The following is a 54,864-nucleotide window of genomic DNA, read 5'->3' as shown; positions in this document are numbered from 1 at the left end:
GGTCGTCCCCGCCGTGCGCGCCGTCATCGCGCTCGTCACGGCCGTCGTCGTCACCTTCACCCAGGGGGCGCACACCCCGGTCTTCGGGCTGATCGTCTTCGGCGCCTTCGCGATCGCCGACGGCCTCGCGACCGCCGTGCTGACCCTGCTGGTCGGCCCGCGCAGCCTCACGCGCACGCTCTTCGTCATCCAGGGCGCCATCGGCGTCATCGCCGGTGTGCTCGCCCTCGCCCTCGCGGGCAGCGGACTCGGCCTGTTCCTCTACCTCGTCACGGTGTGGGGCGCGCTGACCGGCTTCCTCGAGCTCTACAGCGGCCTGCGCGATCGCGGTCGCGACGCGGCCGCCCGCGACTGGCTGGTGACGGGCGCCCTCACCGCCGTGCTCGCACTGGTGCTCCTCCTCGTCCCCGCCGACGCGCTGCTCGCCGTCGGCCTCTTCGGTGCCTGGGCCGTCATCGTCGGCGTCTTCCAGGGCATCGGCGCCGTGTCGCTCCGCTCGGCCGGCCGCTCCCCCGAGGCCGTGGGCCGGACGGAGGCATCGTGACCAAGCGTCGAAAGAAAGACCCCAGCGTGACCTCCAGCCTCCAGCCGACCCGCCGTGACCGCTTCCTCCCCGCCGAACTGCTCGGCATCTCGGGCGGCCTCGGCATCTTCACCGGACTCATCGTCCTGATGGCGACGCGCGAGTTCCTCCTCGCCGGCATCTTCTTCGGGGTGGCGTTCATCCTCGCGCTCGTTCTCATGGCGCTCTTCGCGCTGGCGTTCAAGCCGAACGCGGCCGAGGTGGAGGACATCCTGGAGCAGGACGCGGAGTCCCGCGACAAGGACAAGCCCTCGGGCCACTGACCCGCCGGGAGCCGCGGATCTGCAGGTCTGCGGGTCTCCTCCGCGCGAGAGGCCGCCGGCAGCACGCCGGCGGCCTCTCGCGTGTGCGAAGGGCGGACGGTCAGAGCAGGGCAACCAGCTCCGAAGCGAGACCGACGTATCCCGCGGGAGTGAGCTCGAGCAGTCGGTTCTTCGCCGCCTGGCTGATGTCGAGGCCGTTCACGAACTCGGTCAGTCCGGCGTGGTCGACCCGCTTGCCGCGCGTCAGCTCCTTGAGCAGCGCGTAGGGGTCGGTGATCGTCGAGCGACCGGCGGTGACCTCGGCGCGGATCACGGTCTGGATGGCCTCGGCGAGCACCTCCCAGTTCGCGCCGAGGTCGGCGGCGAGGGCGTCGCGATCGAGCGAGATCTGACCGAGGCCACGCTGGATGTTGTCCAGTGCGAGGACGGAGTGGCCGAGACCGACGCCGATGTTGCGCTGCGTGGTGGAATCGGTCAGGTCGCGCTGCAGGCGGCTGGTGACCAGGGTCTGCGCGAGCGAGTCCAGCACCGCGCTGGAGAGCTCCAGGTTGGCCTCGGCGTTCTCGAAGCGGATCGGATTGACCTTGTGCGGCATCGTCGAGGACCCGGTGGCGCCGGGCTCGGGCACCTGGCGGAAGTAGCCGAGGGAGATGTAGGTCCACAGATCGGTGCACAGGTTGTGCAGCACACGGTTGGCGTGGGAGATGCGGGCGTAGAGCTCCGCCTGCCAGTCGTGCGACTCGATCTGGGTGGTGAGCGGGTTCCAGTCGAGGCCGAGGCTGCTGACGAACTCGCGCGAGATGCGCGGCCAGTCCGCGCCCGGGTCGGCGACGAGGTGAGCGGCGAACGTTCCCGTGGCTCCGCTGAACTTGCCGAGGTACTCGGTCTGCTCGACCTGCTTGCGGATGCGCTCCAGGCGGTGCACGAAGACCGCGAGCTCCTTGCCCATGGTCGTCGGCGTCGCCGGCTGACCGTGGGTGCGGGCGAGCATCGCTTCGTCGCGGTACTGCAGGGCCTGTGCGCGCAGCTCGGCCACCACGGCGCGGAATTTGGGCAGCCAGACCCGGTTGACCGCAGCGCTGACGGTGAGCGCGTACGAGAGGTTGTTGATGTCCTCGCTGGTGGCCGCGAAGTGCGTCAGCTCGGCGATGTGGTCCAGGCCGAGCGCGTGGAGGCGCTCGCGGACCAGGTACTCGACCGCCTTCACGTCGTGCTTGGTGGTCGCCTCCAGCTCGGCGAGCCGGTCGATCTCCGGCTGGCCGAAGCCGTCGGCGAGGGTCCGCAACGAGCGGATCTGCTCCGCGGTCAGCGGGGACGAGCCGAACATCCGGTGCCCGGTGAGGTAGATCAGCCACTCGACCTCGACCTGCACGCGCGCCCGGTTGAGGCCCGCCTCCGAGAGGTGGTCGCCCAGATCGACGACGGCGGAGCGGTAGCGGCCGTCCAGAGGGCTCAGCGGCTGGGGAGGCAGGGCGGTCATGGGGCTCCTCGCGAGGATCGGCGTGTGGGGTTCGCCGCCTATTCTCCCATCACCGCGTCCCGCGCGCTCCCGCGGGCGTCAGCTGCGGTTGGGGCGGACGATGAGCCCGAACAGCCACGCGATGATGCCGAGCACCAGCGCCCCGAGCACGCCGGCCCAGAAGCCGTCCACGTGCAGCCCGAAGCCCATCGCGTCGCTGATCCACGACACGATGAGCAGCAGGAGGGCGTTCACCACCAGGGAGATCAGGCCGAGGGTCAGGATGTAGAGCGGGAACGCGACGACGCGGATCGCCGTCCCGATGACCGCGTTCACCACTCCGAAGATGACGGCGATGAGCAGGTACGTCAGCACGGTCGCGGAGGTGGTGTCCTCGTACGGGTGCACGGTGACGCCGCTGACGATGAGCGTCGTGAGCCAGAGCGCCAGGGCGTTGATGATGACCTTGAGCAGGAATCGCATGGGCCCATCATCCCAGGCCGGGCATATCGGAGAACAGGGGCGCGTGTTCGCTCACGGCCTCGCGCCAGGGAGCGAAGGAATTCCCCCGCCGGAATGCGGGCGAGACTAAGTTGGTCAGGTGACTTCCGAAGACGCGCTCGGCGTGAAGCTCCGGCCGGAGATCGTGGCGGTCCCCGCCTACCGGCAGGGACGGGCCGCACCGGCGGACGGCTTCAAGCTGTCGAGCAACGAGAACCCGTATCCCCCGCTCCCCGCCGTCGTGCAGGCCGTGGCCGCCACGCTGGGCGACCTGAATCGCTACCCGAATGCGGGCGGTGGCGACCTGCGGGAGCTCCTGGCGCAGCGGCACGGCATCGAAGCCGGGCAGGTGCACCTGGGCAGCGGCTCGGTGGCCCTGCTCGCACAGCTCATCTCGGCCGCGGCCGGGACCGGCGACGAGGTCGTCTACGCGTGGCGCTCGTTCGAGGCCTACCCGGGGCTGGTCACCGTCGCGGGAGCGACGAGCGTCCAGATCCCGAACCGCGCCGACGGCGGGCACGATCTCGCGGCCATGGCGGCGGCGATCACCGAGCGCACCCGCGTCGTCATCGTCTGCACACCGAACAATCCGACCGGTCCGGTCGTGACGGCGCACGAGTTCGAGGCCTTCATGGCGGCGGTCCCGGCCGACCTCCTCGTGCTGCTGGACGAGGCCTACTACGAGTTCGTCACCGACGACACCTCCGTGGACGGCATCCCGCTGCTCTCGCGCTACCCGAACCTCGTCGTCCTCCGCACGTTCTCGAAGGCGTACGGCCTGGCCGCGCTGCGGATCGGCTACGCCGTCGGTCCGGCCGCCGTGCTGGATGCGGCGCGCTCGGCGGCCATCCCCCTGTCGGTCACAGACGCCGCGCGCGTCGCGGCCATCGCCTCCATCGAGGCGGAGGACGAGCTCATGGAGCGGGTCGCCCGCATCGCCATGCGGCGCGATCAGCTGAGGGATGCGCTGGTCGCGCAGGGATGGGTCGTCCCGGAGGCACAGGGCAACTTCGTCTGGCTCGCGACCGGCGCGCAGACCGACGTCGCGAACGAGGCCTTCTTCGATGCCGGGCTGACCGTGCGTGCATTCGCCGGTGAGGGCATCCGGATCAGTGTGGGAGAGCAGGAATCTGTGGATAATCTCCTTGAGGTGACCGCCGATCTTGTGCGGAACCTGCCAAATGACCACCCTGCCAAGCGGTTAGGTTAGAACGGTGGTTGCGACGAACGATACCCCGCGCCCGGCGAACACCGTCCAGCTGCTGACAGCGGACGGCCGGTTCCAGCCGAGTGAAGCGGCCGGCGAGTACCTCCCTTACCTGGAGCGGCTCGACGAGGACGACTACCGGCGCTTCTACCGCGACATGGTGCGCGTGCGGGCCTTCGACATCGAGGCGGCGAACCTGCAGCGGCAGGGCCAGCTCGGTCTGTGGGTCCCGAGCATCGGCCAGGAGGGCGCCCAGGTCGGCTCCGCACACGCGGCGAAGCCCCAGGACCACCTCTTCCCCTCCTACCGCGAGCATGTGGTGGGCATGGTGCGCGGCATCGATCCCGTCGGGATCCTCGCCCTGCTCCGCGGTGTCACGCACGGCGGCTGGGATCCGACCGACCCGGCGGTGAACAACTTCCACCTCTACACGTTGGTGATCGGATCGCAGACGCTGCACGCGACCGGCTATGCGATGGGCATCGCGTTCGACGGCGCCGTCGGCACGGGCGACCCGCAGAAGGACGCCGCCGTCATCGCCTACTTCGGCGACGGCGCGACCAGCCAGGGCGACGTGAGCGAAGCATTCGTCTTCGCTGCGAGCTACCAGACCCCGCAGGTCTTCTTCCTGCAGAACAACCAGTGGGCGATCTCCGTCCCGGTGTCCACGCAGTCGCGCACTCCGCTGTACCTGCGCTCCAGCGGCTTCGGCATCCCGGGCGTGCAGGTGGACGGCAACGACGTCCTCGCCTCGTACGCGGTCACCGCCAAGCACCTGGACGACGCGCGCAACGGCGAGGGGCCGAGCATGATCGAGGCGTTGACGTACCGCATCGGTGCGCACACCTCGAGCGACGACCCGACGAAGTACCGCACCGACGAAGAGACCGCCTACTGGGCGGAACGCGACCCGATCCTGCGCTTCCGGGTGTTCCTGGAGCAGCAGGGCGTGGGTCAGGCGTTCTTCGACAGCGCGGACGAGGAGGCGGCCGACCTGGCCGCCGACGTGCGCCGACGCACGCTGCAGCTGGGGCCGCCGCCCATCGGGACGCTGTTCGACAACGTCTACAGTGAACCGCACCCGGTGATGGACGAGCAGCGGCGCTGGCTCGAAGAGTACGAGTCGTCCTTCGGAGGTGACGCGTGAGCGACGTGAGGAGTGAGGCCGACTACGTGGAGGCCGAGCTGATCGACGACCAGGACGGCCACGGCGCGCACGACGCCGCGGCCGAGCCGCTGGCCGACACGGAGGCGATCGATGTGGTCGAGATCGTCGAGAGCGACCCCGGCGCCCGCGTGCTCGAGGAGCACGTCGCGGAGCAGGAGTGGACGCGCGAGTTCTCGATCGACGACGCGACGGCTGAGGCCGTGGCCGCGACCGCCGGCGAGGCCGATGCGGACGCGACGGCCGACTCCGCGTCCGCTCCGGAACCTGCCGCGCCCGCGGCCGAGGCGTCCGCTCCCGCCGCTCCGGAGGCTCCGGTGCAGAACCTGCCGCTGGTGAAGGCGCTGAACGCCGGACTGCGCCGCGCGCTCGCCGACGACCCGAAGGTCCTCATCCTCGGTGAGGACGTCGGCCCGCTGGGCGGCGTGTTCCGGGTGACCGAGGGGTTGCAGCAGGAGTTCGGCCCGCGGCGTGTGGTGGACACCCCGCTCGCCGAGGCCGGCATCGTCGGCACCGCGATCGGCCTCGCCATGCGCGGCTACCGCCCGGTCGTCGAGATCCAGTTCAACGGATTCGTGTTCCCCGGCTTCGATCAGATCACCACGCAGCTCGCCAAGATGACGAACCGGCACAGCGGTGCGATCTCGATGCCGATCGTGATCCGCATCCCGCACGGCGGGCACATCGGCGCGGTCGAGCACCATCAGGAGGCTCCGGAGGCGTACTTCGCCCACACGGCCGGCCTGCGGATCGTCGCGCCCTCGACGCCGCACGACGCCTATTGGATGATCCAGGAGGCCATCCAGTCGGACGACCCGGTCATCTTCTTCGAGCCGATGAGCCGCTACTGGCCCAAGGGCGAGGTCGACCTGGTCGAGAACGCGACCCCGCTGCACGCCAGCCGCGTCGTCCGCACCGGCACCGATGTCACGGTCGTCGCGTGGGCCGGAATGGTCAGCGTCGCGTTGCGTGCCGCCGAGCTCGCCGCCGAAGAGGGCCGGAGCATCGAGGTCGTCGACCTGCGCTCGCTCTCCCCCGTGGACTACGGGCCCGTCGTCCAGTCGGTGCAGAAGACCGGCCGCCTCATCGTCGCGCAGGAGGCACCGGGCAACGTGTCCGTCGGCTCCGAAATCGCGGCGACCGTCGCCGAGCGCGCCTTCTACTCGCTGGAGTCCCCCGTGCTGCGGGTGGCCGGGTTCGACACCCCCTTCCCGCCGGCGAAGCTCGAAGAGGTCTACCTTCCCGACGCCGACCGCATCCTCGAGGCCGTCGACCGCGCGCTCGCCTACTGAGCGCGCCAACCGAAAGAAGTCGCACATGAGCGAGTCCCAGTTCCTGCTGCCCGATGTGGGCGAGGGTCTGACCGAGGCCGAGATCGTCTCGTGGAAGGTGGCGCCGGGCGAGCCCGTCGCGGTCAACCAGGTGATCGTCGAGATCGAGACCGCGAAGTCGCTCGTCGAGCTGCCGTCGCCGTTCGAGGGGACGGTGGGCGCGCTGCTGGTGTCCGAGGGCCAGACGGTCGAGGTCGGTACCCCGATCATCACGGTCACCGGCGAGGCCGGTTCCGACGCTCCCGTCGCCCCGGTGAGCGAGGTGGCCGAGGCCGCCGCGGACACGGCGGCCAGCGTGTCGCACGAGGCCGACGAGCCGAAGCCCGGCGCGGTGCTCGTGGGCTACGGCTCCGCCGGCCACGGCACCAGCCGGCGCCGTCGGGTCACCCACCCGGGGACCGCGGCGCTGCCGGTCGCGACCCAGGCGCCGATCGCCCCTCCCGCGCCCTCGACTCCGACGGCCCCCGTGCCTGCGGAGGCTCCCGGGACCGCGGACGCTCCCGCGACTCCGACGGCGACGGCTCCGGCGCCGGCTACGGCTTCCGCGGCACCGAGCGCGCACGCGCCCGCCGGCCACGCCGCCGCCACCGGTGCCCCCGTGATCGCCAAGCCTCCGATCCGCAAGCTCGCGAAGGATCTCGGCGTCGACCTCACGACCGTGACCGCGACCGGACCGATCGGTGACGTCACCCGCGACGACGTCCTGCGCGAGGCGACCCAGGCGAGCGTGTTCCGCAACATCCAGACGCCGGAATGGCCGGACGACCGCGAGGAGCGGATCCCCGTCAAGGGCGTGCGCAAGGCGATCGCCAACGCGATGACCACGAGCGCCTTCAGCGCCCCGCACGTCAGCCTCTTCGTCGACGTGGACGCCACCCGCACGATGGAGTTCGTCAAGCGCCTCAAGAACTCGGCCGACTTCGTCGGCATCAAGATCTCCCCCCTGCTCATCGTGGCGAAGGCGATCATCTGGGCCGTGCGCCGCAACCCCACCGTCAACTCCACGTGGACGGACGAGGAGATCATCATCCGCCACTACGTGAACCTCGGCATCGCCGCGGCCACGCCGCGCGGACTGATCGTCCCGAACGTCAAAGAGGCGCAGAGCATGACGCTCCTCGACCTGGCGAAGTCCCTCGAGCAGCTCACCCTGACGGCGCGCGACGGCAAGACGTCGCCTGCCGAGATGGCGGGCGGCACCATCACGATCACCAACATCGGCGTGTTCGGGATGGACACGGGCACGCCCATCCTCAACCCCGGCGAGGTCGGCATCGTCGCGCTCGGCACGATCAAGCAGAAGCCGTGGGTCGTCGACGGCGAGGTGCGCCCGCGCTACGTCACGACCGTCGGCGCCTCGTTCGACCACCGCGTGGTCGACGGCGACGTGGCCTCGCGCTTCCTGGCCGACGTGGCCTCCATCATCGAGGAGCCCGCCCTCCTGCTCGACTGAGCGCTCCGCCCCCGCACCTCCGCGGGACGACCGCGCCCGTTCGGGACGACTGCGCCTCCGCGGGACGACCGCGCCTCTACGGGACGACCGCGCCGCGGCGCCCCGCCGCCACCGTCCCGAACCACAGCGGCCGCATCGCGGAGGTCGCGCCGCACAGCGAGAAGCCCCGCCCGGGACCGTGAACGATCGACCGGACGGGGCCTCCTCGGTTGGGGGATACCGAGGTCTCGCGAGACGTCAGCCGATGCCCTCCAGGACGTCGGTCTCGGTCGAGCCGATGGCGTCGATGACGTCCGGCCGGTTCTTCTTCACCCACGCGTAGCGGCCCACGCCGGCGATCACGGCGACGAGGAACAGCAGCGGGATGATGTTGAGCGGGAAGGCGGGGATCGGCACGACGTTGACCCAGAACACGTAGGCCATCCCGCCGACGGCGATCACGACGCACGGCCAGACCAACCAGTTCTTGACGCCCATGCGGCGCAGGAAGATCGGGGCCGCGATGGCGACGGCCGCGTAGGCGACCATGTAGCCGAACGTGCCGAAGGTGTCGACCCAGACGAGGACGTCGTTCGCGTCCACGCCGAACAGGTACAGCACGACGGGCACGAGGATGACGAGAGGGGCGAAGACGAGCAGTGCGCGGTGCGGGGTGAGTAGCTTGGCGTGGGTGGTGCCGAGGTACTTCGGGGCCACGCCCTCCTTGCCCATCACGTAGACGATGCGCCCGATGACGTTCAGCGGGGCGACGACGACGGCGAAGAACGAGGCCGCGATGCCGAGGTTCAGGATGGGGTTGAACCAGCTGGGCAGGCCCACGATGGTCGCGATGTCGTCCAGCGGGCTGACCGACTCCCCGAGCTTGTCGCCGAGCACGACGACCTGGGTGTACGCGGCGAAGACGTAGAGCACGCCGACGCCGAGCGCGCTCCACATGATGGCGCGCGGGATGGCCTTGAACGGATTGCGCGCCTCCCGGCCCAGGGCGTCGGCGCTGGAGAACCCGACGAAGCCGAGGATCGCGAGCACCATGCCGATCGCGACGCCCTGCGGCTCCACGCCCTCGAGCGAGAACTGCGACGGGTCGAACGCGGCGGGGCCCGCGTTCGCCAGGGCGATGACGAGCAGGATCGTGATGATCGTGACGGAGACGATCTCGAGCACCAGGGAGACCCGGGCCGAGACCCGCACGCCCCACACGGTGAAGAGCGCGGCCAGGCCGCCCAGCACCACCGCGATGACGACCTGCCCGGCGACGCCGCTGATCCCGACGCCGACCTGGTTGAGGAACGCGCCGAAGTGGATGACCGCACCGCTCAGCGAGCCGGCGGCGATGCCGAAGCAGCCGATCACCAGGGTGAGGCCGGTCAGGAAGGCGCCGAACGGCCCGAGGCCCGCCGCCGCGTAGTTGTAGAGCGAGCCGGCGGAGGCGCGGCGCTTGGCGAACTGCGAGATGCAGTAGCCGACGGCCAGGATGACGACGGTCGCGAGTGCGAACGACAGCCAGGTGCCCTTGCCGGCCGTGACGAAGATCGCGGCTGCGGTGAAGGCGATGACGGCGGAGGGGGCGATGTTGGCGATGGCCTGGGCGACGAGTTCGGCGCCGCCCATGGCGCCGCGGCGCAGGCCGCTCTCACTCGCGTCCGGGCGTGCCGGGGTGGTGGTTTCGGTCGAAGACAACGGTGTCCTGCCTTTCGGGGGGAGAGGACGGTACGGGGGACGGTGCGGTGGTGCGGGTGGCGACGCTCGGCCGGGGCCGTTCCGGCTCAGGGGATGAGCAGGGTGCGCAGCGCGGTGCCCTCCTGCAGGGCGTCGAGCGCCTGCTCGGCCTCGGCGAGCGGACGGCGTCCGCTGACGAGCAGGTCGAGCTCCAGGTCGCCGTCCATGTAGCGGTCGACGAGCGCGGGGATGTCGATCGACGGCCGCACGCTTCCGTAGTTGGAGCCCAGGATGCGCTGGTCGGCCTCGGCGAGCACGAGCGGCTCGAACGAGGCGCGGGCGCCCGTCGGGGGCAGGCCGACGATGACGGCGGCCCCGCCGAGGCCGAGCATGCGGATGGCCTGCTCGGTGGTGGCGGTGTTCCCGATCGCGTCGAACGCGTAGTCGACGCCGTCGGGGAGGATCTCGTGCAGGGCCGCGACGGCGTCCTGCTTCGAGGCGTCGATCTCGTCCGTGGCACCGAGCCGGCGGGCGAGGGCGGTCTTCTCGGCGCGGACGTCGACGGCGACGATGCGGGAGGCGCCGGCGAGACGGGCGCCCTGGATGACGGAGAGGCCCACGCCGCCGCAGCCGATCACGACCACGATGGAGCCGGGCTCGACGGCGGCCGTGTTGGTGACCGCGCCGACACCGGTCGCGACGGCGCAGCCGACGAGGGCGATGACGTCGAGCGGGGCGTCGTCGCGCACCTTGATGGCGCCGGAGGCGGGGACCACCGCCTCCTCGGCGAAGGACGAGACGCCGAGGTAGTGGTGGATGGGCTCGCCGTCGATCGACAGCCGGGAGGTGCCGTCCTGCAGCACGCCGTTGGGCGCGACGATGTTGGCGGCGACCTGGCAGCGGGCCTCGTGCCCGGCCAGGCAGTAGCGGCACTCGTTGCACGGAGCGACCCAGGAGAGCACGACGTGGTCGCCCTCGGCGAGCGTGGCGACGCCCGGGCCGACGGCGGTGACGACGCCGGAGCCCTCGTGGCCCATCACCAGCGGCGACGGGGCGTCCCACTCGTTGCGGCGCACGTGGAGGTCGGAGTGGCACACGCCGGCGGCGGCGATGCGCACGCGCACCTCGCCGGGTCCGGGCTCGGCGAGGTCGACGTCGGTGTAGTCGATGGAGCGGTCGGTGCTGTCGAAGACGATGGCTTTCACTGCAGGTTCCTCAAGGGTTCGGGACGCGTCATTACGATGGTGGAAATGCTATGAGCAGCGCTCAGCACCGGATACCCGCCGTTTCGTCCATCCCCCGGCGCTGTGCACGCCGAAACGTCATTCCGCGAAGACATGAAGGAGGTGGGGGCGATGGATGCCGACCCCGCTTCCGGCGCATCCGGCGCTCCCGCGCCTCTCGCCGCTCCCGTCGCTCCCGTCGCTCCCGTCGCCCCGGGGGTCGACGCCGCGGAGGCGCGCCTGGTCGCGAGCGGCATCATCTCGTTGACGCTCGCCGCCCGCCGCGGCGGGACGCAGGGCGTCGTGACGACGCTCTCCCGCCTCCTGAACGGCTGGGCCGTGCTGGTCGACCGCTACGGCCAGCCGATCGCAGCGGTCGGGGCCGGGCGCATCCACATCGACGACGCCGTCACGGCCGCCACGCAGCGCAGCCGGCGCCAGCGCAACACCGAACTGCAGACGTTCACGGTGGGACGGGCGGAGGATCCGCGGGCCACCCTGGTGGTCTCGGCCAGGCGCGGCGCGACGAGCCGCACGCGCGACCTCGCGACACAGGCCGCGGCCCTGCTCGACCTGACGTACTTCCCGCAGCGCGACGCCCGGCTGGAGCAGCTCGCCCGGCAGGACGCCGTCGAGGTGCTGCTGCGCGCCCCGGCTGCGCTCGCGCGCTCGGTCGCGGCCCGGTGGGGCCTCACCGGCGGGGAGCTGGTCGTCTGCATCGTCAGGTCGCGCTCGCGGGCGGTGGTGCTGGAGACGAAGGCCCTCGACTGGCTCGAGGAGCTCGAACTCCCCCCGGTCGCGGGGACGCTCGAGGGAGACGTCGTCGTGGTGATCGCCCCGGAGGCCGTGCCGGCCTGGATCGAGAGGATCGTGACCGCCGCGACGACCGAACTCGTCCCCGTGCGCTGCGGAGTCAGCGCCCCCGCGGCCCCTGGCGCACTCGCCGAGGCCCGTTCGCAGGCGGAGCGCGCCGTCGGTGTGGCGCTCGCCGACGACCGGCCCGCGGTGGAGTTCGCACGCATGGCGAGCGTCGCCGAGTTGTTGCGCGCGCTTCCCTCCTCGGCGGTCACGGCGCTCGTCGAGCCGCTGCGGCCGCTCGCCGCGGAGTCGGACGGGCAGCTCCTGGAGTCGCTGCGCGTGTTCCTCACGGAGAACGGCAGCTGGGAGGCGGCGGCGACGCAACTCGGCGTCCACCGGCACACCCTGCGCAACCGGATGCAGAAGATCGAGGAGCTGACCGGGCTGTCGATGACGAGCGCCGAGGACCGCGCCCTGGCGTGGCTTGCCCTGCAGGCGCGGAGTTGATTTTGACAATCATTCTCAACAAGGCGTAGTTTCGTAGAGGCCCGACACCCGGTGCCCTCGAATACGACACAGCCACGCCGACTTAGACAGGTCCCCGCTCATGCAGAAGCGCCCCCTCCTCGCGATCGCCCTCACGGCCGCCGCGGCCCTCGCCCTCACCGGGTGCTCGGCCGCCTCTTCCGGTTCGTCGACCGATGACGGGAATGTCCGTATCGTCGCCAGCACCAACGTGTACGGCGACATCGCCCACACCATCGCCGGCGATGCCGTCGAGGTGACCTCGATCATGGACGACCCCGCCCAGGATCCGCACTCGTTCGAGGCGAGCGCCCAGAACCAGCTCGCCATCTCGAAGGCCGACATCGTCATCGAGAACGGCGGAGGGTACGACGACTTCGTCGACACCATGCTGAAGGCGGCGCCGAACGACAAGCGCACGGTGCTCAACGTCGTCGACATCTCGGGCAAGAAGGCCGTCGACGGCGAGCTCAACGAGCACGTCTGGTACGACTTCCCCACCGTGCAGAGGCTGACCGACAAGCTGGTCGGCGCACTCTCGAAGGCGGACCCCGCCAAGGCGTCGACGTTCTCGGCCAACGCGAAGGCGTTCGGCGAGAAGCTCACCGCGCTCGAGAACCGCGAGGCCCAGCTCAAGACGTCGTACGCCGGCGAGGGTGTCGCCATCACCGAGCCGGTCCCGCTGTACCTGCTCGAGGCGGCCGGGCTCGAGAACAAGACCCCGGAGGCCTTCAGCGAGGCCATCGAGGCGGGCACCGACGTCTCCCCCGCCGTGCTGCAGGACATGCTGGGCGTCATCCAGGGCGGCACCGTGAAGCTGCTCGCCTACAATGAGCAGACCAGTGGCCCCGAGACCGAGAAGGTGCTCGCTGCCGCCAAGGCGGCCGGCGTCCCCGTGGTGCCGGTGACCGAGACCCTCCCGAGCGGCAAGGACTACATCGGCTGGATGAACGCGAACCTGGACGCCGTGGCCAAGGCCCTCGGGGAATGACCGAACCTCTCGCGCGGGTTCCCGCGCCCACCGATCGAGGTGTCGTGCTGCAGCTGCGCGACGCCTCGCTCGGCTTCGGCGACCGGACCCTGTGGAGCGGACTCGACCTCGACGTGCACGCCGGCGAGTTCGTCGCCGTGCTCGGGCCGAACGGTTCCGGCAAGACGAGCCTGCTACGCGCGATCCTCGGCCAGCAGCGGCTCGACGGCGGCTCGATCACGTTCGACGGCCACCCCGTGCGCCGCGGCGACCGGCGGATCGGCTACATCCCGCAGCAGAAGCTCATCCCCGCCGGGACGCCGATGCGGGCGCGGGATCTGGTGCGGCTCGGTGTGGACGGCCACCGCTGGGGGCTCCCGCTGCCCCACCGCGCCGATCGCGCCCGAACGGAGGAGCTGATCGACGCCGTCGGAGCCCGCCGCTACGCGGACGCTGCGGTCGGATCCCTCTCCGGCGGCGAGCAGCAGCGGCTGCGGGTCGCGCAGGCGCTCGCGGGCGATCCCGCGATGCTGCTCTGCGACGAACCCCTGCTGTCGCTCGACCTGCAGCACCAGCGCGGTGTCAGCGAGCTGATCGACCGCCGCCGGCGCGAGGACGGCAGCGCCGTCGTGTTCGTGACGCACGACGTGAACCCGGTCCTCGGCATGGTCGACCGTGTGCTCTACCTGGCCGGCGGCCGCTTCCGCACCGGGACGCCGGATGAGGTGCTCCGCAGCGACGTGCTGACCGATCTGTACGGGACGCCGGTCGACGTCATCCGCAGTCGCGGCCGTATCGTCGTCGTCGGCATCCCGGACTCGGAGACGCACGCCCACCACGATCACGGCCACGACCCGCACCCGGAGCCGGCCGCATGATCCTCCACCTCGCCGCCTCGGGCGACCTCTGGTCGCAGCTGTTCTCCTTCGCCGACTACGGCGAGTTGCTCGCGCTCGTGAAGAATTCGATCTTCGCCGGTGCGGTGCTCGGCATCGTCGGCGGTCTGATCGGCGTCTTCGTGATGCAGCGCGACATGGCGTTCGCGGTGCACGGCATCAGCGAGCTCTCGTTCGCGGGAGCCGCGGCCGCCCTGCTCTTCGGGGTGAACGTCGTCGTCGGCTCACTGGTCGGCTCCCTGCTCGCCGCCGTGCTGATCGGCCTCCTCGGGGCCAAAGCGCGCGATCGCAACTCGATCATCGCCGTGCTGATGCCGTTCGGTCTCGGCCTCGGGATCCTGTTCCTCGCCCTCTATCCCGGGCGCAGCGCGAACAAGTTCGGACTGCTGACGGGCCAGATCGTCTCGGTCGACGACCCGCAGCTGGGCTGGCTGATCGGGATCGGACTCGTGGTGCTGCTCGGACTGCTGCTGATGTGGCGCCCGCTCACCTTCGACAGCCTGGACGCGGACGTGGCGGCCGCCCGCGGCATCCCGACCCGGTTCGTCGCGCTCGCGTTCATGGTGCTGCTCGGGCTCGCCGTAGCGGTCTCGGTCCAGATCGTCGGCGCCCTGCTGGTGCTCTCGCTGCTCGTCACCCCGGCGGCGGCCGCGATGCGCGTCTCGTCGTCGCCGATCCTGGTCCCGGTGCTCAGCGTGGTGTTCGCCCTCGTCTCGGTCGTCGGCGGCATCATGCTCGCCCTCGGCGGCTCACTGCCGATCAGTCCGTACGTCACCACCATCTCGTTCCTCATCTACGTGGTGTGCCGCCTCCTGGGCGTGCGACGCGAACGCGGTTCACGGCGTCTCATGAGCCAGGCGGGCTAGCCTGGGACGGTGAAGCGCAACACGTGGCAGCGGGAGGCCGTCCGAGAGGCCCTGTCCTCGACGGAGGGCTTCATCAGTGCGCAATCGCTGCACCTGAGCCTCCACGAGACCGGCTCGCCCATCGGCCTCGCCACCGTCTACCGCGCGCTCGCCGACCTGGCGGCCGAGGGGGACGCCGACTCGTTGCAGTCCCCCGAGGGCGAGAGCCTCTACCGGGCCTGCACGGGCGGCCACCACCATCACCTGATCTGCCGCAACTGCGGGCTGACCGTCGAGATCGAGGCCGACGCGGTCGAGGAGTGGGCCCGCGCCGCCGCCGCCGCTCACGGCTTCACCCAGGCCCAGCATGTCGTCGATGTGTTCGGTCTGTGCGAGAACTGCTCCGCTCAATTTGCCAGCGCCCCGGGCGTGTCGTAGAGTGGTTCTTTGGCTGAGTGGGCTCCTCCCGCTCAGTATCGTGTACGGACCCCCACTCCCTTCCAAGCGTGGGAAGCCGTGCGCCGACAAGTGACCTTGGGTGAGGCCGTCCGGCCTCACGGTATTGGAGAAGAAAGCAATGGCAGCAGTGTGCCAGGTGACGGGAGCCGTTCCGGGCTTCGGTCACTCGATCTCGCACTCGCACCGTCGCAACAAGCGACGGTTCGATCCGAACATCCAGAAGAAGACGTACTACGTTCCGTCGCTTCGCCGTAAGGTGACCCTCACCTTGAGCGCCAAGGGCATCAAGGTCATCGACGCCCGTGGCATCGAGGCCGTCGTCAAGGACCTCCTGGCCCGTGGGGAGAAGATCTAATGGCAAAGCAGCAGGACATCCGTCCGATCATCAAGCTTCGTTCGACGGCGGGCACCGGTTACACCTACGTGACCCGCAAGAACCGTCGCAACAACCCTGACCGTCTCGTGCTCAAGAAGTACGACCCCGTCGTGCGCAAGCACGTCGACTTCCGAGAGGAGCGCTAAACATGGCCAAGAAGTCCAAGATCGCCAAGAACGAGCAGCGCAAGGTCGTCGTCGAGCGCTACGCCGCTCGCCGCGCCGAGCTCAAGAAGGCTCTCGTCGACCCGAACGGCTCCGACGAGTCCCGCGAGGCCGCGCGCCTCGGCCTGCAGAAGCTCCCCCGCGACGCTTCGCCGATCCGCGTCCGCAACCGCGACGCCGTCGACGGCCGTCCCCGCGGAAACCTCAGCAAGTTCGGCATCTCGCGCGTGCGCTTCCGCGACATGGCGCACCGCGGCGAGCTGCCCGGCATCACCAAGTCCAGCTGGTAACCAGCAGACCACGCACGAAGGGGCGTCCGGCATCATGCCGGGCGCCCCTTCGGCGTTCCCGGGGCGCCTCCGAAGGTGAAAGAGCGGTGAGAAACGCCGAAAATCCGCGTGTTTCCGCGGATTCCTGATACATTCGAGGCGGTCATCCGACCAACCGTTATGGCCCTCCGCGGCCGTGGCTGTTCCACTGCAAGCTGTAGATCCAGCACAACGTCCGAGGAGGACACTCAATGGCTGACAAGTCGCTGAACAAGACCGAGCTCGTCGCTGCCGTCGCCGCGGCGTCGGGGCAGAGCCAGGCCACCGTCTCCGGTGTCGTCGACGCTTTCTTCGCGACCATCTCCGAGACCGTCGCCGCCGGTGGCAAGGTCACCATCCCGGGCTGGCTCGCCGCCGAGCGCACCGAGACCGCCGCCCGCACGGGCCGCAACCCGCAGACCGGTGCCGAGATCTCCATCCCGGCCGGCCACCGCGTCAAGCTGACCGCGGGCTCGAAGCTGAAGGCTGCCGTCAAGTAAGCAGCTCCACACGCTTTGCCGGAGGGCGGCGCCGCTGATCGCGGTGCCGCCCTCGTCGTGTGGACAGGGCGGCGCGCGGCCCGTCCCCGCGCTGTGGGCGGGCATCCAGCCCGGGGGTCGTAGGCTGGACGGGTGCCCCGTATCGTCCGTGTGATCGGCCCTGCCGTGCTGCTGCTCGCCGCCCTGGCGGCGGTCGTGGCGGGCCTCGCCTTCGGCGGCGGGGCGACCGCTCCCCTGCTCGCCGATCCCGGCGCCCTCGTCCGCTGGGGTCTGCCGATCGCGACCCTCGTGGTCAACCTGAGCCTGTCGGGAGTCCTGGGCGCACTGGTGCTCGTGTGCTTCGTCTTCGCCCCGGAGCGGGAGGAGTTCGGCAAGGCGCTCGACTTCGCCGCCGGATGCGCCGCGGTCATGACCGTGGCGGCAGCGGCGACCGGCCTCTTCACCTTCGTCAGCGTCTCCAACGTCCCGTGGTCGTTCGACGAGACGTTCAGCAACGGCCTCAGTTCGTTCATCACCAGCGTCTCGCTCGGCCAGGCGTGGCTCGGCGTCACCCTGATCGCGGCGGCCGTCACCGTGCTGTGCTTCGCCGTCCGCAATCACACGGCGCTCATCTTCGTGACCATCCTCGCGATGGCCGCGGTCGTCCCGATGGCGCAGCAGGGCCACAGCGCCGAGGCCGCGGGACACGACGCCGCGGTCACGTCCTTCGGCCTGCACGTCCTCTTCGCCGCCATCTGGCTCGGCGGCCTGGTGACGATCATCGTCCTGCGCAGCGTCTTCGGCGGCGAGCGGCTCGTCGCGGTCATGGAGCGCTACTCGTCCATCGCGCTCATCTCGTTCATCGTCGTGGCCGCTTCGGGCTATGTGAACGCGGAGCTGCGGATCGGCGACCTGGAGCAGCTGGCGACGCCCTACGGCATCCTGGTGCTCGTCAAGGTCGCGGTCCTCGTCGCCCTCGGACTCTTCGGGGTGGCGCAGCGCCGCATCCTGATCGGGCGGCTCAAGGCCGGAGGTTCACGCAGAACGTTCTGGTGGATCGTGACCGCCGAGCTCGCGTTCATGGGCATCGCCTCGGGCGTCGCCGCGGCGCTCGCGCGCACGGTCACCCCGGTGCCCCAGACCCGCGCGGCGACCCCGACGCCCGCCGAGATCCTGACCGGGGAGAAGCTCCCGCCCGAGCTGACCTGGGGCCGGCTCTTCACGAGCTGGAACTTCGACCTGCTCTGGGTGCTCGCCTGCGCCTTCGCCCTCTTCTTCTACCTGGCCGGTGTCTGGCGGCTCCGCAAGCGCGGGGATGCGTGGCCGATCTACCGCACGGTGCTGTGGGTGCTCGGCATCGCCCTCCTCTTCTACATCACCAACGGCGGCGTGAACGTCTACGAGAAGTACCTCTTCTCGGCCCACATGTCGGCGCACATGGTGCTGACGATGGCGGTCCCGCTGCTCCTGGTGCCCGGTGCGCCGGTGACGCTCGCCGCCAGAGCCATCCGCAAGCGCACCGACGGCTCGCGCGGTGGACGCGAGTGGATCCTGCTGGCGGTGCACTCCAGCTTCGCCGGGGTGATCTCCAACCCGATCGTCGCGGCGATCCTGTTCGCGGGCTCGCTGTGGGCGTTCTACTACACTCCGATCTTCCGCTGGGCGACGACGGACCACATCGGTCACGAGTGGATGGTCGTCCACTTCCTGATCACCGGCTACCTCTTCGTCCAGTCGCTGATCGGCATCGACCCGGTCAAATTCCGGCTGCCCTACCCGTTCCGTTTGCTCCTCCTGCTGCTGACCATGGCGTTCCACGCCTTCTTCGGCCTCTCCATCATGCAGATGCACGGCCTCCTGCTCGCGGACTGGTTCGGGGCGATGGGCCGCACCTGGGGCGATCCGCCGCTCGTCGATCAACAGACCGGCGGCGGCATCGCGTGGAGCATCGGCGAGATCCCGACGGTGATCCTCGCCATCGTCGTGGCCATCCAGTGGAGCCGCAGCGATGAGCGCGAGACCAAGCGGCGTGACCGCAACGCCGACCGCACGAACGATGCGGAGCTGCGCGCCTACAACGACCAGCTCGCGCGGCTGGCGCAGCGCGACGGCGCGAACCAGTAGCGGCCGCTACGGCCCGACGACGATGTCGAGGGATCCGTCGCCGCGGATCACGACGCTGGTGAGCGAGACGGCGAACCGCTCGTCCGACTCGCGCTGCGAGACGGTTCCGTCGAAGAGGGACTGCACGCTGACGGAGAGGTGCGCGACGCCGACAGCCTGATCCATGGTCCAGCCCGTCTGCCCGGCCGTCAGGTGCACGGCCGGGTAGGTGGCCAGGGTCCACGTCGGGGCGCCCTGGACCCGGTCGTCGATCTCGACTCCGAACGGGCAGCCGGCCGGCTGGAGCACCTGCTGGGTGGCGCACTGATCGAGGAATCCGTCGAGCTGCTTCTGGACCGCCTGGGTGAACGCCGGTGTCGGCTCGGCGTCGACCGTCGTCTGGACGAGCTGCCCGGGGTCCGCGAGGATCACCGCAGGAGCCGCGGTGAGCAGCGTCGACGTGTGGCCGATCTCGTAGCGCCCGGGGGCGAACATCAGGTAGTCGGCGGCGACGCTGAACGCCGTCGCGGGCTGGTCCGGGGCGGCCGCCCGCGGGCTGACCGTGTGTGATGCGATCGTGAAGTCCTGGGCGTGAGCGACGTTCACGTGCGCCACCGTGAGCGGAGTCGTGGCGAACCGCCACAGGGGCAGGAAGCCGAGGACCGAGCCGGACGGCTCGACGGTGAAGGTCGCGGTCACGGGGTGGCCGTCGGAGGACACCCGCACGGTGACCTGATGCGCACCGGACGAGAGCGCTCGGTCCGACGTGACCGCGATGTCGCTGAGGCGGGGCAGCAGGTCCGCGCGCAGGAGCTCGCGGGACGCTCTCGGAGGCAGGCCCGCCCGCTCGAGCGCGGCGGCGGTGGGCGCGGCCCCCGGCATGGCGAGCGCAGCGGCGACGTCGTGCTCAGCGAGCGTCTGCACATAGCCCGTCACGAATCCGGAGGCGCTGTAGTAGGTGCGCTGCAGCGCCGCGAACGCAGCGAGGAGGGCGAGCAGCAGGAGGACGCCGATCCCGGACCAGAGGAGGAGTGCGCGCGTGCGGCGCCTCGACTCATCCCCCGTCATGAGGCCATCCTATGGGCCTGTGTAGAGACGGCCGCGGGGGCGGCGGGCGGGTTAGAGTAGATCGGCAGGTCGCGCGAGGGGAAAGGGACTCGGATGGGCCGACTCTCGCTCTCGCCGGAGCAGCAGACGGTGTTCGAGCTGATCGAGCACACACGTGAGCACGTGTTCGTCACGGGACGTGCGGGCACGGGCAAGTCGACGCTGCTCAACCACTTGTCGTGGAACACCGAGAAGTCGATCGTGATCGCCGCGCCGACCGGTGTCGCCGCGCTCAACGTCGGCGGTCAGACCATCCACTCGCTCTTCCGGCTGCCGATCGGGGTCATCGCCGACCACGACATCGAGCAGAGCGCCGAGCTGCGCAAGCTCCTCAACACCATCGACACGCTCGTGATCGACGAGGTCTCGATGGTCAACGCCGACCTGATGGATGCAGTGGACCGCAGCCTGCGCCAGGCGCGGCAGAAGCCGGCCGAGAGCTTCGGCGGCGTGCAGGTGGTGCTCTTCGGCGACCCGTACCAGCTCGCGCCGGTGCCGGGAGACCACGAGGAGCGCGCCTACTTCAACGACACCTACCGGTCGATGTGGTTCTTCGATGCCAAGGTCTGGCAGGAGGCCGACCTGCGCATCGTCGAACTGCTCCAGGTGCACCGGCAGCACGAATCCGACTTCCGTTTCATGCTCAACGCGGTCCGGCACGGCCAGGTGACGAAGGAGATCGCCGACCGTCTGAACGAGGTCGGTGCGCGCCCGGCGCCGGACGACGGGACGATCACGCTGGCCACCCGCAACGACACCGTCAATCGCATCAACGCGCAGGCGCTCGATCGGCTCCCGGGTCGCGCCCTGACCGCGAAGGCCGAGATCAGCGGCGACTTCGGCGGTCGCAACTACCCGGCGGAGGAGTCCCTGGAACTCAAAGTGGGCGCGCAGGTGATGTTCCTCCGGAACGACGTCGGGCAGGGAGACGGCCCGCGCTGGGTCAACGGGACGATCGGCACGGTGACCCGCATCGACTCGACCGTCTACGTGGATGTCGACGGCGAGATCCACGAGGTGGAGCCGACGATCTGGGAGAAGTTCCGTTACAACTACTCCCCCGAGACCAAGAAGCTCACCAAGGACGTGGTGGCCGAGTTCACCCAGTTCCCGCTGCGGCTCGCCTGGGCGGTCACCATCCACAAGTCGCAGGGCAAGACCTACGACGCGGCGATCGTGGACCTCGGGACGCGCGCGTTCACCTCGGGGCAGACCTATGTGGCGCTCAGCCGCATCACGACCCTCGACGGGCTGTATCTGACCCGTCCACTGCGCCCGAGCGACATCACCGTGGACCCGGATGTCGAGCGGTTCATGAGCGACGCGCGACCAGTGAGGGTGCCGCTCAGCGCCGTCTGAGTGCGGGGCCGAGGCGAAGGAGACGCAGATGATCACGTTCGTGCTGGATTTCAGCGACGGTCAGCACCTCGAGACGTCGGGAAACGGCGTCATCGGCCGCAATCCGGTCGTGCACACGCCAGGCACAGAGCTGGACGACCCGGCGCACGTGGAGCTCGTCACCGTCTCCGACGACGTCAAGTCGGTGTCGCGCGCGCATCTCGCGTTCGGCCAGTACGACGACGTCTTCTGGGTGATGGATCTGGGGTCGGCGAACGGCACGACCATCTCCTACCCGGGGGAGGGCACGTTCGCGTGCGATCCGAACACCCGGCACGAGGTCGACCCCGGCTCGATCGTGCGGTTCGGGAGCGAGAGCTTCGCGCTCAGCCGGCGCTGACGGCGGAAGCCCCCGCCGGAAGCCGTCCCGAGAGGTCAGGCGGCAGCGGCCTTGGCGGCAGCGAGGTCGTTGAAGAGGTCCGTGTTGAAGCGGAACGCGAGACCGGCTTCGGCGATCACCCGGTCGCGCTCCTCCTCCGTCCAGTCGACGGCGTCGAGCTGCGAGCGGTAGACGTCCTTGAACACCTTCGGCTTGGCGATGTCGGCGAACAGGTAGAAGCCCACACCGTTGGTCTCGAAACCGTACTGGCGCTGCAGGAGCGTGCGGATGATCTGGCCGCCGGAGAGGTCGCCGAGGTAGCGGGTGTAGTGGTGGGCGATGAAGCCGCCCGGCCAGTCGTGTCCGACCTCGCGGATGCGCGCGGTGTAGCGGAAGGTGCTCGGCAGCGGCGAGATCCGGTCGCGCCAGTCGTCGCTGAGCAGGAAGGCCAGGTCGGCCTCGATGGCCGGCAGCCGGGTGAGCTTCGGGGTGATGAACAGGGCGGCGACGGGGTCGTCGGCCATGTTGACCGCGGCCTCCTCGAGCGCCTCGTAGATGAAGTAGTGCTGCGCCAGGAGGTGGATGTAGTCCTCGCGACTGCCCTTGCCGCTCATGAGGTCTTGCATGAAGGTCGCACCCTCGCTCTCCTCGTGCACGGAGCGGGTGCGCTCGCGGAGCGCCTGCGAGAAGGGGATCAGTTCGGCCATTCGGGTCTCCTGGTCAGGTAAGGCTTACCTAAAATACTGGCGGACCAGAGGGTTCCCGTCAAGCTGGACGGCGTTGTCCACCCGGCATTCACAGCCGGTGCCGACGTCTCAGTGGTGGTGGCCGACCTTCACGGCGGCGTAGCCGGCATCCGTCAGTCCCAGCGCCGGGATGGTGACGGCGCAGACCGCGGAGGCGCTGAGCGCGAGCGCGGCGACGAATCGGACGGCTCCGCCGTGCGCTGATGCCGGGCGGTCGCGGCGCAGCACGACGGCGCTGACGGCGGCGACGGCCACGTCGAGCAGGGAGGCGACGCCCATCGGCAGCAGAGGCAGGCTGAGCACCGTGCCGGAGGTCGCGGTCGCACCGACGACGGCGAGGGCGGCCCAGGCCGCGACCGGGATGAGAGCCAGCACGGGGACGAGACGGAAGAAGAGGGGACGGTCGCGCGCGAGCGTCGTGACCGACCAGCCGAGCTCCGCCGCTGCGACGACCAGGAGCAGGACGAGCAGCGGAAGAGGTGCGCTGGGGGCGAGCGCTGCGTGAAGCAGACCCGCCCCCAGCGCGGCCACGGCGAGGAAGGCCCGGGCCGGGGAGGCGACCGGGGTTCCTGACATCCTGCTCAAGGGAGCCGTGGCCATGTCGGTCACACGGCGGCCGTAGTGGAGCGCACGGTCCGCTCGGCGCCCAGACCGACACCGAGGAGCACGATCGCGCTCGCCAAGTGGAGGAAGTGGTCCGGGGTGTTCAGCGCGAGGATGTTCGCGCCGGTCCCGACCAGGAAGAACCCGACGATGCCGAGCAGCAGGTAGACAGCACCGACGGTGGTGTTGACGGCCTTCGCCGCTGCGGCGCGGGTCAGGCCGGCGATGAGCAGCGCCGCCCCGATCAGCAGGTGGGCGATGTTGTGCAGCGGGTTGACCTCGAAGATGCCGAGGAGCAGGCCGCCCTGCGTGGCGACGAAGCCGACGCCGCCTGTGAAGGCGAAGCCGAGCAGGCCGACGAGCAGGTAGACGGCGCCGAAGATGGTGGCGACGAGTCGATTCGGTGATGTGCGCATTGTTCGTTCCTCCTTGGACGGCGCACGGATGCGCGCCTCACTGGGTCTTCGGGACAGCCGCTCGAATGGATTGGCGGAGCCGCCGATCGGTCCTTCGCCCGTTTCCGGGCCGGGGCTACAATCCAGGGGACGAGGACCACGACGGCGGGGGAATGCATGCGAGGAGCGGGCCGGATCGGACGGGCCGTGACCGCGGCCGCGGCGGGGATCCTGATGCTCGCCGTGACGGGGTGCACCACGTCGCCGTCGTCGGATCTGCCGAGCCAGCGTCCTGGCGTGTTCTCGGCCGACGTGCAGAAGCGCCTGCAGGGCGCACTCACCGATGCGATGACGCTCGCCGACGCGTCCGCCGGATTCGCGGGCGTCTGGGCGCCGTGGGCGGGCAGCTGGACCGCGGCGACGGGGACGACGACGCGCGGAGGGTCCACGCCGGTCACCGCTGACATGGCGTTCCGGATCGGTCAGAACACCGTTCCGATGACATGCACGGTGCTCCTCGACCTGGTGGACGACGGCACCCTCGGCCTGGACGATCCGGTCACCGCCTGGGTGCCGGGACTCGTCGGCGTCGACGGCGTGACGATGCGCGAGCTCTGCCAGCAGACGTCCGGCTTCGGCGACTACTCCCCTCAGCTGAGCAGTCGGATGCTGATGAACCCGACCAGGCAGTGGCCGCCGCTCGAACTCGCGAGCGAGGGGATCTCCGCGCCGCGGGCCGGCAAGCCCGGCGAGAAGTACGGGGATGCCCGAACGAACGCCGTTCTCGTCGGGATGGCGGTGCGCAACGCGACGGGTAGGGAATGGTCCGACCTGTACCAGGAGCATCTCTTCGGTCCGCTCGGGATGGACGCCAGCATCCTGCCGGCGGCATCCTCGCTCACCGTCCCCGGCCCGCACCCGGCCGGCTACGCGGCCGGCGTGGACGGCGCGGGCGCGGTGGTCTGCGAGCCGGTCCGCGACGTCTCCCGGCTCTCCCCGTCGATGGGCTGGACCGCCGGCGGTGTGGTCTCGACCCTGGGCGACCTCAAGTCGTTCAGCCAGGCGCTCGCCGAAGGGTCGCTGCTGGACGGCGCGACGGCCGATGCGCAGATGACGGGCGTGACCAGCGGCGCCTCCTGGCAGAAGCAAGGGTTGGGGGTGCAACTCGTCGGGCCGCTGCGTGGCAGCAGCGGGGCGATCCCGGGCTATCTGTCGGCGATGTACACCGATCCGTCGTCCGGGCTCACGGTGGTCGTCGCCCTCAACAACTCCACGCCCGGCGCGGGATTCGCGCAGGCCCTCGCCGAGCGGTTCGCCTCCATCGTGTCCAAGGTCCCCGCCGTGCAGAAGGGGACGAAGACGGTGGCGGGGTTGCCGTGGTCGGAGGCTCAGGCGGTCGACGCCATGACGAAGGCGGCACCCTGCCCGGCGAAAACGGCCGCGAAGTAGGAGTGCCTCAGGCTCCCGCGAGTGCGGCGAGTTCGGCGCGCACCGGGAACGCGTCGTCGTCGAGCACCAGCTGGAGCGCGTCGCCCGACCCGCGGTTCACCACGACGGGCGCGAGCAGGTTGACGGTGCTCCCCTGCTGCGACGGCGTCACGACGACCAGCAATTGTGCCTGATCGGCGGAGTCGATCCCGAGCTCGGCCGCCCGATCGTCCGGAAGTTCGGGCGAGTAGCCGGGCAGGTGCCGTTCGGCGTCGAGCGTGTAGAGGCGGATCTCCGGACGCTCGAGCGAGGCCAGCGTGTACAGGCCGACCGCTCCCTCGACAGCTGTCAGCTCGAATGCGGTGAGCGGCTCGAGGCCGGGCGGCGGCGAGACGAAACGCAGAGTGGTCATCGGAGGAAGTCCATCAAGGTCGGCTGCAGCACGCGGGCGGTCACGGCGAGGGCGGTCTGGTAGTTGACGTCCTGCGTCTTCAGGTCGAGCAGCACCTTGCTCAGGTCGACGTCCTCGAGGGAGGAACGCTGCGCCTCGAGCGCGTTCGCGCCGATGGCCAGCAGGTCCTTCGCCTTGTCGATGCGCGTCTGCCGCCCACCGATCTCCGCGTGCTCTCCCACGATCGCCTTCGTCCTGTCGTCGATCTCGCCGAGACGGGGACCCACGTTGACCCCCGTCCGCAGATCGTTCGAGATGTTGTCCAGCAGGGCGAACACCGAGCCGGTGCCGGTCCCGAAGACCGCGGCGCCGTCGGCATCCACCCGCACCGTCGTGTCCAGTCCGATCCTGCGCTCCACTGTACTTCCCGCGGCTCCGGTGAAGGAGTAGTCAGGCTGGAAGGCCACCCCCGCGTCCGAGTTGCCGGCGAAGACGGTGCGGCCCAGGTAGGTCGTGTTCGCCAGGGAGAGAAGCGACTTCTTCAGCCCGTCGATCTCCGTGGCGATCGCCTCCTTCGCCTCGGGCGAGAGGGAGCCGTCGTTCGCGCCGGAGACCGTGAGGTCCCGCACGCGCCGCATGACATCCTCCACCGAGCTCAGCGTGGAGTCGGCGGTGGTGAGCCAGGCGTCGCCGTTGTCGAGGTTGCGCTTGTACTGCGCCGTCGCGGCCTGGTCGGCCCGCACACCGAGCGCACTCGCCGTGGCCGTGGGGTCGTCCGACGGCTTGGTGATCTGCTTGCGGCTCGTCGCCTGGTCGTAGAGCTGCGTCTGGCGCTGCAGGCTGAGCTGCAGGTTGCGCTGCGCGTTGAGCGTCTGCGTGGCGTTCGTCACACGGGTGAACACGGATTACCTCCCGACCAGTCCGGTGTGGTTGATGAGCACATCGAGTGCCTCGTCCACAGCCGTCATCACACGCGCAGCACCCTGGTAGGCGTGCTGGAACGCGAGCATGTTCATGTTCTCCTCGTCGAGGTCGACGGAGGAGTTGGAGAGCAGGGCGCTCGTCGCCGAACTCGCCGAGAGTTCGGCGAGGTCACCCTGCTGCTGGGCCACCTTGCTCGCGACGCCGATGCGCACCACGAACGACGACCACTGCTTGTCGACGGCGTTCGTACCCGTGCCGAGCTTGGCGATCGCGTCGGCGATGCTGCCGTCGCTGCCGCCCGCCCCCGGGGTGCCGGTGGCGATCTGCGACACGCTCGTGGGCACGACCGAGAGGCCGAGTGCCGCCGGCTTGCTCGCGTCGATGGCGAAGAAGTCGAGCCCGGTGGCGCCGGAACCCGTCGCGCCGGTGCGGTGGATGTCGTTCACCCGCTGGGCGATCGTCACCGCGAAGCTGTTGTAGCCGGCCGCCGCCTCGGCGAGGACGCCGCCGGTGCCCGAGGCGTCCGCGGGGGCGAGCGTCGAGATCGCGCCGGCGATCGAGCCGCCCTCCAGGGCGATCGCGGCGCCGGGGCGGTAGGCCCACTCGAGACGCGGCGCGGCGCCGGCCGCGTCGCTCATCCGCTGGGCGCCGGCGAGCGTCACCGCATTGGCGGAGGTGCCCTGCACCAGCGGGTTGCCTCCGATCAGCACGTCGACGGTGCCGTCCTGGTTCGCCCGCACGACGCCACCTGCCAAGGCGGCGATCTTCGTGGTGAGCGCGTCACGCTGGTCCAGCAGCTCGTTCGCAGAGGCCCCGGAGGAGAGCGCGGAGCGGATGCGGCCGTTCAGCTCGGCGACCGCGTTCGCCGCGGAGTTGAGGTCGTCGACCATCCCGCCCGTCTGGGTGCGCAGCGCGGTCCACTGGTCGTCCACCGCCTGATAGCCCTGGGAGATCTGCGTCACCAGGCTGCCGGCCTGGCCGAGCAGCACGCCCGCGGGCGCCTGCTCCCCCGCCTGGTTGGAGACGTCGCCCCAGGCCGACCAGACCTTCTGCAGCTGCGCGGAGATGCCGTTCGTGCCCGGTTCGTTCAGCGACGACTCGAGCGTCGCCAATGCCTGGGCGCGGGTGCCGGAGTAGCCGGAGACGGCTGCCGTTGTGCGCACACGGAGGCTGAGCGCGGCGTCGTCCAGACGCTGGACTCCACCGACGAACACGCCCTGCCCCGGCTGCACTCCCCCGCTGAAGAGCCGATTCGTGTTCAGGGGAGGGACGGCGGAGGTCGTCACGCGCTGACGGGTGTAGCCGGCGGTGTTCGCGTTGACCAGGTTCTGCCCGACGACGTCGAGCCCGGCCTTGGCGGCGACCAGGCCCGTGTATGCGGTGTTCAGCCCGCTGAAGGTGCTCATCCCTGTCTACGCCTCCGTGTCGAAGAATCGTGCGCCGACGTCGCCGGCCCGGCTCTCGCCCGCGGCGCCGTACAGCCCAGGGTCGCCGCCGGCCGACAGCCCGCTCAGCGTCTCCTGGGTGGAGCGTGCGGCCTCCCGCAGCAGGCGCTCGTTGATGTCGCGCACCTCGGCGATCTGCCCGGTCAGCTCGGTCATGGCCGCCAGGTGCGAGCCGAAGATGTCGGACCAGATGCCGTCGGGAGCGGCCGTCGCGAGCTCGCGCAGGGTCGCGTCGGCTGCGAGGCCCCAGGCCTCGGCCACCTCGGCGACCTCGACGGTGCGGGTCAGGCCGACGACTCGCATCCGCTCCATGACCTGCTCGACTTCACGGGTGGCGTGGGAGATCCAGCGCGACTTGCCGGCGACGAGCAGCAGCTGCTCCTCCTCCAGCTTGAACAGCAGCAGCTCCAGGAGCTCGCGCTCCTTCCAGAGCTGCGCGGACAGTTCGCTCGCGGCCATGTCGCTCCTGACTTCCTCGTGAGTCGTTGTGCGCACGCGGTCCCCTCGGGTATCGGGACGACGGACGGTCTGCCCGTCGACACAAGGGACAATCGGCACCGGTGGGCTCGATGTTAGGGGCGCAGAGCTGCGAATACCCTCAGTGCCGACCCTTGATCCACAGCTTTCCCTTATCAGTCCCACAGGTCGTACACGTGGATGTCGGTGTTCCCATTTTTGGGGGTGCTGTCTGCCCTGTAGTGGGGGCATCCGAGGCGAGACCGGAGCACCCCGACGTTGTTACCGTGAACACGAAAGACCCCTAGCACCCGCTCGGCACCCGACCCAGCCCGAGCATCACAAGCACCGCCCGAGTACCCGTTCCGCCCGATCCTGGAGGGCCGGATTCGTGGTACCCGTCCGATGAAGAGGGGTCGCACAGCGTGAACCGCAACGAACGAAACGCGCTCGTCGTAGAGAACCTGCCACTGGTGGGGTACCTGGTCTCCGACCTGGTCGCGCGCGCCACGCACCTGTCCCGGGACGACCTGGCCTCGGCCGGCTCCCTGGCGCTGGTGACGGCCGCCGACGCGTACGACGCGTCCACCGGCGTCCCGTTCGGGGCCTACGCCCGCACGCGCATCCTCGGCGCCCTCGCCGACGAGCTCCGGGCGAGCGACTGGGCGACCCGTTCCGCGCGCAAGCGCATCAAGGAGACGGTCGCGGTGCGCGAGAGCCTCACGGCCGCACTCGGCCGCACTCCCACGGTCGATGAGATCGCCGACGCACTCGGGGTGGACCGCCAGACCGCGGCCGCCGGGCTCGCCGACGCCGCACGCACCGTGACCGCGCTCGACGAGACGGTCGAGCCGTTGCTCATCTCCGACACCGTCGGGCCCGAGGAATCGCTGATGACCGGCGAGCGCACCGCCTACGTGCGCGCCGCGGTCGCCGCACTCCCCGACCGGATGCGCTCCATCGTCGAGGCCATCTACTTCGACGACCGCACTGTCACCGAGATCGCCGAGGAGCTGGGCATCACCCACTCCGCCGTCTCGCAGCAGCGCTCCGAGGCCATCCGTCTGATGCGCGAGGGCATGGCGACCCACTACGCCGACGAGGGCGATCCCGAGGTCATCGAGGCCAAGACCTCCCAGGCCCGGCGCAGCGCCTACCTGGCCCGCCTGGCCCAGCACGCGGTCGCCCACATGGGCGCGCACCCGGCGCCGCTCTCCCCCACCTCCCCCACCTCCGTCCGCGCGTCCTGAGCGCTGAACCGAGACGGCGGATCGTCCGCCGTCTCGCCGTTTCCGCGTGCACTTCTCGCCGCCTCGCCGAATGCGGCGGGTGCCTAACGGGAGCGGGCGGGCGGTCGATAGAGGGGGATGCGGGCCATGGACGGACCGCGAAACATCCAGCCCAGATCATGGAGGAAACATCATGGGTATGCAGATCAACACCAACATCGCGGCCAACAACGCCTACCGCAACCTGAACAACACGCAGAGCGACCTCTCGAAGTCGCTCGAGAAGCTGTCCAGCGGCCTCCGCATCAACCGTGCGGCGGACGACGCGGCGGGCCTGGCCATCTCGCAGGGCCTGAAGTCGCAGGTCGGCGGTCTCACCGTCGCCGCCCGCAACGCTCAGGACGGCATCAGCGTCGTGCAGACCGCTGAAGGCCAGCTGACCGAAGTCCACTCGATCCTGCAGCGCGTGCGCGACCTGGCCGTCCAGGCCGGCAGCGACTCGAACAACGCCGACTCGCGCGCCGCCATCAAGACCGAGGTCGACCAGCTGACCAGCGAGCTCACCCGCATCTCGGGCAGCGCCAACTTCAACGGCATCAAGCTGCTCGACGGCTCCAACGCCTCGCTGACCTTCCAGGTCGGCGCCGGCGATGTCGCGGCCAACGACCAGATCGCGGTCGACCTGTCCGGCGCCAACGTCGCCACCGTCGCCACGGCGGTCGGTACCCTGACGTTCGACTCGGCGGCCAACGCCCTGACGTCGATCACGGCTCTGGACACGCAGATCAAGAACGTGTCGACCGCGCGTGCGAGCCTCGGTGCCGTGCAGAACCGCTTCGAGAGCACCATCCGCAGCCTCAACGTCTCCAAGGAGAACCTGTCGGCTGCGTCGTCGCGCATCACCGACACGGACATGGCGGAGGAGATGGTGAAGTACACCCGCTCCAACATCCTGTCGCAGGCCGGCACCGCGATGCTCGCCCAGGCCAACCAGTCCGGTCAGGGCGTTCTGCAGCTGCTCCGCTAGTCCGGTCCGGGCGCGGTCGCCAGCCGCGTTCTGCACCTGATCCGCTCATCCGCTGACCCCAGCGAACGAGCCGCAGTGAACGGTGGCCGGGATGTGTCGCCCCAAAGCGCATCCCGGCCACCGCTCCGCACCACCTGAACGACCAGCACCACCAGCAGCACTAGCAGCGCAGCAGCACCAGCCACCACCACCCACAGGGAGGGAGCACCGATGGGATTGGCCATCGACGGTCTCATCAGCGGTCTGAAGACCACTGATCTGATCAACCAGCTCATGCAGGCGGAGGCCGTTCCGCAGACGCTGCTGAAGAACAAGGTCACCAGCTCCACCACCTACATCACGGCGATGCAGGGCCTGAACACCAAGGTGTCGGCCCTCGCCGAGCTCGCCGCGAAGACGGCCAAGCCGGCCACGAGCGACCTGCACACCGCCACCTCCAGCTCCACCGCGGTCACCGCGACGGCCGGTCCCGGTGCCGTCGACGGAACCATCGACTTCACGGTGGACAAGCTCGCGCAGTCGCAGGTGACGGTCACCGGTCCGCTCACCCAGTGGCCGGACCAGCCGCCCGTGCTCACGTTCGTCGCCGCCGACGGCACGATGAAGCAGGTCACGGCGGCCAGCTCGTCGCTGGCGGATGTCGCCGCGGCGATCAACAAGGCCGGGGTCGGCGTCACCGCCACCCAGGTCGCGGCCGGACTCGACCCCGCCACCGGCGAGAAGGTCTACCGTCTGCAGCTCAGCTCCACCAAGAGTGGCGCCGAGGGGACGTTCACCGCCTACCGCGGCTCCACCGCCGACGTCGGCGCCGGCACGGCGACCAACCTGCTCAGCGAGCCGGGTGCGGCCCAGGTGCGCCAGGCCCAGGACGCGCAGATCACCCTGTGGAGCGGCACGGGCGCCGCGCAGTCGGTCACATCGTCCACCAACACCTTCGCCGACGTGCTGCCGGGCGTCACCGTGACGGTGAGCGCGGCCTCGACCACGCCCGTCACGCTGAGCATCGCCCGGGACGACAAGGCCGTCTCCGATGTCGCGAACGCCCTGGTCACCAGCCTGAACGACATCTTCGCCTACATCGCGACCAAGCAGGCCGTCAGCACGACCACCAACAGCGCAGGCGGCACCGTCGTCACCGCGGGCACCTTCACCGGCGACTCGACGGTCCGGGACGCGAACCAGAAGCTGCTCGACGCCGCTTCCGCGCCGATCGACGGCATCTCCCCCTCGGCCTACGGGATCTCGATCACGAGCGACGGGAACCTGACCTTCGACGCGGAGAAGTTCTCCGCCGCCCTCGTCAAGGATCCCGAGAAGACCAAGGCCGCGGTCGCCGCCCTCGCCCAGCGGGTCGCCGATGTGGCGAAGGCGGCCAGCGACAAGTACGACGGCTCGATCACCACCAAGATCACGGGCGAGCAGTCGACCGTGAAGAGCCTCAGTACCCAGATCGACGACTGGGACACACGTCTCGCCGATCGACGCACCAGCCTCGAGAAGACCTACGCGAACCTCGAGGTGCAGCTGCAGAAGCTGCAATCGCAGTCCAACTGGCTGTCCGGCCAGCTGTCCTCCCTCTCGTCGAGCTCGTCATGACCGTCCTGAACTCCGCAGCAGCGAAGCTCTCCGCGTACAACAGGGACAGCGTGCTCTCGGCGAGCCCCGCCCGCCTCCTGACCATGCTCTACGACAGACTGGTGCTCGACCTGACCCGGGCCGAGACGGCATTGACCGTCGACAACTGGCCGATCGCCTGGGAGAACCTGCGGCACGCCGATCAGATCGTCGCCGAACTGGCCTCGAGTCTCCGCGTCGACCTGTGGAACGGCGCCGACGGACTCCTCCAGCTCTACACGTATCTGGCCGAGCTGATCGTCGACGTGACGGTGGAGCGCGATGCCACCAAGGTGCGCGAGGCGATCGAGCTCGTCGAACCGCTCCGCCAGGCCTGGCACGAGGCCGCCGCGGCCATCCCGGCGACAGGCGCCGGTGCGACGGGGAGCGACCTCGGTGTCGCCTGAGGAGCTGCCCGCTTCTCAGGGCGACGGGCCGCAGCCTCCCGCGCCCGACGCGACGGCGCCCGATGTCTTCGGGCCCGATGTCCTCACGCCTGACGTCCTCGGCCCGTGGACCGCGGCCCTGGAGCGGATGGAGAACGATCTCCACGGTGCGCTCGCCCAGGAGGAACCCGTGCCGTGGCGACCGCCGATCGCGCTCGGGCCGATCCCGCCTGAGCTGCACGACCGCGCGACGAGGCTCCTGGAGGCGCAGGCGCACACGATCCGCTACCTCGAAGACGTCCGTCAGACGACGGCCCGCCACCTCGCCGCGGTGAAGGCGGTGCCGCGCACCGAGCAGGGTCCGCGACCGGTCTACTTCGACCTGCTCGGCTGATCAGAACGACGGCATCTGCTCAGATGAGCAGTCGGTCCTAGTGCCCTCCGGGCGGCGTCGGACGCATCCCGGGCGTGTCAGAGCCGGCCATCGCGCGTTCAGGGGGCGTTCACCGCGCGGGGGTGAACGGGTGATTCCACCGCGACGCGCCCGGCGCGACTTCTCCACCTGTGGATAACTCTGGGGAGAACTGGTGGATGGAGGTGCGAAAAGTGTGGAGGACACGCGCGGGATGTGTGGACGCTCAGGGCACTCAGGAAACTGAAATGCAGCTTGATCAGCAAAAATGCTCAAAGATCTAGCTGATCGAACACCTCTTCGAAACAACAGTGCTGTAATTCACACCCCCGGTGGAGCTGTGGATGACTCTGTGGGTATACCTCTTTTCGGGGTCGGAAATCCACACTTTCCACACGTCGATCCTCAGGGTGTGGGGAAGTCGTGGACACATTGCTAACGGGCCGCTGAGACCGGCCGATAGAGCACGCTGAGCACGGATCGCTCGACGACCAGGCCACGGATGTGCCGACCAGACCTCGATGGAGTGCCGTTGTGCTCGAATCCGTGACCAGTGCCGCCCTCGCGAGCGCCCTCGACGGCCTCGCCGCGCGTCAGCGGGCGATCGCCAACAACATCGCCAATGTCAACACGCCCGGCTACACGGCCGAGCGCGTGTCGTTCGAAGACGCCCTCGCGCGTTCTGTCGCGGACCATGACGGTCATACCACCGCGACCACGGCGCGTTCTCTCGAGCCGACCCGTCTCGACGGCAACAACGTGAACCTCGATACCGAGACCCTCTCCAATGTGGACACCGTGTTGCGGTTCCAGTTCGCCTCGCAGGCGGCCGGCGGCACGTTCACGGCGATCCGTTCCGCCCTGCGGACGAACTGACAGGAGCACCGGCGATGACATTCGACGCGATCGGGATCGCGGGCACGGGTCTCACCCTGCACCGCAAGTGGCTGGACGCCGTCTCGGACAACCTGGCCAACATCAACACGGCCAAGCCGACCGATGGAGCGGCATTCCAGGCACGCTACGTGGTGGCCCAGGAGGGGCAGGGCGTCTCGGGCGCGTACGTGGCCGGTGCCGCGTACGGCAGTGCTGAAGGCCGCATGGTCTACGAGCCCGACAACCCCGTCGCCGACGCCGAGGGATACGTCAGGTACCCCGACATCGACCTCTCCGAGCAGATGGGCGCGCTCATCATGGCCCAGCGCGGATATCAGGCGAACGCCGCCGTGGTCGACCGTGCCAAGGAGACCTACCAGGCCGCTCTGCAGATCGGAAAGAACTGATGCCCCCGACCCCCATCAACGGAATCGGCGCCGTCTCCGGCCTCGGCTCGATCGACGCCACCACCTCGGCGCAAGCCGCCGCCGGCACGACCGGGACCGGGGGAGCGGCCTTCGGGAACGCCCTCAGCGGTGCCATCGACAACCTCCAGCAGCTGCAGGGCACGAGCGACAAGCTGGCGATCCAGGCCGTGACCGGCAACCTCGACGACATCCATGACGCCACCCTCGCCTCCACCCGCGCCCAGGTGACCCTCGAACTCGTCGCCGGCGTGCGCAACAAGGCCGTCGATGCGTTCAACGAGATCATGCGGATGCAGGCCTGATGCCTCAGCAGGTCGCCGGCTTCTTCCGGCGGATCGGTGACTCGATCCGCGGATTCTCGCTGGCCCAGCGGGTCATCGCAATTCTCGGCGTGGCCGTCCTGGCCCTGGGGATCACCGGCATCGCGATGTGGGCGTCCCAGCCCTCGTACACCCCGCTGTTCTCGGGCCTGCAGTCGTCCGACGCCTCGGCGATCGTGGACCAGCTGCGCACCGACGGCGTGCAGTACCAGCTGACCGACGGCGGCTCGACCATCCTCGTGCCGCAGCAGAGCGTCTACGACGAGCGGCTGAAGGCGGCCTCCGCCGGGCTGCCGTCGTCGACCACCGGCGGCTACTCGCTCCTGGACAAGATGGGTGTCACCTCGTCGGAGTTCCAGCAGTCGGTTACCTACAAGCGGGCGATGGAGGGCGAGCTCGCCAACACCATCTCGGCGATGAAGGGCGTGAAGACCGCGTCGGTGCGGCTGGCGATCCCGGAAGAGACGGTGTTCGTCTCCGAGAAGAAGGACCCGACCGCGTCCGTGTTCGTCGAGACGCAGAACGGCGTCACGCTGAGCCAGGACCAGGTGCAGGCGATCGTCCACCTGACCAGCGCCGCGGTGACCGGCATGCAGCCGACCGATGTCGCCGTCGTCGACGCGAACGGCACGGTGCTCAGCGCCGTCGGCACGGGCGCCGTCGGGGGAGCGGACAAGCAGGCGGGCGACTACGAGGCCCGCGTGAAGAGCGCGGTGCAGGACATGCTCGACAAGGTCGTCGGCCCGGGCAACGCCACGGTGGCCGTCGCGGCCGACGTCAGCAAGGAGTCCGCGCAGCGCACCGAGGAGTCGTACACGTCGCCGACCAATGCGCCGTCGCTCAGCGAGACGACGCAGAAGGAGACCTACACCGGATCGGGCGGGACCGCCGCCGGCGTGCTCGGACCCGACAACATCGCCGTCCCGAACGGTACAAACGGGAACGGCACCTTCAACTCCGAGTCCGCCACCAAGGACAACGCGGTCGACAAGGTCACCGAGCAGCGCACCATCCCCGCCGGTGCGATCAAGCGCCAGACGGTCTCGGTCGCGCTCAACTCCGATGCGGTCGGCAGCGTGAGCCAGAACGAGGTCCGCAACCTGGTCAACGCCGCGGCCGGCATCGACACCACGCGCGGCGACTCCGTCAGTGTGGTGATGGTGCCCTTCAGCAAGGCGGGCGCGACCGAGGCCGCGAAGGCGCTGCAGGAAGCGAAGGATGCCGCCGCGGCCGACCAGCTGACGGGCATCATCCGCACGTCCATCATCGCCGCGGCCATCGTGGCCGCCCTGATCGTCGTCGTCGCCCTGGTGCGCCGCGGCCGACGCCGCGCCGCGGAGCAGAGCGAGCTGGAGGAGGAGTCGGTGGCGTTCGAGGCGTCGCCGTTCCCCATCCCGCTGGAGCAGGCGCCGCCCACCGTGCCGATGCAGCTGGACGCGCCGGACCCGGACAGCCCCGAGCTGGAGGCCGAGCGCCGCCGCTCCGAGATCGAGGCCCTCGCCGAGCGCGACCCGCAGAAGACCGCGGAGTACCTGCGCAGCCTCATGGATGATCGGGCGGGCGTATGACCGACGCCAAGACGCCGCTCACCGGCCCCCAGAAGGTCGCCGTCGTGCTGATGAACATGGATCAGCAGCGCGCCGCCCAGGTCATGAAGCAGTTCTCCGACGAGGAGGCCGACGAGATCACCGCGGAGATCCTGCGGCTGCGCCGGGTGGATCCAGGGGTCGCCGAGAAGGCGATGACCGAGTTCCACGACCTGGCGACCCGCGGAGCGGTCTCGACCCGCGGCGGCCGCGACATCGCGGTCGGGCTGCTGGAGGCGTCCTTCGGCGCCGAACGCGCGACCGGTGTGATGAACCGCGTCGCCTCGAACATGGCGGGCAAGCAGTTCGAGTTCCTCGACGCCGTGGAGCCCGGCCAGGTGCAGATGCTGCTGGCGGGGGAGCTGCCGCAGACCAGCGCCCTCGTGCTGGCGCATCTGCGTGCCGACCAGGCCTCGCGGGTGTTGAGCGGGCTCGACGACGCGGCCAGGACCGAGGTCGCGCATTCGATCGCCACCATGGGATCGCCCAGCCCCGATGCCGTGCGCGTGGTCGCCGACACGCTGAAGCAGCGGGCGAGCGCCGTCGTCGCCGCGCGTACCGCGAGCGATGCCGTCGGAGGGGTGCAGCCGCTCGTCGACATCATCAACCGGGCTGACGCCAGCACCGAGAAGGCGCTCCTGGAATCGCTGGAGCTGCGCGATCCGGAGCTCGCCGAGGAGGTGCGCTCGCGCATGCTCACCTTCGAGGACATCGTGCGCCTGGAGGCGCGCGACGTGCAGCAGGTGCTGCGCGGAGTGGACGTCGCGATCCTCGCGGTCGCGATGAAGGGCGCCCCCTCGGCGGTCGAGGAGACCATCACGGCCAACCTGTCCGAGCGCAACCGGGAGGTGCTCGCGGACGAGGTCCGCATGCTCGGCCCGGTGCGGCTGTCGCAGGTGGAGGACGCCCGTGCGGCGATCGTGCGGGCGATCCGCGACCTGGAGGCCACCGGCGTGATCACCGTCCAGCGTGGAGACGAGGACGCGTATGTCGAATGACACCGCCTTCGCTCCTCTCGCGATCCCGGTGCTGACGGAGACCGTGCAGGAGCAGGCCGCGCTCGCCGCGGCGCGCTCCCGCGGGTACGCGACCGGCTTCGCGGACGGCCGCCGTGCGGCGGCCGAGGAGCAGGCGGCCTGGCTGGCGGCGGCCGAGGACGCCCGCCTCGAGCAGGAGGAGCGGACCGCCGCACGCATCGCGGTGCTGGCTCACGCCCTGCGCTCCGCTGCGGTCGAGCTCCGCGAGGCCACCGTCCCGGTGCTGACCGAGGTCGAGGACGTGCTGGTCGAGGCTGCTTTCGAACTTGCCTCGGCCGTGGTCGGCGATGTGCTCGGCGATCGGGTCGCGGCCGCGCGTGCGGCCGTCGCGCGTGCGCTCGCGGGCGAGACGGCCGGGGCCGTCGCGACGGTGCGGTTGAACCCGGAGGACCTGGCGCTGCTGGCGGAGGCGGATGCGGAAGCGGGAGCGGACCGGCCGACCGTGCGCCTCCTGCCCGACCCGGCCCTCGCGCCCGGCGACGCGATCGGCGAGCTACCGACCGGGTGGCTCGACGCCCGGGTCGCGACCGCGCTCGCGCGGGCCAGGGAGGCCCTCTCATGACCGCGACCCTGCCCCGCTGGGACGACGCCGTGCGGGAGGCCGCACCGGAGCGCGTCGGCCGGGTGAAGGCCGTCGTCGGCCTCGGAGCCGAGGTCGAGGGCGTCCCGGCGGCGATCGGTGATCTGGTGACGATCGGCGACGCTCCCGGCGTCCACGCGGAGGTGGTCGCGACGACCGCCGACGCGGTGCGCGTGATGCCGTACGGCCGCCTGACCGGCGTCGCCGCCGGCGCCCCCGTCCGGGCCGTCCGCACCCCATTGCTCGTCCCCACCGGCCGAGGGATGCTCGGCCGGGTGATCGACGCGCTCGGCCGTCCGATCGACGGCAGGGGGCCGATCGAACCGGACGGCTTCGTGCCGCTCGACAACCGCGCGCCCGATGCCATGCGCCGAGCGCGCATCCTGACGCCCCTCGGGCTCGGCGTGCGCGTGCTCGACACGATGGTCAGCGCCGGACGCGGTCAGCGCCTCGGCCTCTTCGCCGGTTCGGGCGTCGGCAAGTCGTCGTTGCTGTCGATGATCGCGCGCGGCACGGAGGCCGACATCTCGGTCATCGCGCTGGTGGGGGAGCGCGGTCGCGAAGTGCGCGAGTTCCTGGAGGACGATCTGGGCGCGGCCGGCCTCGCCCGCTCGATCGTGGTGGTCGCCACGTCGGACGAACCGGCGGTCATGCGGCTGCGCGCAGCGTTCGCCGCGACCCGCATCGCCGAGTCGTTCCGCGACCAGGGTGCCGACGTCGTGCTCATGATGGACTCGCTGACCCGCGTGGCGATGGCCCAGCGGGAGATCGGCCTCTCGGCCGGCGAGCCCCCGGCGACGCGCGGCTATCCGCCCTCGACCTTCTCCCTGCTGGCCCAGCTGCTGGAGCGCGCCGGAACCGGAGAGCGCGGTTCGATCACCGGTCTCTACACCGTGCTGGTCGACGGCGACGACCACAACGAGCCGATCGCCGACGCGGCCCGCAGCATCCTGGACGGTCACGTCGTGCTCGACCGGCGGCTCTCGGTCGTCGGTCACTTCCCCTCGGTGGACGTGCTCGGCTCCGTCTCGCGTCTCGCGACCCGGGTGACCTCGCCGGAGCAGCGGGCGGCGGCCACCGCGCTGCGCGCCACCCTCGCGGCGAAAGTGGCGGCACAGGACCTGCTCGACGTCGGCGCCTACAAACCGGGCACGAACCCGCGGGTGGACGCCGCCGTCGCCCACGAGGACGCGATCAACGCGTTCCTGCGCCAGAGCATCGGCGAGCCGGCGCCCTCGGCGGAATCGTGGGCGCGCCTGGGCGCGCTCGTCGCGACGATGGGAGGGGTCTGATGGCACGCACGTTCCCCCTGGCCGGCCTGCTGCGGCTGCGGCAGATCGAGAAGGACCACGCGGCGAGCGATCTCGCCGCAGCGAACGCGCTGAAGCGCGACGTGGGGGAGCGGCAGGTGCGCGCCATCGCGGCCCTGCATGCCGTGCCGGTCGAGGCGACCGACGCGAGCACGCTGTTCGCGCTCGCCGCGGCCCGCGCCTCCTCCCGGAGCATGCTCGCCGACCTGACGGCCCTCGCGGCGCACGCCGACGCCGAGGCCGAGCAGGCGCAGGAGGCCTTCACGGAGGCGAAGAAGCGCGCCGTCGGGCTGGAGAAACTGGAGGCGCGCCACGCGTCCGAGCTCGCCGCGAGCGACCTCGGGGCCGAGCAGGCGGCCATCGACGAGATCGCGACCGGGGCGTGGCAGCGCGACCGGTCGACGGACGGACGGAGGAGCGGGGCATGACCGTGACGGATGCGATCGGCCGGATCGCGCAGATCCAGGCGGCGATCGTGCAGCTCGACAGCGTGACGACGACCGGCAAGGCCGCCTCCGCCTCCGCCGCCTCGTCGTCGACCGGCACGACCGACTTCGCCACCGCCCTCACGCAGGCACTCGGCGGCACCACCGATGCCCCCGCCTCGAGCGGGGGAGTGACGGGCGCCGACGTCGTCGCGGACGCGAAGAAGTACCTCGGCGTGCCCTACGTCTTCGGCGGCACGAGCGCTTCGGGTCTCGACTGCTCGGGCCTTGTGCAGCGCGTGTTCAAGGACCTCGGCATCGACGTGCCGCGGCTCGTCTCGGGCCAGTCCACCGTCGGCACCGAGGTCCCGTCGCTGGCGCAGGCGCAGCCGGGGGACATCATCGTGTGCAACGGCGGCGAGCACATCGTCATCTACGCCGGCGACGGCAAGGTGATCCATGCGCCGAGCGAGGGACGCAACGTCAGTCTCGTGAACAACTGGCTCACCGATTCGGACATCGTGACCATCCGCCGGGTGGTGCCGCAGGCCTCCGCCGCGACCTCCTCGGCGGCGGTCTCTGCCGCGCCGACGTCGGCGTTGTCCGGGACGGCGCTCTCGACGGCCCAGTCGGACGCCCTGCGTTCGCTCTTCTCGTCCATGCTGCAGGGGAGCTCGCGATGAGCCCCGCGGCGGTCGGAGGCGCGCCCACGGCGGCGGCGCCCGCTGCGCCCGCGTCGAAGAGCACGGGGGCGCGTGCGTCGGGCGGGGATGCCTTCGCGGCGCTCCTCGACGGTGCGGCCGCGGAGCGCGCCTCCCGGCCGGGACCGGCGCGCGACGGCCGGGAGACCTCGGACACCCGTGACCAGCGGGATGCCCGTGACCGGCGGGACGCCCGCACCGGGCGCCACGCGGACCACTCGGCGAGCCCGGCGCGGAAGGCAGTGGGTGGGTCCGGACCGGAGGCCGCGACGGCACCGAGTGGGACGGACGCCACGACCAGGTCCGCCGATGCACCCGGGACGGACGCCACGACGACGCCGAGCGCTCCCTCAGGCGGCGCCACCGCCGACCCCTCCGCCGCCGCGACCGTCGCTCCTCCCCTCGCGCTGCCCGCGGCTCCGACCGGCACTCCGGCCGGCGCCGTAGGATCTGCGACGCGGGACACCGCCGGGGAAGCCTTCCCGGCGACCGCCGTCACGACCGCCGGCGCGCAGGCGGACGCGGCGCTCCCTGCCTCGGCGACGGCCATCGCTGCCGCCACGACCCCCGACCCCACCACGGGCCGACTCGCTGCCGCGGCCGCGGAGCAGGGTCGGCGAGGCACGCCCGCCGCGGCAGGAGCGACCGCGCCCGCTGCCGCGGAGGACGTACCCGTGGCGCCGCCGAGCACCGCGGCAGCCGCTCCTACACGTTCTGCGGACGCGTCGGCCTCCGCTCCGGCCGTGGCACGCACGGAGGGAGACCCTGCCGCCACCGCGACGCCACGCACCACCGGCCCGACAGCGTCCGCCGTCCCCGTGCCCGTCGACCCCGCGCCGTCGTCTGCTGCCCGGGCGGACGGCTCCGCCCCTGCAGCACACGTCGCGGCCACCGGCGCGGGCCGGACAGAGGCCGGCGCCGCACCGGTGACCGTGGAACCCGCCCGCCCGGCCGGTCCCGAAACAGCGCGCCGGGCGGATCAGCAGGCACCCGCACCGGCCGCCTCCGCTCCCGCGCCGATGTCCGCCTCCGCGCCGGCCGCGCCGCAGCCGCTCGCACCACCCGCCGCTGCGACGGCGGCGTCCGTGACGGCGCCGCACCACGCGCCGACGCTCGGCACGCAACTCGCCCGCCCCGTGTTCACGCTCGCCGCCGCCGGCGCGGGCGAACACGTCATGACGGTGCACGTCACTCCCGACACCCTCGGACCCGTCACGGTACGCGCGCACGTCGGCGGTGACGGGGTGCGGGTCGAGCTCTTCGCCCCGACGGACGCCGGACGCGACGCGCTCCGCGCGATCCTGCCGGACCTGCGACGCGACCTGAGCGGCGCCGGGCTGAGCGGCACGCTCGACCTCTCATCGCAGAACCAGCCGTCGTCCCAGCAGGGCTCGCCGCAGCACGGGTCCGCGCAGCACGGCGGTCCCGACGGCCGCCTCTCTGCGCCGCCCGAGGCCGGGGGACGTTCGCGCGCCGCGTCGCTCGGAGAGCACCTGTCCGCCGCGGGCGCGGCACCCGCTCCGGCGGACGGCCTCGCCCATTCCATCGACCTGATCGTCTGACGACGACCGACTCAGCACCAAGAAGGGAGCCACCGTGGTCGACGCCGTCACCGGAACCGACAGCACCGCCAAGAACGGGATCTACACCACCCAGCCCACGCGTACGCCCAAGCAGACCCTCGACAGTGAGGCCTTCATGCAACTGCTGGTCACCCAGCTGCGCAACCAGGACCCGAGCTCGCCGATGGACACCAACCAGATGATCTCGCAGACCACCCAGCTGGCCATGATGGAGAAGCTCACCAACCTGGACACCACCAGCCAGGAGGGCTTCGCCCTGCAGATGCGCTCGGCTGCCGCCCAGCTCATCGGCCACACCGTCAGCTACCTGGACAAGAACGGCGACACCCAGACCGGCGTCGCCAGCTCTGTCTCCTACGCGGGGGCGGTCCCGATCGTCACCGTCGGCGACGCGAAGATCAACCTCGACGCGATTCTGGGCGTGGTCACCCCGACACCTCCGTCGACCCCGACGGACCCGACCACCGCCTCCTGACACCTCCGCCCCGCAGCATCCACAGAAAGGCAGCGCCATGCTCCGCTCTCTCTACTCCGGAATCTCCGGCCTCCGGTCCCACCAGACCATGCTCGACGTCACGGGCAACAACATCGCCAACGTCAACACCACCGCCTTCAAGTCGTCGGCCGTCCAGTTCCAGGACACCCTCTCGCAGCTCGTCCAGGGCGCGGGCGGTCCGCAGGGCCAGACCGGCGGCACCAACCCGGCGCAGATCGGCCTCGGCGTGCTCGTGGCCGGCATCTCGACCAACTTCACCCAGGGCGCGGCGCAGGCCACCGGCCGCTCGACCGACATGATGATCAACGGCGACGGCTTCTTCGTCACCAACGTCGGTGGCGAGACGGTCTACACCCGCGCCGGCTCCTTCGACCCCGACGCCCTCGGCCGACTGGTCGGCCCCGGCGGCGCGATCCTGCAGGGCTGGAACGCCGTCAACGGCGTCATCCAGCAGGGCGGGGCGATGACGGACATCACCATCCCGCTGAAGGCCGTGACCCCGGCCTCGGCCAGTACCTCGGCGAATGTCAACGGCAACCTCCCCTCCGACGCCGCCGTCGGCGCTCAGCTCGTGCGCGACATCTCGGTCTACGACGCCAACGGCACCGAACGCAAGCTGACGCTCACCTTCACCAAGTCGGCCACGGGATGGGACGTCTCCGGCTCCGACGGTGCCAACACGGCGACCGGTGCGATCACGTTCAACAACGGCGTGCTCGCGACCGGAGGCGCGCTCACCGTCGGCGGCGTCAACGTCAACCTGAGCACCGTCTCGGGCTACTCCGGCCTCTCGACCGTCGCCTTCAAGGACCAGAACGGCCGTGCCGCCGGCACGCTCGAGTCGTTCACCCTCTCGAAGGACGGCACGATCATCGGCCTGTTCTCCAACGGCGACAAGCAGGCCGTCGCCCGGATCGCGCTGGCGACATTCGTCAACCCGGGCGGTCTCGAGAAGGCCGGCGGCTCCACCTACCGCGCCACGGTCAACTCGGGCGCCGCCCAGCTCGGCGGCCCCGGCGAGGACGGCCTCGGCAACATCCAGGGCGGCTCCCTCGAGATGTCGAACGTCGACCTGTCGCAGGAGTTCACCAACCTGATCGTCGCCCAGCGCGGCTTCCAGGCGAACGCCCGCATCATCACCACCTCCGACGAGGTGCTCCAGGAGCTGACCAACCTGAAGCGCTAGCGGTTCGACCGCTGCGACATCCACGACGGTGCGCTCATCCCGACCGGGAGGGGCGCACCGTCCGGTTCAGGGCCGCTCGCCGGAGGCGCTATCGCGCAGAGCCGCACGGATCTGCACCGCGAGCCTAGGGATGTCGACCTCCCGCTCGGTGGGCACGCGGAGCACCGGGAATCCCGAGATCGGGCGCGCCGTGCGGAGAAAGTCGGTCCACTCCTCGAGGCGCCCGGCGTCGGCGTGGGCGTGGTGCCGTGGCCGGGTGAGGAAACGTTCACGGACCGTGGCTTCGGGGGCCTCGCACCAGAGCTCCACCCCGTTCCGGATCCCTGCCGCCGCTCGTCCGAGGTCGAAGTAGCGGTCGTCCCGTCCCGAGGCCCAGAAGGACTCGACGATGACGGGACCCTCGATCAGACCGGCCAACGACCACATGGCGTCCGAGGCGATCGCACCGAGACGCTGGGTCGGCAGACCGGGCACCGCATCGGCCAGCGCCTCCTTCACCGCGTCCTTGGAGACGACGGCCAGCCCGAGCGCCTCGCCGAGGGGACGCGCGAGCGTGGTCTTGCCCGACCCCGGCATTCCATTGATGATCACAGCCCAGTCCGCCATGCTGCGACGCTATCGCGTGCGCCGAGACCGTCCGCGCCGACCGCGCGCGTCCACCGTGGATTCAGCATCGGCTGTACTCTCGACTCATGACCCTCACGACGCCCGCGGCGACGGTCACCCACACCGCAGCCCTCGCCCGCTTCGGGCACGCCCTCTCGGACCCGACCCGCGTCGGGATCCTGCTCGCCCTCCGCGAGGCCCCGGCCTTCCCGTCCGACCTGGCCGAGGCGCTGGGCGTCTCGCGGCAGGTCATGTCCAACCAGCTCGCCTGCCTCCGCGGCTGCGGGCTCGTCGAGGCGATGCCGGACGGGCGCCGCATGTGGTACCGCCTCGCCGACGGCCACCTGGCGCCCGCGCTGGACGAGCTCCTGCGCGTCGTCCTCTACGTCGAGCCGGGCTGCTGCGACGGGGACGAGTGCGGCTGCGCGTGAGGGCGGAGGCCCGCCGGACGACGAATCCGAAAAAAGTGTGAGACGAATCCGGGACGACGCACATTTCCCTCATAAGGGCGCCCCAGCGGGGTGGCCCGCACGCTCCCGGGATGGCATTCGGCTCAATTCCTCCGGGATGCCGCGAGGGGCCGCGTGTCTGGACCGGGGGGTTGTCGGACACGCGGCCCCCGCCTTCATTCCCGTGCGGCCACTGGGACGGGACGGCCTTCGGGCAGCTCATCGTCGACGGCCGTGACGAACGGTGCACGAAGCGTGGGCCACAGGGTGCGCCAGCGGATCGCGAACAGGACGACCGCGAGCGCGGCGTAGACGCCCGAGACGACCCAGCGGGCCTCGGTCCCGGTGAAGACGAAGGTGGCGGCGAAGAGCACGAACAGCGCCGTCGCCCAGCGGCCCGAGAAGCGCAGGGTCAGCAGCATGGCCACGCCGAGCAGCGTCTGCGTCGCGGTGAGGACAAACTCCTCGACCTGGCGCCCGTCCATCGGCAGCGCCCATCCGCCGCCGCCCAGCGCGTGGGCGATCGGCAGCGTCCCCACCAGGGCCGTCCACTGGTTGACCTTGCTCGCGAGCAGGATGCCCACCCCCATCGCCGCTTTGCCGCGCATCGCGAAGATGATCGCGATGACGAATTCCGGCGCCTCGGAGGCGAGCGGCGCGAGCCACTGCACCAGGAGGAAGTCGTCGATCCCCGCGGCGCGGCCGCCCGCGATGAGACTGTGGGCGAAGGGCTCGGCGAGCAGGAGGATCACGACGGCCGCGAGCACGAAGATGCCGATCACGGTCGCCCGGCGCGCGACCGTCGGCAGGCCGCCGATCGCCGCGGGGACGCCGACGAGCTCGGGCTCCTCGCTCTCGCCCCGTGACATCTTCCACAGGTAGTAGACGAAGAGGGCGAGCAGCACGACACCGAGCAGCACGTGGATCTGACCGGTGAGCGGGATGGCCAGGGTCAGCACCGACGCGATCATCAGCAGCCCGAGCTCGACCCGGTTGTCACCGGGAAGACGCACGGCGAACGGCCGGCGACTGACATCCGGATCCACGGGACGGCGGCGCGCCCGAGCCGACCGATAGACCAGGAACGCCACCAGGAGGATGAACGGCCAGCCGAATCCGAGCAGCAACCGGTTCGAACCGGTCATGTTGGCCGCCGCGTACTGCGCCTGGCTCGGGTCGCTTCCCGCGGTGAACGCGAAGTAGAGGTCGATCGCGTACTCCGGGAGGATCGCGATGATCGCGAGGAGGCCGACGGCGAGGCCGCCCGAGATGTCCACCTCGGCGGCCTCGCCGGCCCAGGCGAGCGCGAACGCGGCGGCCACGATCGCGACACCGAACATCAGGATGCCGACGAGCGGCGCCGGTTCCGCGCCGCTCAGCCGCAGCGCCACGCCTTGCGCCGCCACCAGGGCGACGATTCCGAGGGGGATCACCAAGCGCCGGGCGCTGCCGGTCGTCCGCGTGTCCATGGTCTGCCTTCCGATCGTGACGACCGGGCAGGTACGACGTGAGGGGCCCGGTCATCGTGTGCTGATGACCGAAGGTCTCGCTCGCCCGATGATCGGGAGGCACGCCGGGCCGCGTCTTCGCGAGCCAGTATGTCGACGTGCCGCGCACCCGGAGCCGGATGCTGAGCTACTCCCCTTCGCCCTTCGACAATGGCAGAGATCGCCGGCGTGCACGGCCTCCAGGCCCGGATTCCCAGTGTTTCGCGCGCCCTAACACGCGCGGTAGGCCGGCGGTCGGGAAATGTCATCCCGGCCTCGAGGAGGCGCGGAGAATAGGCTCTCCCCGTGCCGATCGTCCGCGAGCTCGCCCCCACGCTGCTCGGAGTCGCCGTGCTGGCGCTCATCGCGACGGCGGTGCTGGCCGTGTACCGCGTCCCGCACCGCTGGGCTCCGGTGCTCGCCATCGTGCGGGGCGCTGCGCAGCTCGCGGTGATCAGCGTGGTCCTGTCCGGGGTCATCACCAGCGCGCTCTGGGTGTCGCTCGCCCTGCTCGTCATGTTCGCAGTGGCGGCCATGACGGCCACGCGGCGGGTGGGCTGGAGCACCGGCCACGCGGCGATGATGGCGTCCGCCATGGCGATCGGTGTCGGCGTCACCGCGGTCGTGGTCTTCGCGACCGGCGCCATCGAGCTGAGCGCCCGCTACGCCCTGGCCATCGGCGGCATCGTGATCGGCAACTCCATGAGCATCGCGACCCTCTCGGGCCGCCGGTTCACCGAGGCCGTCGACGACCACTGGGACGAGGTGGAGGGCTGGCTCGCCCTCGGCGCGACGCCCAGGGAGTCGACCATCCACCAGGCACGGACCGCGGTCTACTCGGCGCTCATCCCCTCGGTCGACCAGACCAAGACCACGGGACTGGTGACGCTGCCCGGCGCCTTCGTCGGCGCGATCTTCGGGGGAGTGTCGCCGCTGGAGGCAGGCCGGTTCCAGGTCGTCGTGCTGGCCGCCATCATGTGCGCGGGCGCCATCACCGCGGTCATCGTCGCCGCCTGGCTCGCGCCGGTGCGGGTCCGCCCGGCGCCGTTGCGGTGAGGGCGGACGCCCACAGGCAGGCGCCGCATCAGCCGCCGGTGGTCGCCCCTGCGGGGGTCGTGCCGCTCTGCATCGCCTGGGGGATGAGCTCCCGGATGCGGTCCGGCTGCGACGACAGCACCACCACGTCCACGCGGCGGTTGAGGGCGAGGTCTTGATCGGAGGTCCCGGTCGCGGTCGCCATCGGCCGGGCTGAGCCGAAGCTGATGGCGGCGATGCGCTCGGCGGGGAAGCCGTCCGACTCCACCAGGTGCCGCAGCACGCTCGTGGCGCGGCCCGCCGAGAGCTCCCAGTTGGTCGGGTACGGCGCGCCCGGCTGGCGTACGTCGGCGTGGCCCTCGACCGAAACCTGGTAGACCTCCGGGGCGATGACCGGGCCGATGTCGTCGAGGACGCGCACCGCGGTGGCGCTCAACTCGGCGTGGTTCGAGTCGAAGAACGTGGAACTGCCGACCAGGCCGATCGTCAGGCCACGGGCGTCGATCTTCATCTGCACCGCGTCCTGCAGCCCGTCGCGGGTGAGTGCGGCCTGGATGGCGTCGCGGATGCGCTCGAGGTTCTGGGCCTCCTGCTGAGCGAGCTGGAGGTCGGTCGTGTCGCCCTTCTGGTCGACCTGCGCGGGCGGGACGACGACACCGCTCGCCGTGTCGATCTTCTCGGTCTTCACCTGCCCGAAGCCGGTGGCGAGGGAGTTCTTCAGCGCCTCGAACTTCTTCTGGTCGACCGTGGACATGGCGAACAGCACGATGAACATGCACATGAGCACGGTGACCATGTCCATGTACGACGCCATCCAGCGTTCTTCGTTCTCGTGCTCCTCCGGCTCCTCGTGCTTGCGCCGGCGACGGGCGGACACGTCAGGCCGCTTCTTCTGCGGGAGCCTTGGCCGCGGCCTTAGCCGCCTTCTCGGTCGCCTTGCCGCCGCCCTTCGCGGAGTCGCCGCCGGGGACCATCGCGCGCAGGCGCTCGCCGAGCAGGCGGGGCTGGCTGCCGGACTGCACCGCGAGCACGCCCTCCATCAGCAGGTTCATGCGCTCGACGTCGAGCTCGGAGAGCCGGCGCAGCCGGGCGCCGATCGGCAGCCAGAGGAAGTTCGCCGACAGGAGGCCCCACAGGGTCGCGACGAAGGCGCTCGCGATCATCGGGCCGAGGTGGCCGGGGTCGTCGAGGTTCTCGAGCACATGGGTCAGCGACACGACGGTGCCGATGATGCCGATGGTCGGCGCGTAGCCGCCCATCGAGGAGAAGAACTTGGCCGCGATGCGGCTCTGCTTGGACCGGGTCGCGATCTCGTCCTCGAGCAGGATGCGCAGCTCGTCGCCGTCCGTGCCGTCCGCGATGTTCTGCAGGGCGCGCTTGAGGAAGGGGTCGGTGACGCCCTCGGCCTCCTGCTCCATCGCGAGCAGGCCGTTGGAGCGGGCGGTCTCGGCCAGCCGTACCACCTCGTCGATGACCTGCTGCGGCGGGTCGATCTTGCCGCGGAACGCGCTGGGCAGCGCCTTGACCGCGATGAGGAAGTCCTTGATCGTGCCGCTGGCGATGCCGACGGCGATCGTCGCCCCGAACACCAGCACCATCGGGGCGGGCAGCAGGAGTGCGGTCAGGTGCCCGCCCTCCAGTGTCACCATCGCGACGACGGAGCCGAACGCCAGGACGATGCCGATGATGGTTGCCGGATCCATGGGGGGTGTTCCTCGCTACTTCTTCCGTGCGTGCAGGGGGACGGCGCGCAGGCCTTCCTGCTGGTCCGCGGGGGCGGGCACCGGACGGGGGCCGGCGGCCGGCAGGTCGTGGGCCAGCGCGATCACGCGGGCCCGGTATGCGGCGATCTTCTCGATGACCTCGGCCATCGACTCCGTGACGATGAACTTGGCACCGTCCACCATCACGAGCGTCGTGTCGGGACTGGCGTGGATGCGCTCGATCAGATCCGGGTTGACCGCGAACTGGCTGTCGTTCAATCGGGTGACGACGATCATGGGCGCGAATCCTGGTCTCGGCTCCGGGTGAGCCGTCACAGGGGCACTATCGGCGCAGGGGCGGTCTGCGTTAGAGGGGGCACAGGATGTGCACCGCCGCCTAACGCGCCCGCCGCGCCTGCCGATAGAGCCTCTCGTGACCTCCCTGCCCGCTCCGCTCGCGCCCGAGGCGCCGGTGTACGACTTCCGGCGGCCGACCACGCTGGCGCGCGAGCACTCGCGGGTGCTGGAGCTGGCCTTCGAGACCTTCGCCCGGCAGTGGGCGACCCAGCTGACGGCCAAGGTGCGCGTGCTCAGCCAGGTGACGTGCATGTCCGTGCAGATGCAGACGTACGACGAGTACGCGGCGGCGCTGCCGGCCACGACGGCGATGGTGCTGTGCGAACTCGACGGGGTTGCCCCGAAGGGCGTCATCCAGTTCCCCACCGTGGCGGCGCTCTCCTGGGTGAACGCGATGCTGGGCGGCACCGGCGTCCCCGTCGCGAACGAGCGCACCTTCACGCAGATCGAGCACGCGCTCGTGCGCCGCCTGATGGATGACGCGCTCGAAGACCTCCGCTACTCCCTCGGCTCCCTGCTCGCCACGCCGATCGCCGTGGACGCCATCCAGTACAACTCGCAGTTCGCGCAGGCGGCCGCGACCGCGGAACTGATGATCGTCGCCGCCTTCGAGCTGCGCGTCGGCGAGAGCCTCGCCGAGGCCACCGTCGCGCTGCCGGCGGTCGTGCTGCTCCCGCAGCTCGGCGAGACCAATCCGACGCACAGCGCCGAGAACGCCCGCGAGCTGGTGGACGCGCAGCTCGCCCGCGTGCCCGTCGACGTCTCCCTGAGGCTCGCGCCGGCCAGCGTGAAGCCGAGCGTCGTGCTCGGGCTGGCGGTCGGCGACCTGCTGCCCCTCCCGCATCCGCACCACCGACCGTTCGATCTCGCCGTGGGGGGACACCCCGTGGCCGGTGCAGCGCTGGGCTCCAGCGGCTCCCGGCTGGCCTGCGTGATCGTGAAGACAGAGGACTGAACCGATGAACATGGCCACCGCTACCGGCGCCGCTCTCTCCCTCGCGCAGGCCCAGACGGCCGCTCAGGCGCTCGCGGGCGTGCTGCCCACCGGCGCGCCGCTCAGCCCGTTGCTGGAGACCTCCGGCGCCTTCGCCGGGCAGGTCGGCACCGCGGTCGTCGCGAGCTTCGTCGGCGCGTATTCCGCCGACCTCGCGATCGTGCTGCTGGAGGCCCCCGCCCTCGTCGACGACGGCGCGGACGGTTCGCCCGTCGTCGCGCTGCAGGATGTGCTCCAGCCCGCGCTCGAGTCCGCCAGCGACACCCTCGGCGCCGGTGTGCTGGACGATGCGCGGGTGGACGAGGCCGAGGAGTTCTTCGCGGACCCCGCCACGACGGTCTTCGCCCTGAACGGCGCGACCGGCGTCGCGGGCTGGTTCGCGATCCGCGGCCGCGAGCCGCTGGCGGAGCGTTCGCTCGGTTCGGCCGCCATCGCGGGCAAGCTCGCCCGCATCAGCAACGTCGAAATGGCGCTCACGGTCGAGATCGGCCGCACCCGCATGGCCGTCCGCGACGTCCTCGCCATGGAGCCGGGAGCCGTCATCGAGCTCGACCGGTCGGCCGGGTCGCCCGCCGACGTGCTGCTCAACGGCCGCCTGATCGCCCACGGCGAGATCGTCGTGGTCGACCAGGACTACGCCGTGCGCATCACCAAGATCCTCGACACCGCCGAAGAGCTCGACTAGCCGTCCACCGCCGAGCCGTCCGCCGCCGAGACGGCGAATAATCGCACGAAAAGCATCGAGACGGCGCATGATTCGCCGCCTCGATGGCGGCGCGGGTCAGCGGCGCGGGGTCCAGCCGGGTGGGAGGGGGCCGCTGACGTCGGCGCGCTCGCGGTCGGCGGCGAGCGACCAGCCCTGGGCGGCGTCCTGCGCGTCGAATCCGCCGCGGGCGACCCGGAAGCCGACGTCCTCGTGGGTCGAACGCGGCGGGCCGCCGCGGCGGGTGGACGCCCGCGCGCTCCAGGCGTCGTCGGCGAAGCCGCCGCCGCGGAACACCCGGTAGTCGTCGTACCGCGCCGGGTCGAGGAGGTCCCAGCACCACTCCCACGTGTTGCCGAGGGTGTCGAAGAGGCCGTTCAGGTTCGGGAGCCGGCCACCCACGTCCGCGGGCGCCGTGAGGCCGTCGGCGCTGGTCCACGCGACCTCCGTCAGCGGCCCGTAGTGGGCCCCGGTGGAGCCGGCGCGGGAGGCGAACTCCCACTCCGCCTCGGTCGGCAGCCGGAAGCCGTCCGCATCCACGTGCCAGGTCACGTCCTCGCCGTCGAAGGCGTACGCGGGGTCGAGCCCCTCCCACTCCGACGCGGCGTTGCAGAACCGCACGGCCCGCAGCCAGCTGACGCCGGTGACCGGTCGCCGCGGGTGCGACGACGGCAGTCCGATCAGCTCCGCCGCCTGCTCCTGCGTCACCGCGAACACGCCGATCTCGAACGGCTCGAACTCCACGCTCCACCGGCGCTTGCGGCGCGCGTCGTGCAACTGCACGGTGCCGCCCGCGATCCGCGCCATCTCGATGTCCGTTCCGCTCACCCCGCCAGCCTCCCACGCCCGCCCGCCGCATGACGCCCGGGAGATTTGGACCAAATGTGACCTTGCGGCGCCCCATTCGCGACATTTGGTCCAGATCGCGGAGGGGGAAAGGGAGGTGCCTAACGGGTGGGGGAGGGCGGCCGATAGTGCGCTGCGTGACCCTCCGCCGCCCCTCCCTGTCGAACGACGCGCAGGAGTAGGCCGTGGAGACCGTGTTCATCGCATTGCGCGTGCTCGTCGTGCTGGCCGTCATCGTGCTGGTGCTCTGGTACGTGCAGCGGCGAGTGACGAAGGGCCGCGGTGCCGCTCGGCGGACCAACGCCGTGAACGTGGTGGGCCGTCAGGGCGTCGGGCCGAAGGCCTCCGTCGTCGTGGTGGACGTGGACGGCAACCGGTTCGTCCTCGGCGTCACCGAGCGACAGGTCAGCGTGCTGCACACGGGGGAGCGACCGCACGACGCGGACGTCCGCCCGCTCAAGGCGGTGCGCAAGACGTTCGCCAAGGACCTCCCCGCCCCGGGCGAGATCGCGCAGGAGACCGCTGCGGCCACGACCAGCGCCGGCAGCAACAGCAGCACCGGCTCCACCAGCAACTCCAGCTCCAACAGCAGTACCAGCACCACCAGCAGCACGGACACCAGGCAGGATGCCGACTTCCTCACGGCGCAGGGACGCGCCTCGCTCTTCGACGAGGCACTCAAAGGCTCGATCCTGTCCCCGGCAACATGGCGGCAGGCGAGTTCGGCGGTGCGGCCCAAGAAGTGACGGCCGCCTCCGACGCGCGCGCCCTGCGCCCGCGTCCCGTGCCCGGTGAGGCGATCCGAACGCCGTCGCGCCTCCCGCGCCTCCTGGTCGCCATCGTCCTCGTCGCCCTGATCGCGGCCGCGTTCCTGCTGCTCACCGCCGCGACCGCCCACGCCGAGCCGACCCCGGTGCCGACGCCGAACGGCCCCGCCGGTCCGGGCGGAACCGGCGGGATCACCGTCGACATCAACGGTCCGAACGGCACTCCGAGTGCCGCGATCCTGACGCTGCTCGGCATCACCGTCCTGTCGGTCGCTCCGGCGCTGCTGCTGATGATGTCGTCGTTCACGAAGATCTTCGTGGTCCTGGCGATCACCCGCAACGCCCTCGCCCTGCCGTCGATCCCGCCGAACCAGGTGCTCGCCGGGCTGTCCCTGTTCCTCAGCCTGTTCATCATGAGCCCGGTGCTGGTCGACATCAACAACCTCGCCGTGCAGCCCTACCTGAACGGGCACATCGACTTCACCGGCGCCCTCCACGCGGCGGAGGTGCCGCTACGCGGCTTCATGGCGGCGCACACCCGTGAAGAGGACATCGCGCTGATGACCCGCGCGGCGGGCCGGCCCAACCCGGAGAACGCGGCCTCGGTGCCGTTGCTGACCCTCATCCCCGCGTTCATGATCTCCGAGTTGCGGGCGGCGTTCATCATCGGCTTCGTGATCTTCGTGCCGTTCCTCGTGATCGACATGGTGGTCTCCGCGGCACTGATGTCGATGGGCATGATGATGCTCCCGCCGGTGATGATCTCGCTGCCGTTCAAGATCCTGCTGTTCGTGCTCGTCGACGGGTGGGGCCTCATCGTCACGAGCCTGATCACGAGCTATCGGGGCGGCTGATGAACGCCAACGCCGTGCTCGACATCGCCATGCAGGGCCTCCTGGTCACGGCGAAGCTCGCCGCGCCCATCGTGGTGACGGCCCTCGTCGTGGGCTTCGCGATCTCGCTGATCCAGTCGATCACGCAGATCCAGGAGGTCACGCTCTCGTTCGTGCCCAAGGCGGCGGCCGTCGGCATCGCCCTGCTGATCTGCGGCCAGTGGATGATCGCGGAGCTGATCAGCTTCACCCACGTGCTCTTCGAGAAGATCCCGTCCCTGCTCGGCGGTGGCTGATGTACATCCCGATCGATCTGGCGACGATCGAGGCGGTGGCGCTGGCCTCGTTGCGCATGGTGGCGTTCCTGGTGATCGCCCCGCCGTTCTCGTACAACGGCTTCCCGGCGCAGGTGAAGGGGATGCTGGCGATCGGACTGGCGATCGCGGTCGCGCCGCGGGTCGGGGCGGGTTACCAGTCGGGTGACACCGGGGCGTTCCTGCTCGACATGGTGCGCGAGCTGGCGGTGGGGGCGACGCTCGGTTTCCTGGTCTTCCTGGTGTTCTCGGCGATCCAGTCGGCCGGCAGCTTCATCGACCTGTTCGGCGGGTTCCAGCTGGCCCAGGCGTTCGACCCCCAGTCGATGATCAACGGCGCGCAGTTCACCCGGCTGTTCCAGCTGACCGCGCTGGCCCTCCTCTTCGCCACCGGCGGATACCAGCTGATCATCGGCGGTCTGGTGCGCACGTTCGACGCCATCCCGCTCGCGGGCGGCTTCGACCTGACCGACCCGGCGAAGGAGATGGTCACCGGGCTCACGCAGATGTTCATCGCCGCGATCCAGATCGCCGGGCCGCTGATCGTGGTGCTGTTCCTCGCCGATGTCGGCCTCGGCCTCCTGACCAGGGTCGCTCCGGCCCTCAACGCGTTCGCCCTCGGCTTCCCGCTCAAGATCATGTTGACGGTCGTGCTCGCGGGGATCGTGGTCGTCGCGCTCCCCGGCGTGGTCTCCGGGCTCACCGATTCGGCGGTCAAGACCATCCTGGGGGTGACGCGGTGAGCGACGCCCAGGAACGCACCGAGCAGGCGACCGAGAAGCGGATGAAGGAAGCCCGCGAGAAGGGACGCCTCGGCAAGTCGCAGGATCTCACAGCATGGATCGGCGTCGGCGCGGCCGCCCTCATGCTGCCCTTCACCATCCAGCTCGGCACGAACGCCGCTGTCGATCAGATGTTCACGGTGCGCTCGGTGATCGAGTCCCCCGACCCGGCGAAGGCGGTCGCCGCCCTCGGCGCGGGGCTGGCCAGCATCCTGCCGACGATCGGCGCGCTGCTCGCCGTGGGCGCCATCGCGATCATCGGCGCGGCGGCGGCCCAGGGCGGGGTGCACCTCAAGAAGCTCGAGGGCAAGTACGAGCAGTTCGACATCATCAAGGGCGTCGGCCGGGTGTTCGGGATGCGCGCGCTGTGGGAGGGGGCGAAGACGCTGCTCAAGTCGGCCGTCGTCGGCATCGGCCTCTACCTCGTCGTGCAGGGGCTGATGCCGGTGCTGCTGATGGCCGGAAGCCTCTCGCTCTCCTCCCTCCTGGAGGCCGCAGCGGCGGGCGCGGGCGGCCTGCTGCAGGCCGCCATCGGGGCGGGCCTCGTGCTCGCGGCGCTCGACGTGCTCGTGGTGATGCGCCGCAACCGCAAGCAGACGCGCATGACCAAGCGCGAGGTCAGGGATGAGAACAAGAACTCCGACGGCGACCCGCTGATCCGCTCGCAGCGGCGGGCCCGGCAGCTCGCGATGAGTCGCAACCGGATGATTTCGGCCATCGGCGGCTCCGACGTCGTGCTCGTGAACCCGACCCACATCGCGATCGCCCTGAAGTACGAGCCGGGCAAGTCGGCCCCGCGCGTCGTCGCGAAGG

The 54,864-nt window shown here is 70.6% G+C and carries 63 protein-coding genes (2 of these 63 only partly in view); 45 read left to right on the top strand and 18 right to left on the bottom strand.

Annotation, left to right across the window (positions count from 1 at the left end):
• Together U870_RS0113980 and U870_RS0113975 are read left to right on the top strand one after the other, a co-directional pair.
• Positions 1-544: the 3' portion of a DUF308 domain-containing protein gene (locus tag U870_RS0113980; protein ID WP_025158006.1), read on the top strand. Its footprint begins 56 nt before the window's first position; 544 of the gene's 600 nt are visible here — the last part of the coding sequence; the start codon falls outside the window, past its left edge; it ends in the stop codon at positions 542-544.
• Positions 541-846 carry a hypothetical protein gene (locus tag U870_RS0113975; protein ID WP_052357714.1) on the top strand — a complete coding sequence of 102 codons (306 nt, stop codon included), beginning with the start codon at positions 541-543 and terminating at the stop codon, positions 844-846. The genes U870_RS0113980 and U870_RS0113975 overlap by 4 nt, the downstream gene beginning before the upstream one ends.
• A 100-nt stretch (positions 847-946) precedes the next feature.
• Here U870_RS0113975 and purB read toward each other — a convergent pair whose 3' ends face one another.
• Both purB and U870_RS0113965 read right to left on the bottom strand, forming a co-directional pair.
• The gene (gene purB, locus U870_RS0113970; RefSeq protein ID WP_025158004.1) at positions 947-2,326 is read right to left on the bottom strand and encodes an adenylosuccinate lyase; all 1,380 of its coding nucleotides are present in this window, start codon (positions 2,324-2,326) and stop codon (positions 947-949) included.
• Between the two features lie 78 nt (positions 2,327-2,404).
• Positions 2,405-2,788, bottom strand: coding sequence for a phage holin family protein (locus tag U870_RS0113965; protein ID WP_025158003.1), 384 nt, complete (start codon positions 2,786-2,788; stop codon positions 2,405-2,407).
• A gap of 118 nt (positions 2,789-2,906) precedes the next feature.
• On the opposite strand from U870_RS0113965, the gene U870_RS0113960 reads away from it, so the two are divergent.
• From U870_RS0113960 to U870_RS0113945, 4 genes are all read left to right on the top strand, one after another.
• Positions 2,907-4,016 carry a histidinol-phosphate transaminase gene (locus U870_RS0113960; RefSeq protein WP_025158002.1) on the top strand — a complete coding sequence of 370 codons (1,110 nt, stop codon included), beginning with the start codon at positions 2,907-2,909 and terminating at the stop codon, positions 4,014-4,016.
• A gap of 4 nt (positions 4,017-4,020) precedes the next feature.
• Positions 4,021-5,160, top strand: coding sequence for a pyruvate dehydrogenase (acetyl-transferring) E1 component subunit alpha (pdhA, locus tag U870_RS0113955; RefSeq protein WP_025158001.1), 1,140 nt, complete (start codon positions 4,021-4,023; stop codon positions 5,158-5,160).
• 344 nt (positions 5,161-5,504) lie between these two features.
• A complete protein-coding gene (locus U870_RS0113950) occupies positions 5,505-6,470 on the top strand; it encodes a transketolase C-terminal domain-containing protein (RefSeq protein ID WP_029947623.1) in 966 nt (321 codons plus the stop codon).
• 25 nt (positions 6,471-6,495) lie between these two features.
• The gene (locus tag U870_RS0113945) at positions 6,496-7,962 is read left to right on the top strand and encodes a dihydrolipoamide acetyltransferase family protein (protein WP_025157999.1); all 1,467 of its coding nucleotides are present in this window, start codon (positions 6,496-6,498) and stop codon (positions 7,960-7,962) included.
• Positions 7,963-8,199: 237 nt separating this feature from the next.
• Here U870_RS0113945 and U870_RS0113940 read toward each other — a convergent pair whose 3' ends face one another.
• A complete protein-coding gene (locus tag U870_RS0113940) occupies positions 8,200-9,642 on the bottom strand; it encodes an APC family permease (RefSeq protein ID WP_025157998.1) in 1,443 nt (480 codons plus the stop codon).
• A gap of 86 nt (positions 9,643-9,728) precedes the next feature.
• Positions 9,729-10,826, bottom strand: a complete 1,098-nt coding sequence (locus U870_RS0113935; protein WP_025157997.1) for a zinc-binding dehydrogenase — start codon at positions 10,824-10,826, stop codon at positions 9,729-9,731.
• Between the two features lie 150 nt (positions 10,827-10,976).
• Between U870_RS0113935 and U870_RS0113930 the strand changes: the two genes are divergently transcribed.
• The 10 genes from U870_RS0113930 to U870_RS0113885 all read left to right on the top strand — a co-directional run bounded on the left by U870_RS0113930 (position 10,977) and on the right by U870_RS0113885 (position 18,788).
• The gene (locus U870_RS0113930; protein ID WP_025157996.1) at positions 10,977-12,149 is read left to right on the top strand and encodes a PucR family transcriptional regulator; all 1,173 of its coding nucleotides are present in this window, start codon (positions 10,977-10,979) and stop codon (positions 12,147-12,149) included.
• A 100-nt stretch (positions 12,150-12,249) separates the two neighbouring features.
• Positions 12,250-13,158, top strand: coding sequence for a metal ABC transporter solute-binding protein, Zn/Mn family (locus tag U870_RS0113925; protein ID WP_025157995.1), 909 nt, complete (start codon positions 12,250-12,252; stop codon positions 13,156-13,158).
• Positions 13,155-14,015, top strand: a complete 861-nt coding sequence (locus U870_RS0113920) for a metal ABC transporter ATP-binding protein (protein WP_025157994.1) — start codon at positions 13,155-13,157, stop codon at positions 14,013-14,015. Before U870_RS0113925 ends, U870_RS0113920 begins: the two co-directional genes overlap by 4 nt.
• Positions 14,012-14,899: a metal ABC transporter permease gene (locus tag U870_RS0113915; RefSeq protein ID WP_025157993.1), complete on the top strand. Its 888-nt coding sequence runs from the start codon at positions 14,012-14,014 to the stop codon at positions 14,897-14,899. Before U870_RS0113920 ends, U870_RS0113915 begins: the two co-directional genes overlap by 4 nt.
• A gap of 9 nt (positions 14,900-14,908) precedes the next feature.
• A complete protein-coding gene (locus U870_RS0113910) occupies positions 14,909-15,316 on the top strand; it encodes a Fur family transcriptional regulator (protein WP_025157992.1) in 408 nt (135 codons plus the stop codon).
• 139 nt (positions 15,317-15,455) lie between these two features.
• Entirely contained in the window at positions 15,456-15,692 is a 237-nt protein-coding gene (gene rpmB, locus U870_RS0113905; RefSeq protein WP_021760156.1) for a 50S ribosomal protein L28, read from the top strand.
• On the top strand, positions 15,692-15,859 hold the full coding sequence (rpmG, locus tag U870_RS0113900; protein WP_021760158.1) for a 50S ribosomal protein L33: 168 nt from the start codon (positions 15,692-15,694) through the stop codon (positions 15,857-15,859). The genes rpmB and rpmG overlap by 1 nt, the downstream gene beginning before the upstream one ends.
• 2 nt (positions 15,860-15,861) lie before the next feature.
• Entirely contained in the window at positions 15,862-16,167 is a 306-nt protein-coding gene (gene rpsN, locus U870_RS0113895; RefSeq protein WP_021760160.1) for a 30S ribosomal protein S14, read from the top strand.
• A gap of 230 nt (positions 16,168-16,397) precedes the next feature.
• A complete protein-coding gene (locus U870_RS0113890) occupies positions 16,398-16,685 on the top strand; it encodes an HU family DNA-binding protein (RefSeq protein WP_021760167.1) in 288 nt (95 codons plus the stop codon).
• Between the two features lie 132 nt (positions 16,686-16,817).
• Entirely contained in the window at positions 16,818-18,788 is a 1,971-nt protein-coding gene (locus U870_RS0113885) for a cytochrome c oxidase assembly protein (protein ID WP_025157991.1), read from the top strand.
• Positions 18,789-18,794: 6 nt separating this feature from the next.
• Here U870_RS0113885 and U870_RS0113880 read toward each other — a convergent pair whose 3' ends face one another.
• Positions 18,795-19,835: a hypothetical protein gene (locus U870_RS0113880; RefSeq protein ID WP_025157990.1), complete on the bottom strand. Its 1,041-nt coding sequence runs from the start codon at positions 19,833-19,835 to the stop codon at positions 18,795-18,797.
• 93 nt (positions 19,836-19,928) lie between these two features.
• On the opposite strand from U870_RS0113880, the gene U870_RS0113875 reads away from it, so the two are divergent.
• Together U870_RS0113875 and U870_RS0113870 are read left to right on the top strand one after the other, a co-directional pair.
• Positions 19,929-21,233, top strand: a complete 1,305-nt coding sequence (locus U870_RS0113875; protein ID WP_025157989.1) for an ATP-dependent DNA helicase — start codon at positions 19,929-19,931, stop codon at positions 21,231-21,233.
• 28 nt (positions 21,234-21,261) lie between these two features.
• Entirely contained in the window at positions 21,262-21,612 is a 351-nt protein-coding gene (locus U870_RS0113870; RefSeq protein WP_025157988.1) for an FHA domain-containing protein, read from the top strand.
• 35 nt (positions 21,613-21,647) lie between these two features.
• Here U870_RS0113870 and U870_RS0113865 read toward each other — a convergent pair whose 3' ends face one another.
• From U870_RS0113865 to U870_RS0113855, 3 genes are all read right to left on the bottom strand, one after another.
• Positions 21,648-22,298, bottom strand: a complete 651-nt coding sequence (locus U870_RS0113865) for a heme oxygenase (biliverdin-producing) (RefSeq protein ID WP_025157987.1) — start codon at positions 22,296-22,298, stop codon at positions 21,648-21,650.
• A 108-nt stretch (positions 22,299-22,406) separates the two neighbouring features.
• Positions 22,407-22,913, bottom strand: a complete 507-nt coding sequence (locus U870_RS0113860) for a hypothetical protein (RefSeq protein WP_025157986.1) — start codon at positions 22,911-22,913, stop codon at positions 22,407-22,409.
• A gap of 29 nt (positions 22,914-22,942) precedes the next feature.
• Positions 22,943-23,356: a DUF4383 domain-containing protein gene (locus U870_RS0113855; protein ID WP_025157985.1), complete on the bottom strand. Its 414-nt coding sequence runs from the start codon at positions 23,354-23,356 to the stop codon at positions 22,943-22,945.
• Between the two features lie 186 nt (positions 23,357-23,542).
• Between U870_RS0113855 and U870_RS0113850 the strand changes: the two genes are divergently transcribed.
• A complete protein-coding gene (locus U870_RS0113850; RefSeq protein ID WP_240183703.1) occupies positions 23,543-24,784 on the top strand; it encodes a serine hydrolase domain-containing protein in 1,242 nt (413 codons plus the stop codon).
• 7 nt (positions 24,785-24,791) lie between these two features.
• Here U870_RS0113850 and fliW read toward each other — a convergent pair whose 3' ends face one another.
• The 4 genes from fliW to flgN are packed head-to-tail and all read right to left on the bottom strand — an operon-like array spanning position 24,792 to position 27,982.
• On the bottom strand, positions 24,792-25,175 hold the full coding sequence (gene fliW / locus U870_RS0113845; protein WP_025157983.1) for a flagellar assembly protein FliW: 384 nt from the start codon (positions 25,173-25,175) through the stop codon (positions 24,792-24,794).
• Complete coding sequence (gene flgL / locus U870_RS0113840) at positions 25,172-26,056, bottom strand: flagellar hook-associated protein FlgL (RefSeq protein ID WP_025157982.1); 885 nt, start codon at positions 26,054-26,056, stop codon at positions 25,172-25,174. Before flgL ends, fliW begins: the two co-directional genes overlap by 4 nt.
• Positions 26,057-26,059: 3 nt before the next feature.
• On the bottom strand, positions 26,060-27,484 hold the full coding sequence (gene flgK, locus U870_RS0113835; protein ID WP_025157981.1) for a flagellar hook-associated protein FlgK: 1,425 nt from the start codon (positions 27,482-27,484) through the stop codon (positions 26,060-26,062).
• Between the two features lie 6 nt (positions 27,485-27,490).
• Positions 27,491-27,982 (bottom strand): flagellar export chaperone FlgN, encoded by a 492-nt coding sequence (gene flgN / locus U870_RS0113830; RefSeq protein ID WP_025157980.1) that lies wholly within the window; start codon positions 27,980-27,982, stop codon positions 27,491-27,493.
• A 422-nt stretch (positions 27,983-28,404) separates the two neighbouring features.
• Here flgN and U870_RS0113825 point away from each other — a divergent pair, with 422 nt between their 5' ends.
• The 17 genes from U870_RS0113825 (at position 28,405) to U870_RS0113745 (ending at position 43,175) form a co-directional block, all read left to right on the top strand.
• Positions 28,405-29,229, top strand: coding sequence for a sigma-70 family RNA polymerase sigma factor (locus U870_RS0113825; RefSeq protein WP_025157979.1), 825 nt, complete (start codon positions 28,405-28,407; stop codon positions 29,227-29,229).
• Positions 29,230-29,401: 172 nt separating this feature from the next.
• Positions 29,402-30,235 (top strand): flagellin, encoded by an 834-nt coding sequence (locus tag U870_RS0113820; protein WP_025157978.1) that lies wholly within the window; start codon positions 29,402-29,404, stop codon positions 30,233-30,235.
• Positions 30,236-30,445: 210 nt separating this feature from the next.
• Positions 30,446-31,831: a flagellar filament capping protein FliD gene (gene fliD, locus U870_RS0113815; RefSeq protein WP_025157977.1), complete on the top strand. Its 1,386-nt coding sequence runs from the start codon at positions 30,446-30,448 to the stop codon at positions 31,829-31,831.
• A complete protein-coding gene (gene fliS, locus U870_RS0113810) occupies positions 31,828-32,256 on the top strand; it encodes a flagellar export chaperone FliS (protein WP_025157976.1) in 429 nt (142 codons plus the stop codon). Before fliD ends, fliS begins: the two co-directional genes overlap by 4 nt.
• Complete coding sequence (locus U870_RS0113805) at positions 32,246-32,629, top strand: hypothetical protein (RefSeq protein WP_025157975.1); 384 nt, start codon at positions 32,246-32,248, stop codon at positions 32,627-32,629. The genes fliS and U870_RS0113805 overlap by 11 nt, the downstream gene beginning before the upstream one ends.
• Positions 32,630-33,181: 552 nt before the next feature.
• On the top strand, positions 33,182-33,523 hold the full coding sequence (locus U870_RS0113800) for a flagellar basal body rod protein FlgB (protein WP_025157974.1): 342 nt from the start codon (positions 33,182-33,184) through the stop codon (positions 33,521-33,523).
• 14 nt (positions 33,524-33,537) lie between these two features.
• Complete coding sequence (locus tag U870_RS0113795; protein ID WP_021763782.1) at positions 33,538-33,930, top strand: flagellar basal body rod protein FlgC; 393 nt, start codon at positions 33,538-33,540, stop codon at positions 33,928-33,930.
• Positions 33,930-34,253 (top strand): flagellar hook-basal body complex protein FliE, encoded by a 324-nt coding sequence (gene fliE, locus U870_RS0113790; protein WP_029947616.1) that lies wholly within the window; start codon positions 33,930-33,932, stop codon positions 34,251-34,253. Before U870_RS0113795 ends, fliE begins: the two co-directional genes overlap by 1 nt.
• Positions 34,253-35,839, top strand: a complete 1,587-nt coding sequence (fliF, locus tag U870_RS0113785) for a flagellar basal-body MS-ring/collar protein FliF (RefSeq protein ID WP_025157972.1) — start codon at positions 34,253-34,255, stop codon at positions 35,837-35,839. Before fliE ends, fliF begins: the two co-directional genes overlap by 1 nt.
• Positions 35,836-36,855: a flagellar motor switch protein FliG gene (gene fliG / locus U870_RS0113780; RefSeq protein ID WP_025157971.1), complete on the top strand. Its 1,020-nt coding sequence runs from the start codon at positions 35,836-35,838 to the stop codon at positions 36,853-36,855. Before fliF ends, fliG begins: the two co-directional genes overlap by 4 nt.
• On the top strand, positions 36,845-37,456 hold the full coding sequence (locus U870_RS0113775; protein ID WP_025157970.1) for a FliH/SctL family protein: 612 nt from the start codon (positions 36,845-36,847) through the stop codon (positions 37,454-37,456). Before fliG ends, U870_RS0113775 begins: the two co-directional genes overlap by 11 nt.
• Positions 37,453-38,766: a FliI/YscN family ATPase gene (locus tag U870_RS0113770; protein ID WP_025157969.1), complete on the top strand. Its 1,314-nt coding sequence runs from the start codon at positions 37,453-37,455 to the stop codon at positions 38,764-38,766. The genes U870_RS0113775 and U870_RS0113770 overlap by 4 nt, the downstream gene beginning before the upstream one ends.
• Positions 38,766-39,212, top strand: a complete 447-nt coding sequence (locus U870_RS0113765) for a flagellar FliJ family protein (RefSeq protein WP_025157968.1) — start codon at positions 38,766-38,768, stop codon at positions 39,210-39,212. Before U870_RS0113770 ends, U870_RS0113765 begins: the two co-directional genes overlap by 1 nt.
• Entirely contained in the window at positions 39,209-39,892 is a 684-nt protein-coding gene (locus U870_RS0113760; RefSeq protein WP_025157967.1) for a C40 family peptidase, read from the top strand. The genes U870_RS0113765 and U870_RS0113760 overlap by 4 nt, the downstream gene beginning before the upstream one ends.
• The gene (locus U870_RS0113755) at positions 39,889-41,472 is read left to right on the top strand and encodes a flagellar hook-length control protein FliK (protein ID WP_025157966.1); all 1,584 of its coding nucleotides are present in this window, start codon (positions 39,889-39,891) and stop codon (positions 41,470-41,472) included. Before U870_RS0113760 ends, U870_RS0113755 begins: the two co-directional genes overlap by 4 nt.
• A 34-nt stretch (positions 41,473-41,506) precedes the next feature.
• On the top strand, positions 41,507-41,968 hold the full coding sequence (locus U870_RS0113750; protein WP_025157965.1) for a flagellar hook assembly protein FlgD: 462 nt from the start codon (positions 41,507-41,509) through the stop codon (positions 41,966-41,968).
• Positions 41,969-42,005: 37 nt separating this feature from the next.
• The gene (locus U870_RS0113745) at positions 42,006-43,175 is read left to right on the top strand and encodes a flagellar hook protein FlgE (protein WP_025157964.1); all 1,170 of its coding nucleotides are present in this window, start codon (positions 42,006-42,008) and stop codon (positions 43,173-43,175) included.
• Between the two features lie 66 nt (positions 43,176-43,241).
• Here U870_RS0113745 and U870_RS0113740 read toward each other — a convergent pair whose 3' ends face one another.
• Entirely contained in the window at positions 43,242-43,781 is a 540-nt protein-coding gene (locus U870_RS0113740) for an AAA family ATPase (protein ID WP_025157963.1), read from the bottom strand.
• Positions 43,782-43,867: 86 nt separating this feature from the next.
• Between U870_RS0113740 and U870_RS0113735 the strand changes: the two genes are divergently transcribed.
• Entirely contained in the window at positions 43,868-44,212 is a 345-nt protein-coding gene (locus U870_RS0113735) for an ArsR/SmtB family transcription factor (RefSeq protein WP_025157962.1), read from the top strand.
• Between the two features lie 194 nt (positions 44,213-44,406).
• On the opposite strand, the gene U870_RS0113730 is transcribed toward U870_RS0113735, so the two are convergent.
• Positions 44,407-45,699: a sodium:proton exchanger gene (locus U870_RS0113730; protein WP_115644440.1), complete on the bottom strand. Its 1,293-nt coding sequence runs from the start codon at positions 45,697-45,699 to the stop codon at positions 44,407-44,409.
• A 324-nt stretch (positions 45,700-46,023) separates the two neighbouring features.
• On the opposite strand from U870_RS0113730, the gene U870_RS0113725 reads away from it, so the two are divergent.
• Positions 46,024-46,773: an ABC transporter permease gene (locus U870_RS0113725; protein ID WP_025157960.1), complete on the top strand. Its 750-nt coding sequence runs from the start codon at positions 46,024-46,026 to the stop codon at positions 46,771-46,773.
• Between the two features lie 28 nt (positions 46,774-46,801).
• On the opposite strand, the gene U870_RS0113720 is transcribed toward U870_RS0113725, so the two are convergent.
• The 3 genes from U870_RS0113720 to U870_RS0113710 are packed head-to-tail and all read right to left on the bottom strand — an operon-like array spanning position 46,802 to position 48,752.
• The gene (locus U870_RS0113720; protein ID WP_025157959.1) at positions 46,802-47,629 is read right to left on the bottom strand and encodes an OmpA/MotB family protein; all 828 of its coding nucleotides are present in this window, start codon (positions 47,627-47,629) and stop codon (positions 46,802-46,804) included.
• Between the two features lies 1 nt (position 47,630).
• Entirely contained in the window at positions 47,631-48,455 is an 825-nt protein-coding gene (locus U870_RS0113715) for a motility protein A (protein ID WP_025157958.1), read from the bottom strand.
• Between the two features lie 15 nt (positions 48,456-48,470).
• Positions 48,471-48,752, bottom strand: coding sequence for a flagellar FlbD family protein (locus tag U870_RS0113710; protein ID WP_025157957.1), 282 nt, complete (start codon positions 48,750-48,752; stop codon positions 48,471-48,473).
• A gap of 136 nt (positions 48,753-48,888) precedes the next feature.
• Between U870_RS0113710 and U870_RS0113705 the strand changes: the two genes are divergently transcribed.
• A complete protein-coding gene (locus tag U870_RS0113705; protein WP_025157956.1) occupies positions 48,889-49,767 on the top strand; it encodes a flagellar motor switch protein FliM in 879 nt (292 codons plus the stop codon).
• Between the two features lie 4 nt (positions 49,768-49,771).
• Complete coding sequence (gene fliN, locus U870_RS0113700) at positions 49,772-50,491, top strand: flagellar motor switch protein FliN (RefSeq protein ID WP_025157955.1); 720 nt, start codon at positions 49,772-49,774, stop codon at positions 50,489-50,491.
• Between the two features lie 96 nt (positions 50,492-50,587).
• Here fliN and U870_RS0113695 read toward each other — a convergent pair whose 3' ends face one another.
• Positions 50,588-51,316 carry a formylglycine-generating enzyme family protein gene (locus U870_RS0113695; protein WP_029947614.1) on the bottom strand — a complete coding sequence of 243 codons (729 nt, stop codon included), beginning with the start codon at positions 51,314-51,316 and terminating at the stop codon, positions 50,588-50,590.
• A 224-nt stretch (positions 51,317-51,540) separates the two neighbouring features.
• On the opposite strand from U870_RS0113695, the gene fliO reads away from it, so the two are divergent.
• The 5 genes in view from fliO to U870_RS0113670 are tightly spaced (each overlapping or abutting the next) and all read left to right on the top strand, a layout consistent with a single transcriptional unit that may run on beyond the window.
• Complete coding sequence (fliO, locus tag U870_RS0113690) at positions 51,541-52,101, top strand: flagellar biosynthetic protein FliO (protein ID WP_025157953.1); 561 nt, start codon at positions 51,541-51,543, stop codon at positions 52,099-52,101.
• Positions 52,062-52,976, top strand: coding sequence for a flagellar type III secretion system pore protein FliP (gene fliP, locus U870_RS0113685; protein WP_025157952.1), 915 nt, complete (start codon positions 52,062-52,064; stop codon positions 52,974-52,976). The genes fliO and fliP overlap by 40 nt, the downstream gene beginning before the upstream one ends.
• Positions 52,976-53,251 (top strand): flagellar biosynthetic protein FliQ, encoded by a 276-nt coding sequence (locus tag U870_RS0113680; RefSeq protein ID WP_025157951.1) that lies wholly within the window; start codon positions 52,976-52,978, stop codon positions 53,249-53,251. Before fliP ends, U870_RS0113680 begins: the two co-directional genes overlap by 1 nt.
• Positions 53,251-54,012 carry a flagellar biosynthetic protein FliR gene (locus U870_RS0113675; protein ID WP_025157950.1) on the top strand — a complete coding sequence of 254 codons (762 nt, stop codon included), beginning with the start codon at positions 53,251-53,253 and terminating at the stop codon, positions 54,010-54,012. The genes U870_RS0113680 and U870_RS0113675 overlap by 1 nt, the downstream gene beginning before the upstream one ends.
• Positions 54,009-54,864, top strand: partial view of an EscU/YscU/HrcU family type III secretion system export apparatus switch protein gene (locus U870_RS0113670; RefSeq protein WP_025157949.1) — the 5' portion only. Its footprint extends 239 nt past the window's final position; the window shows 856 of its 1,095 coding nt (coding positions 1-856); the start codon lies at positions 54,009-54,011; the stop codon falls past the right edge of the window. Before U870_RS0113675 ends, U870_RS0113670 begins: the two co-directional genes overlap by 4 nt.

Origin of the sequence: Leifsonia aquatica H1aii, from assembly GCF_000633535.1 — a bacterium.
Lineage (GTDB): Bacteria > Actinomycetota > Actinomycetes > Actinomycetales > Microbacteriaceae > Leifsonia > Leifsonia aquatica_A.
The sequence above is the reverse complement of the archived record's forward strand: the minus strand, read 5'-3'. Positions and strand labels throughout refer to the sequence as shown.

Excerpts from the sequence above, each read along its gene's own strand:
- fliE (WP_029947616.1), top strand. The coding sequence starts at position 33,930 with ATGCCCCCGACCCCCATCAACGGAATCGGCGCCGTCTCCGGCCTCGGC.
- rpsN (WP_021760160.1), top strand. The coding sequence starts at position 15,862 with ATGGCCAAGAAGTCCAAGATCGCCAAGAACGAGCAGCGCAAGGTCGTC.
- purB (WP_025158004.1), bottom strand. The coding sequence starts at position 2,326 with ATGACCGCCCTGCCTCCCCAGCCGCTGAGCCCTCTGGACGGCCGCTAC.
- fliF (WP_025157972.1), top strand. The coding sequence starts at position 34,253 with ATGCCTCAGCAGGTCGCCGGCTTCTTCCGGCGGATCGGTGACTCGATC.
- U870_RS0113695 (WP_029947614.1), bottom strand. The coding sequence starts at position 51,316 with ATGGCGCGGATCGCGGGCGGCACCGTGCAGTTGCACGACGCGCGCCGC.
- U870_RS0113715 (WP_025157958.1), bottom strand. The coding sequence starts at position 48,455 with ATGGATCCGGCAACCATCATCGGCATCGTCCTGGCGTTCGGCTCCGTC.
- U870_RS0113965 (WP_025158003.1), bottom strand. The coding sequence starts at position 2,788 with ATGCGATTCCTGCTCAAGGTCATCATCAACGCCCTGGCGCTCTGGCTC.
- U870_RS0113740 (WP_025157963.1), bottom strand. The coding sequence starts at position 43,781 with ATGGCGGACTGGGCTGTGATCATCAATGGAATGCCGGGGTCGGGCAAG.
- U870_RS0113735 (WP_025157962.1), top strand. The coding sequence starts at position 43,868 with ATGACCCTCACGACGCCCGCGGCGACGGTCACCCACACCGCAGCCCTC.
- fliP (WP_025157952.1), top strand. The coding sequence starts at position 52,062 with ATGGCGGCAGGCGAGTTCGGCGGTGCGGCCCAAGAAGTGACGGCCGCC.
- U870_RS0113675 (WP_025157950.1), top strand. The coding sequence starts at position 53,251 with ATGTACATCCCGATCGATCTGGCGACGATCGAGGCGGTGGCGCTGGCC.
- U870_RS0113760 (WP_025157967.1), top strand. The coding sequence starts at position 39,209 with ATGACCGTGACGGATGCGATCGGCCGGATCGCGCAGATCCAGGCGGCG.
- U870_RS0113795 (WP_021763782.1), top strand. The coding sequence starts at position 33,538 with ATGACATTCGACGCGATCGGGATCGCGGGCACGGGTCTCACCCTGCAC.
- U870_RS0113915 (WP_025157993.1), top strand. The coding sequence starts at position 14,012 with ATGATCCTCCACCTCGCCGCCTCGGGCGACCTCTGGTCGCAGCTGTTC.
- U870_RS0113860 (WP_025157986.1), bottom strand. The coding sequence starts at position 22,913 with ATGTCAGGAACCCCGGTCGCCTCCCCGGCCCGGGCCTTCCTCGCCGTG.
- fliN (WP_025157955.1), top strand. The coding sequence starts at position 49,772 with ATGAACATGGCCACCGCTACCGGCGCCGCTCTCTCCCTCGCGCAGGCC.
- fliS (WP_025157976.1), top strand. The coding sequence starts at position 31,828 with ATGACCGTCCTGAACTCCGCAGCAGCGAAGCTCTCCGCGTACAACAGG.
- U870_RS0113925 (WP_025157995.1), top strand. The coding sequence starts at position 12,250 with ATGCAGAAGCGCCCCCTCCTCGCGATCGCCCTCACGGCCGCCGCGGCC.
- flgK (WP_025157981.1), bottom strand. The coding sequence starts at position 27,484 with ATGAGCACCTTCAGCGGGCTGAACACCGCATACACGGGCCTGGTCGCC.
- U870_RS0113920 (WP_025157994.1), top strand. The coding sequence starts at position 13,155 with ATGACCGAACCTCTCGCGCGGGTTCCCGCGCCCACCGATCGAGGTGTC.
- U870_RS0113765 (WP_025157968.1), top strand. The coding sequence starts at position 38,766 with ATGGCACGCACGTTCCCCCTGGCCGGCCTGCTGCGGCTGCGGCAGATC.
- U870_RS0113820 (WP_025157978.1), top strand. The coding sequence starts at position 29,402 with ATGGGTATGCAGATCAACACCAACATCGCGGCCAACAACGCCTACCGC.
- rpmG (WP_021760158.1), top strand. The coding sequence starts at position 15,692 with ATGGCAAAGCAGCAGGACATCCGTCCGATCATCAAGCTTCGTTCGACG.
- U870_RS0113755 (WP_025157966.1), top strand. The coding sequence starts at position 39,889 with ATGAGCCCCGCGGCGGTCGGAGGCGCGCCCACGGCGGCGGCGCCCGCT.
- U870_RS0113875 (WP_025157989.1), top strand. The coding sequence starts at position 19,929 with ATGGGCCGACTCTCGCTCTCGCCGGAGCAGCAGACGGTGTTCGAGCTG.
- rpmB (WP_021760156.1), top strand. The coding sequence starts at position 15,456 with ATGGCAGCAGTGTGCCAGGTGACGGGAGCCGTTCCGGGCTTCGGTCAC.
- U870_RS0113945 (WP_025157999.1), top strand. The coding sequence starts at position 6,496 with ATGAGCGAGTCCCAGTTCCTGCTGCCCGATGTGGGCGAGGGTCTGACC.
- U870_RS0113930 (WP_025157996.1), top strand. The coding sequence starts at position 10,977 with ATGGATGCCGACCCCGCTTCCGGCGCATCCGGCGCTCCCGCGCCTCTC.
- U870_RS0113710 (WP_025157957.1), bottom strand. The coding sequence starts at position 48,752 with ATGATCGTCGTCACCCGATTGAACGACAGCCAGTTCGCGGTCAACCCG.
- U870_RS0113730 (WP_115644440.1), bottom strand. The coding sequence starts at position 45,699 with ATGGACACGCGGACGACCGGCAGCGCCCGGCGCTTGGTGATCCCCCTC.
- U870_RS0113775 (WP_025157970.1), top strand. The coding sequence starts at position 36,845 with ATGTCGAATGACACCGCCTTCGCTCCTCTCGCGATCCCGGTGCTGACG.
- U870_RS0113870 (WP_025157988.1), top strand. The coding sequence starts at position 21,262 with ATGATCACGTTCGTGCTGGATTTCAGCGACGGTCAGCACCTCGAGACG.
- U870_RS0113855 (WP_025157985.1), bottom strand. The coding sequence starts at position 23,356 with ATGCGCACATCACCGAATCGACTCGTCGCCACCATCTTCGGCGCCGTC.
- U870_RS0113680 (WP_025157951.1), top strand. The coding sequence starts at position 52,976 with ATGAACGCCAACGCCGTGCTCGACATCGCCATGCAGGGCCTCCTGGTC.
- U870_RS0113890 (WP_021760167.1), top strand. The coding sequence starts at position 16,398 with ATGGCTGACAAGTCGCTGAACAAGACCGAGCTCGTCGCTGCCGTCGCC.
- U870_RS0113770 (WP_025157969.1), top strand. The coding sequence starts at position 37,453 with ATGACCGCGACCCTGCCCCGCTGGGACGACGCCGTGCGGGAGGCCGCA.
- U870_RS0113880 (WP_025157990.1), bottom strand. The coding sequence starts at position 19,835 with ATGACGGGGGATGAGTCGAGGCGCCGCACGCGCGCACTCCTCCTCTGG.
- U870_RS0113745 (WP_025157964.1), top strand. The coding sequence starts at position 42,006 with ATGCTCCGCTCTCTCTACTCCGGAATCTCCGGCCTCCGGTCCCACCAG.
- U870_RS0113865 (WP_025157987.1), bottom strand. The coding sequence starts at position 22,298 with ATGGCCGAACTGATCCCCTTCTCGCAGGCGCTCCGCGAGCGCACCCGC.
- fliW (WP_025157983.1), bottom strand. The coding sequence starts at position 25,175 with ATGACCACTCTGCGTTTCGTCTCGCCGCCGCCCGGCCTCGAGCCGCTC.
- flgN (WP_025157980.1), bottom strand. The coding sequence starts at position 27,982 with ATGGCCGCGAGCGAACTGTCCGCGCAGCTCTGGAAGGAGCGCGAGCTC.
- fliG (WP_025157971.1), top strand. The coding sequence starts at position 35,836 with ATGACCGACGCCAAGACGCCGCTCACCGGCCCCCAGAAGGTCGCCGTC.
- fliD (WP_025157977.1), top strand. The coding sequence starts at position 30,446 with ATGGGATTGGCCATCGACGGTCTCATCAGCGGTCTGAAGACCACTGAT.